The sequence below is a fragment of the Paractinoplanes maris genome, from assembly GCF_023544465.1.
Taxonomy (GTDB): domain Bacteria; phylum Actinomycetota; class Actinomycetes; order Mycobacteriales; family Micromonosporaceae; genus Actinoplanes; species Actinoplanes maris.
The window spans coordinates 56,255-113,925 of record NZ_JALPVL010000001.1; the positions used below are offsets into that span (position 1 = coordinate 56,255).

At 72.0% G+C, this 57,671-nt stretch carries 52 protein-coding genes (2 of these 52 running past the window's edge); 11 read left to right on the plus strand and 41 right to left on the minus strand.

Annotated elements, in window-relative coordinates:
• Positions 1-475, plus strand: partial view of a TetR/AcrR family transcriptional regulator gene (locus NAG42_RS00275; protein WP_250027172.1) — the 3' portion only. 287 nt of this gene lie to the left of the window's left edge; the window shows 475 of its 762 coding nt (coding positions 288-762); its start codon lies off the left edge, out of view; the stop codon is at positions 473-475.
• Positions 476-484: 9 nt separating this feature from the next.
• Here the strand turns inward: NAG42_RS00275 and NAG42_RS00280 are convergent, their stop codons facing one another.
• Together NAG42_RS00280 and NAG42_RS00285 are read right to left on the minus strand one after the other, a co-directional pair.
• Positions 485-1,147: a UdgX family uracil-DNA binding protein gene (locus NAG42_RS00280; RefSeq protein ID WP_250027173.1), complete on the minus strand. Its 663-nt coding sequence runs from the start codon at positions 1,145-1,147 to the stop codon at positions 485-487.
• A 55-nt stretch (positions 1,148-1,202) separates the two neighbouring features.
• Positions 1,203-2,549, minus strand: a complete 1,347-nt coding sequence (locus tag NAG42_RS00285) for an aminotransferase class I/II-fold pyridoxal phosphate-dependent enzyme (RefSeq protein WP_250027174.1) — start codon at positions 2,547-2,549, stop codon at positions 1,203-1,205.
• 56 nt (positions 2,550-2,605) lie between these two features.
• On the opposite strand from NAG42_RS00285, the gene NAG42_RS00290 reads away from it, so the two are divergent.
• Positions 2,606-3,868 carry a bifunctional pyridoxamine 5'-phosphate oxidase family protein/GNAT family N-acetyltransferase gene (locus NAG42_RS00290; protein WP_250027175.1) on the plus strand — a complete coding sequence of 421 codons (1,263 nt, stop codon included), beginning with the start codon at positions 2,606-2,608 and terminating at the stop codon, positions 3,866-3,868.
• Between the two features lie 89 nt (positions 3,869-3,957).
• Here the strand turns inward: NAG42_RS00290 and NAG42_RS00295 are convergent, their stop codons facing one another.
• From NAG42_RS00295 to NAG42_RS00320, 6 genes are all read right to left on the minus strand, one after another.
• On the minus strand, positions 3,958-4,962 hold the full coding sequence (locus NAG42_RS00295) for a sporulation protein (protein ID WP_250027176.1): 1,005 nt from the start codon (positions 4,960-4,962) through the stop codon (positions 3,958-3,960).
• Between the two features lie 69 nt (positions 4,963-5,031).
• Entirely contained in the window at positions 5,032-6,123 is a 1,092-nt protein-coding gene (locus NAG42_RS00300; protein ID WP_250027177.1) for a hemolysin family protein, read from the minus strand.
• Entirely contained in the window at positions 6,120-7,412 is a 1,293-nt protein-coding gene (locus NAG42_RS00305; protein ID WP_250027178.1) for a hemolysin family protein, read from the minus strand. Before NAG42_RS00305 ends, NAG42_RS00300 begins: the two co-directional genes overlap by 4 nt.
• 107 nt (positions 7,413-7,519) lie before the next feature.
• Positions 7,520-9,187 (minus strand): serine/threonine-protein kinase, encoded by a 1,668-nt coding sequence (locus NAG42_RS00310; protein WP_250027179.1) that lies wholly within the window; start codon positions 9,185-9,187, stop codon positions 7,520-7,522.
• Between the two features lie 63 nt (positions 9,188-9,250).
• A complete protein-coding gene (locus NAG42_RS00315; protein WP_250027180.1) occupies positions 9,251-10,390 on the minus strand; it encodes a class F sortase in 1,140 nt (379 codons plus the stop codon).
• 9 nt (positions 10,391-10,399) lie between these two features.
• Positions 10,400-11,248, minus strand: coding sequence for a DUF4397 domain-containing protein (locus NAG42_RS00320; RefSeq protein ID WP_250027181.1), 849 nt, complete (start codon positions 11,246-11,248; stop codon positions 10,400-10,402).
• Between the two features lie 182 nt (positions 11,249-11,430).
• Here NAG42_RS00320 and NAG42_RS00325 point away from each other — a divergent pair, with 182 nt between their 5' ends.
• Positions 11,431-15,987, plus strand: coding sequence for an ATP-dependent helicase (locus NAG42_RS00325; RefSeq protein WP_438872331.1), 4,557 nt, complete (start codon positions 11,431-11,433; stop codon positions 15,985-15,987).
• A 71-nt stretch (positions 15,988-16,058) separates the two neighbouring features.
• Here the strand turns inward: NAG42_RS00325 and NAG42_RS00330 are convergent, their stop codons facing one another.
• From NAG42_RS00330 to NAG42_RS00340, 4 genes are all read right to left on the minus strand, one after another.
• A complete protein-coding gene (locus NAG42_RS00330) occupies positions 16,059-16,256 on the minus strand; it encodes a hypothetical protein (protein WP_250027182.1) in 198 nt (65 codons plus the stop codon).
• A 65-nt stretch (positions 16,257-16,321) separates the two neighbouring features.
• Complete coding sequence (locus tag NAG42_RS00335; protein ID WP_250027183.1) at positions 16,322-17,203, minus strand: hypothetical protein; 882 nt, start codon at positions 17,201-17,203, stop codon at positions 16,322-16,324.
• 126 nt (positions 17,204-17,329) lie between these two features.
• Complete coding sequence (locus NAG42_RS43845) at positions 17,330-17,452, minus strand: hypothetical protein (protein WP_284044677.1); 123 nt, start codon at positions 17,450-17,452, stop codon at positions 17,330-17,332.
• A 397-nt stretch (positions 17,453-17,849) separates the two neighbouring features.
• A complete protein-coding gene (locus tag NAG42_RS00340) occupies positions 17,850-18,332 on the minus strand; it encodes a hypothetical protein (RefSeq protein WP_250027184.1) in 483 nt (160 codons plus the stop codon).
• Between the two features lie 77 nt (positions 18,333-18,409).
• Between NAG42_RS00340 and NAG42_RS00345 the strand changes: the two genes are divergently transcribed.
• Positions 18,410-19,195, plus strand: a complete 786-nt coding sequence (locus NAG42_RS00345; protein ID WP_250027185.1) for an NAD(P)H-binding protein — start codon at positions 18,410-18,412, stop codon at positions 19,193-19,195.
• Here NAG42_RS00345 and NAG42_RS00350 read toward each other — a convergent pair.
• Positions 19,192-20,118, minus strand: a complete 927-nt coding sequence (locus NAG42_RS00350; RefSeq protein ID WP_250027186.1) for an LLM class F420-dependent oxidoreductase — start codon at positions 20,116-20,118, stop codon at positions 19,192-19,194. The genes NAG42_RS00345 and NAG42_RS00350 overlap by 4 nt on opposite strands.
• An 84-nt stretch (positions 20,119-20,202) precedes the next feature.
• Between NAG42_RS00350 and NAG42_RS00355 the strand changes: the two genes are divergently transcribed.
• Positions 20,203-20,982 (plus strand): SAM hydrolase/SAM-dependent halogenase family protein, encoded by a 780-nt coding sequence (locus NAG42_RS00355; RefSeq protein ID WP_250027187.1) that lies wholly within the window; start codon positions 20,203-20,205, stop codon positions 20,980-20,982.
• Here NAG42_RS00355 and NAG42_RS00360 read toward each other — a convergent pair.
• Positions 20,972-21,622 (minus strand): hemerythrin domain-containing protein, encoded by a 651-nt coding sequence (locus tag NAG42_RS00360; protein ID WP_250027188.1) that lies wholly within the window; start codon positions 21,620-21,622, stop codon positions 20,972-20,974. The genes NAG42_RS00355 and NAG42_RS00360 overlap by 11 nt on opposite strands.
• A gap of 66 nt (positions 21,623-21,688) precedes the next feature.
• On the opposite strand from NAG42_RS00360, the gene NAG42_RS00365 reads away from it, so the two are divergent.
• A complete protein-coding gene (locus NAG42_RS00365; protein WP_250027189.1) occupies positions 21,689-24,370 on the plus strand; it encodes an AfsR/SARP family transcriptional regulator in 2,682 nt (893 codons plus the stop codon).
• Positions 24,371-24,373: 3 nt separating this feature from the next.
• Positions 24,374-25,171: a DNA-formamidopyrimidine glycosylase family protein gene (locus NAG42_RS00370; RefSeq protein WP_250027190.1), complete on the plus strand. Its 798-nt coding sequence runs from the start codon at positions 24,374-24,376 to the stop codon at positions 25,169-25,171.
• On the opposite strand, the gene pspM is transcribed toward NAG42_RS00370, so the two are convergent.
• From pspM to rimO, 6 genes are all read right to left on the minus strand, one after another.
• A complete protein-coding gene (gene pspM, locus NAG42_RS00375; protein WP_250027191.1) occupies positions 25,168-25,923 on the minus strand; it encodes a phage shock envelope stress response protein PspM in 756 nt (251 codons plus the stop codon). The genes NAG42_RS00370 and pspM overlap by 4 nt on opposite strands.
• Positions 25,924-25,943: 20 nt before the next feature.
• Positions 25,944-26,801 carry a PspA/IM30 family protein gene (locus tag NAG42_RS00380; protein ID WP_250027192.1) on the minus strand — a complete coding sequence of 286 codons (858 nt, stop codon included), beginning with the start codon at positions 26,799-26,801 and terminating at the stop codon, positions 25,944-25,946.
• Positions 26,802-27,117: 316 nt separating this feature from the next.
• Positions 27,118-27,513 (minus strand): helix-turn-helix domain-containing protein, encoded by a 396-nt coding sequence (locus NAG42_RS00385; protein ID WP_250027193.1) that lies wholly within the window; start codon positions 27,511-27,513, stop codon positions 27,118-27,120.
• Between the two features lie 158 nt (positions 27,514-27,671).
• Positions 27,672-28,166 (minus strand): CinA family protein, encoded by a 495-nt coding sequence (locus tag NAG42_RS00390; protein WP_250027194.1) that lies wholly within the window; start codon positions 28,164-28,166, stop codon positions 27,672-27,674.
• A 9-nt stretch (positions 28,167-28,175) separates the two neighbouring features.
• A complete protein-coding gene (pgsA, locus tag NAG42_RS00395) occupies positions 28,176-28,730 on the minus strand; it encodes a CDP-diacylglycerol--glycerol-3-phosphate 3-phosphatidyltransferase (RefSeq protein ID WP_250028293.1) in 555 nt (184 codons plus the stop codon).
• Positions 28,731-28,780: 50 nt separating this feature from the next.
• The gene (rimO, locus tag NAG42_RS00400) at positions 28,781-30,241 is read right to left on the minus strand and encodes a 30S ribosomal protein S12 methylthiotransferase RimO (protein WP_250027195.1); all 1,461 of its coding nucleotides are present in this window, start codon (positions 30,239-30,241) and stop codon (positions 28,781-28,783) included.
• A gap of 81 nt (positions 30,242-30,322) precedes the next feature.
• On the opposite strand from rimO, the gene NAG42_RS00405 reads away from it, so the two are divergent.
• Entirely contained in the window at positions 30,323-31,543 is a 1,221-nt protein-coding gene (locus NAG42_RS00405; protein WP_250027196.1) for a glycosyltransferase 87 family protein, read from the plus strand.
• Here the strand turns inward: NAG42_RS00405 and NAG42_RS00410 are convergent.
• Entirely contained in the window at positions 31,491-34,028 is a 2,538-nt protein-coding gene (locus NAG42_RS00410) for a DNA translocase FtsK (protein ID WP_250027197.1), read from the minus strand. The genes NAG42_RS00405 and NAG42_RS00410 overlap by 53 nt on opposite strands.
• 62 nt (positions 34,029-34,090) lie before the next feature.
• Between NAG42_RS00410 and NAG42_RS00415 the strand changes: the two genes are divergently transcribed.
• Entirely contained in the window at positions 34,091-34,504 is a 414-nt protein-coding gene (locus NAG42_RS00415) for a YbjN domain-containing protein (RefSeq protein WP_250027198.1), read from the plus strand.
• 86 nt (positions 34,505-34,590) lie between these two features.
• On the opposite strand, the gene NAG42_RS00420 is transcribed toward NAG42_RS00415, so the two are convergent.
• The 5 genes from NAG42_RS00420 to NAG42_RS00440 all read right to left on the minus strand — a co-directional run bounded on the left by NAG42_RS00420 (position 34,591) and on the right by NAG42_RS00440 (position 40,765).
• On the minus strand, positions 34,591-36,123 hold the full coding sequence (locus tag NAG42_RS00420) for a S1 family peptidase (RefSeq protein ID WP_250027199.1): 1,533 nt from the start codon (positions 36,121-36,123) through the stop codon (positions 34,591-34,593).
• A 99-nt stretch (positions 36,124-36,222) separates the two neighbouring features.
• Positions 36,223-37,911, minus strand: a complete 1,689-nt coding sequence (locus NAG42_RS00425; protein ID WP_250027200.1) for a ribonuclease J — start codon at positions 37,909-37,911, stop codon at positions 36,223-36,225.
• A 43-nt stretch (positions 37,912-37,954) separates the two neighbouring features.
• The gene (dapA, locus tag NAG42_RS00430; RefSeq protein ID WP_250027201.1) at positions 37,955-38,848 is read right to left on the minus strand and encodes a 4-hydroxy-tetrahydrodipicolinate synthase; all 894 of its coding nucleotides are present in this window, start codon (positions 38,846-38,848) and stop codon (positions 37,955-37,957) included.
• Positions 38,849-38,874: 26 nt separating this feature from the next.
• Positions 38,875-39,441 (minus strand): DUF2752 domain-containing protein, encoded by a 567-nt coding sequence (locus NAG42_RS00435; protein ID WP_250027202.1) that lies wholly within the window; start codon positions 39,439-39,441, stop codon positions 38,875-38,877.
• Between the two features lie 100 nt (positions 39,442-39,541).
• Positions 39,542-40,765: a winged helix-turn-helix domain-containing protein gene (locus NAG42_RS00440; RefSeq protein ID WP_250027203.1), complete on the minus strand. Its 1,224-nt coding sequence runs from the start codon at positions 40,763-40,765 to the stop codon at positions 39,542-39,544.
• A gap of 67 nt (positions 40,766-40,832) precedes the next feature.
• Between NAG42_RS00440 and NAG42_RS00445 the strand changes: the two genes are divergently transcribed.
• The gene (locus NAG42_RS00445) at positions 40,833-41,396 is read left to right on the plus strand and encodes a GNAT family N-acetyltransferase (protein WP_250027204.1); all 564 of its coding nucleotides are present in this window, start codon (positions 40,833-40,835) and stop codon (positions 41,394-41,396) included.
• A gap of 4 nt (positions 41,397-41,400) precedes the next feature.
• Positions 41,401-41,805 (plus strand): thiol-disulfide oxidoreductase DCC family protein, encoded by a 405-nt coding sequence (locus NAG42_RS00450; RefSeq protein WP_250027205.1) that lies wholly within the window; start codon positions 41,401-41,403, stop codon positions 41,803-41,805.
• Between the two features lie 163 nt (positions 41,806-41,968).
• Here NAG42_RS00450 and NAG42_RS00455 read toward each other — a convergent pair whose 3' ends face one another.
• The 15 genes from NAG42_RS00455 to infB all read right to left on the minus strand — a co-directional run.
• Positions 41,969-42,826 (minus strand): HTTM domain-containing protein, encoded by an 858-nt coding sequence (locus NAG42_RS00455; protein ID WP_250027206.1) that lies wholly within the window; start codon positions 42,824-42,826, stop codon positions 41,969-41,971.
• Positions 42,823-43,260, minus strand: coding sequence for a hypothetical protein (locus NAG42_RS00460; RefSeq protein ID WP_250027207.1), 438 nt, complete (start codon positions 43,258-43,260; stop codon positions 42,823-42,825). Before NAG42_RS00460 ends, NAG42_RS00455 begins: the two co-directional genes overlap by 4 nt.
• 94 nt (positions 43,261-43,354) lie before the next feature.
• Entirely contained in the window at positions 43,355-44,113 is a 759-nt protein-coding gene (gene dapB, locus NAG42_RS00465) for a 4-hydroxy-tetrahydrodipicolinate reductase (protein ID WP_250027208.1), read from the minus strand.
• Between the two features lie 9 nt (positions 44,114-44,122).
• Positions 44,123-45,016: a phosphatase PAP2 family protein gene (locus tag NAG42_RS00470; protein ID WP_250028295.1), complete on the minus strand. Its 894-nt coding sequence runs from the start codon at positions 45,014-45,016 to the stop codon at positions 44,123-44,125.
• Positions 45,017-45,102: 86 nt separating this feature from the next.
• The gene (locus NAG42_RS00475; protein ID WP_250027209.1) at positions 45,103-46,437 is read right to left on the minus strand and encodes a M16 family metallopeptidase; all 1,335 of its coding nucleotides are present in this window, start codon (positions 46,435-46,437) and stop codon (positions 45,103-45,105) included.
• Positions 46,438-46,443: 6 nt separating this feature from the next.
• Positions 46,444-48,780 (minus strand): polyribonucleotide nucleotidyltransferase, encoded by a 2,337-nt coding sequence (locus tag NAG42_RS00480; protein ID WP_250027210.1) that lies wholly within the window; start codon positions 48,778-48,780, stop codon positions 46,444-46,446.
• 198 nt (positions 48,781-48,978) lie between these two features.
• Positions 48,979-49,248 carry a 30S ribosomal protein S15 gene (gene rpsO / locus NAG42_RS00485; protein ID WP_221378653.1) on the minus strand — a complete coding sequence of 90 codons (270 nt, stop codon included), beginning with the start codon at positions 49,246-49,248 and terminating at the stop codon, positions 48,979-48,981.
• Positions 49,249-49,363: 115 nt separating this feature from the next.
• Positions 49,364-50,296, minus strand: a complete 933-nt coding sequence (locus tag NAG42_RS00490) for a bifunctional riboflavin kinase/FAD synthetase (protein ID WP_250027211.1) — start codon at positions 50,294-50,296, stop codon at positions 49,364-49,366.
• A gap of 83 nt (positions 50,297-50,379) precedes the next feature.
• Entirely contained in the window at positions 50,380-51,261 is an 882-nt protein-coding gene (gene truB, locus NAG42_RS00495) for a tRNA pseudouridine(55) synthase TruB (protein WP_308201091.1), read from the minus strand.
• A 34-nt stretch (positions 51,262-51,295) separates the two neighbouring features.
• On the minus strand, positions 51,296-52,615 hold the full coding sequence (locus tag NAG42_RS00500) for an MATE family efflux transporter (protein ID WP_250027212.1): 1,320 nt from the start codon (positions 52,613-52,615) through the stop codon (positions 51,296-51,298).
• A gap of 473 nt (positions 52,616-53,088) precedes the next feature.
• Complete coding sequence (locus tag NAG42_RS00505; protein WP_250028297.1) at positions 53,089-54,084, minus strand: DHH family phosphoesterase; 996 nt, start codon at positions 54,082-54,084, stop codon at positions 53,089-53,091.
• Between the two features lie 86 nt (positions 54,085-54,170).
• Positions 54,171-54,647, minus strand: coding sequence for a 30S ribosome-binding factor RbfA (rbfA, locus tag NAG42_RS00510; protein ID WP_250027213.1), 477 nt, complete (start codon positions 54,645-54,647; stop codon positions 54,171-54,173).
• Positions 54,648-54,741: 94 nt separating this feature from the next.
• On the minus strand, positions 54,742-55,035 hold the full coding sequence (locus tag NAG42_RS00515) for a DUF503 domain-containing protein (protein WP_250027214.1): 294 nt from the start codon (positions 55,033-55,035) through the stop codon (positions 54,742-54,744).
• 55 nt (positions 55,036-55,090) lie between these two features.
• Positions 55,091-56,113, minus strand: coding sequence for a TRM11 family SAM-dependent methyltransferase (locus NAG42_RS00520; RefSeq protein WP_250027215.1), 1,023 nt, complete (start codon positions 56,111-56,113; stop codon positions 55,091-55,093).
• 69 nt (positions 56,114-56,182) lie between these two features.
• On the minus strand, positions 56,183-57,671 hold the final stretch of the coding sequence (infB, locus tag NAG42_RS00525; protein WP_250027216.1) for a translation initiation factor IF-2. Its footprint extends 1,568 nt past the window's final position; 1,489 of the gene's 3,057 nt are visible here — the last part of the coding sequence; its start codon lies beyond the right edge, outside the window — the gene reads right to left on this strand; the stop codon is at positions 56,183-56,185.

Here is a 57,671-nt window from a genome sequence, read left to right on the forward strand (position 1 = left end):
GGGTGACTGGCGCGAGCGGCTGACCGCGGTCGCCCGGCAGATGTGGGACGAGTTCCACCGGCATCCGTGGCTGCTCCAGGTCGAGCAGAGCCGCCCGTGGATCGGGCCGAACGGCTCCGACCGGTACGAGTGGCAGTTGGCGGCCATCGAAGGGGCCGGCTTCACCGATCTCGAGATGGATCAGACCATCACGCTGATCGGCGACTTCACGGCGGCGTCGGCCCGGGCCGATGTGACCGCCCGCCGCACGGCGGAGCAGTCGGGGATCTCGGACGCGGAGTGGTGGGCGGTCAACGCGCCCGTGCTGGAGCGGCTGATGCCGCTGGACGCCTACCCGATCTCGGGCCGGGTCGGCACCACCGCGGGCGAGGAGTACAACGCCGTCCGCGACTCCGAGCGGTCCTTCCGGTTCGGCCTCGACCGCATCCTCGACGGGCTCGACCAGCTGCTCACCTCGCGGCCGGCCGATGGCTGAGCGATCCGCTCACTTCACCGCCGCGGCGGCGATCTTGAGGTCGTCGACCAGGCCGCGGTAGGCGGTCTCGCGGTCGTCGGCCCGCAGCACCGCCGACGGGTGGATCGTGGCCAGGGCCTGGATCTCGGCGACCGGGAAATCCCCGGGGTGCTGCGCCGAGGCGGGCCACGGCATCAGCTTGCCGCGCTGCTGGGTGACCCGGAACGACGGGCCGATCAGGGCGCGCCCGGCGGTCGCGCCCAGAATCACCACCAGCTCGGGCTTGAGCTGCGAGAACTCGGCGACCAGCCAGGGCCGGCAGGCGGTGATGTGGGCCGGGCCGGGGTTCTGGTGGATCCGCCGCTTACCCCGCAGCTCGAACCGGAAGTGCTTCACCGCGTTGGTGATCCAGAGATCTGACGGGTCCAGGCCGGCGTCGTCGACCGCCTCGCGCAGCAGCCGCCCGGCCGGGCCGACGAACGGCAGGCCCTGCTGATCCTCGACGTCGCCGGGCTGCTCGCCGACGAACACCACTTTGGCGTTCGGCGCACCCCGGCCGAAGACGGTCTGCGTGGCGTTCGCGTAGAGCTCGCAGCCCTCGCAGTGCGCCGCCGCTTCCTTCAGCTCGTCGAGGTCCCGCGGCTCGGCGGGAACCCACTGCTGCGCGCCGACCGGCGCATCGGTCCTTGGCATGGACAACGTTCTACCCCGAATGGGGGTGAAGAAGCATCCCTCCCACCTCCTACCCCTATCGGGTGGGGGCATAGAGAGCCGGCGGGCGGACGGCAGTGGCCACGGCATCGGCCAGGGCCGGGATCTCCTCCTCGAGCAACGGACCGACCGAGATGCGGACGCCCGGGGGTGCGGCCACCCGGAACAGCGAGCCCGGCGCTACGGCGTAACCCGCCTCGCGCAGCAGGCCGACCGTGCGGGTCTCGTCGGCGACCGGCACCCAGACATTGATGCCCGTGTCGCCCTCAGCGAGGAGGCCCCGGACACGGAGGGCCTCGCGCAAGGCGTGCCGGCGGCGACCATATGTCCCGGCGGCCTCGGCCACCGCGCGGGTGACCTCGTCGTCGCGCCAGAGGTGCAGCAGCAGGCGCTGCAGGACCGTGGACACCCAGCCCGAGCCGATGCGCATGCGGCCCACCACGCGGGCGATCGTGGCCTCGTCGCCGGCGAGCAGGGAGATGCGCAGATCGGGTCCGAACGGCTTGGACGCCGAGCGGGTGAGGGCCCAGGTGCCGGTGACCGGGCCGACGCAGTGCGGCGCCTGCTCGGCCAGCTCGGCGGCATGATCGTCCTCGATCACCAGCACACCCGGGTGACCGCTGAACAGGTCGCGCAAAGCCCCGGCCCGGGCCTCGCTGACGGCCGCCCCGGTCGGATTCTGCGCGCGCACGGTGACGACCGCGGCCCGGGCGCCCGACTGCAGGGCGGCGGCCATCGCGACCGGATCGGGACCCTCGCGATCGACCGGGACCGGGACCGGGCGCAGGCCGAGCGCGGCCAGCAGGTCGAGCAGGTTGGCCCAGCCCGGATCCTCGACGGCCACCGCGTCACCGGCTCGCAGGTGAGCCGAGAGCAGGCGCTCGATGGCATCCAGGGTGCCCGAGGTGACGGTGATCTCGGCGTCGGCGGCCGGGATGCCGTCGGCCACCAGGCGGGGGCGGGCTGCCTCGATCAGCTCGGGCATCGCGGCGGCCGAGGCGTAGCCCTGCGGGGAGCCATGGGTCCCGGCGATCGCCAGCAGGGCCCGGCCGAGCGACGGGAGGAGGCGGACGTCGGGCTCGCCGGACGAGAGATCGCGCACTCCCGGCGGGATCGGGAGACGGAGGGCCGACCGGGGGCCGGCGACCGGCGGGCGGGAGCGGATGCGGGTGCCGCGGCGGCCCTCGGTCTCCACCACACCGCGTTGCCGCAGCTCCTGATAGGCCTTGGCCACCGTGGCCGGACTGACGTGCAGCGAGTCGGCGAGCACGCGGACCGAAGGCAGCGCCGCGCCGAAGACCCAGTCACCGGAGCGGACGCCCTGCTCGATGCTGGCGGAGATCGCGGCGGCGCTGTCGCCGCTGACCTGATACTGTGCTGACACACCAACGATTCTGTACTAGTACACACGAAAGCACAAGCAGCCGCCCGGGAGGCCTGATGTCCGACACGTATCCACGGACGAGCCGCACGACCGCCACCCGCTACCGCGAGCGCATGCACTACGACCGCGAGCTGGCGCACGCCATTCTCGACGAGGCGTTCGACTGTACGGTCGCGTTCGTCGTCGACGGCGAGCCCCGGGTGCTGCCCACCCTGCAGGTCCGCGTGGGCGAGACGCTTTATCTGCACGGCTCGTCCGGCGGTCGCCTGGGTCTGTCGGTCCGCCACGGCGAGGTGCCGGTCGCGGTCAGCGTCACCCTGCTCGACGGCATCGTCTATGCCCGCTCCCACGTCCATCACAGCGCCAACTACCGATCGGTGGTCGTGCACGGCGCCGCCCGGCTGGTCTCCGACCCGGAGGAGAAGCAGGCCGCGATGGCGGCGCTGGTCGACAAGGTCGGCGCCGGCCGGGCCGCCGACAGCCGCGTGCCCAACCGGCGCGACCTGGCCGAGACCAGCGTGCTCGCCCTCGACCTGGTCGAGGTGTCGGCGCGGGCCCGCACCGGTGGCGTGATCGACGAACCGGAGGATCTCGCGCTGCCGCATTGGGCCGGCGTCCTTCCCGTCCGGCGTGTGTTCGGCCCGGCCGAGACCGATGACGGTGTCACCGCCGCCGAGCCCGCTTACCTGCCCGGCAGCGCGCTGCCCTGGGCCGCCCCGGTGCCGCTGGCCGGCCGGCACGTCCGCCTCGAGCCGCTCACGCTCGGCCACGCGGCCGGGCTGGTCGAGGCGCTCGGCGACGACGAGGTCTGGCGATACCTGCCTGCTCACCGGCCGCAGACCGTCCCGGCGATGCGTGACTATCTCGCCCGGCTGTTGAGCGCCCGCTGGGCCGGCAGCCAGGTCGCGTGGGCCCAGATCGAGGCGGGCACCGGCCGGGTGATCGGCCTGACGAGCTACCACGACATCGACCCCGAGCGGCGCGCTCTGGCCATCGGGCACACCGCCGTCGGGCGCCCGTGGTGGCGGACGGGGGTGAACACGGAGGCCAAGCTGCTGCTCCTCGAGCAGGCGTTCGACGTGCTCGGGGCGGAGCGCGTGTTCTGGTACACCGACATTCGCAACGAGCGCTCCCAGCAGGCGATCGCCCGGCTCGGGGCGGTGCGCGAGGGCGTGCTCCGGCGGCACAAACAGCGGCCGGACGGCTCCTGGCGCGACACCGTGGTGTTCGGCATGACCGCCGACGAGTGGCCCGCCGCCGGCGACCGCCTGCGCGAGCGCCTGGCCGCCGGCGCTTCCATGGCCGCGGCGGCCGGCTAGGGCGGCGCGCCACCTGCCCCGCGTTCGCTGACGGCGATCGGCGGGCCGGCTGTGCGGTCCGCCTCAGTGAACCGCACAGCCGGAGTGGATCACTCCTCTTCGAAGTCGCCGCCGTCGTCCTCGAAGACCTCTTCCATGGCCTCGCCGAGGATCATGCCGCCGACCACGCCGCCCGCCACACCCGCGGCCATTCCCATGCCGCCGCCGTGACCCCGGCGGTAGTGACCGTGGTGGCCACCGCCGCGCCCGTAACCGCCGTGACCGCCATAACCCGGAGCGCCGTAACCCGGGCCGCCGTGACCGCCGAAGCCACCGGCGGCGCGCAGTCCCTGATAGCGGCCCGCGGCCTCGGACACCGCCCGCTCGACGACCGCGCCCCAGTCGGTGGTGTCCGCGTCGGCGTGCGGGACGCGGAAGCGGCCGTAGGCGTCGTGCCCGGGAGTCAGGAAACCGCCGCGCTTGTCGAACTCCAGGACGACCTCGACACCCTGCGGGTCGGCGATGAAGGTCACCTCGACCTCGTTGACGGCTCCCGCGTACTGCGGGGGCGGGTAGAACTCGATCTCCTGATAGAACGGCAGGGTCATCCGGACGCCGTGGATCGCGCCGTGCTCGAGGTCGGCACTCTTGAAACGGAAGCCGAGGCGGGCGAAGGCGTCGAGGATCCGCTCCTGCGCGGGCAGCGGGTGCACCGACACGTGGTCGAGGTCGCCCTTGTCGACGGCCTTGGCCACCGCGAGCTCGGTCCGCAGCCCCATCGTCATGCCGTGCAGACGCTGGCCGTAGACGTCGGTGATCGGCGTCTCCCACGGCACCGGGAACGAGAACGGCAGGTCACGCTGCTCGCCCTGGCGCAGCTGGAAGGCGCCGGCGACCGGCAGCCGGTGGAACTCGGCGAGATGGTCGCCGTGCTCGGACTCGACCCGGGTGACCAGGCCCAGCACGACTCCCTCGATGGTGACGTCGTGGTCACCGCCGGCGATCCGCACCTGCCCCTCCAGGGCCAGACCGGGCCGTGTGTTCGGGTTGGCCAGCACGGTGTCGACGGTCGGCCCGCCGGCGCCGAAGGCGCGCATCATCTTCTTGAAGACCACCGGATCATTCCTCCTTGAATTTGCGATGGGGTGGCTTGACAGGGGGACGCACTCCGCGAGGAGCGAGGCTCACGCGCTCGTCGTGGCGGGCAGGTCGTCGGTCTCGTCGTCGAAGCGGCCGATCACCTGCTCCAGCAGGTCCTCCAGGGCGACGAAGCCGATCTGCGCGACCGCGTCCACCGGGACGGAGGCGGTGGTGGGGGCGGCCTCCGGCGCGGGTGCGGCCCCGGTGACGACGGCCAGCTGGGTGCGGCCGGCCCGCAGTGCGGCCACCGCCTCGACCACGTTCACCTCGGGGTCGAGCAGGAAGGCGGGCTCCATCAGCTCGCCCGCCGTCGGTGCCCGGCCGGCCGCGCTGGCCCGCACCGCCTCGCGGACGTGCACGATGCCGACCACCTGATCGCCCGCGCCGGTGACCGCGATCCTCGACCGGCCGCTGGTCAGCGAGGCCAGCTCGACGTCGGCGACCGAGGCGGTGCTGGGCACCGACACCAGTTGCGTGGTCGGCAGCATGACGTCGCGCACCGGCAGCGAGGCCAGGCCCAGCACGCTGGTCAGCAGCTCGCTCTGCTCGGCCTCGATCAGGCCCTCGGCCCGCGAGCGGTCGAGCAGGATGCGCATCTCGGCCGGGCCGTGGGCCTGGGCCAGCTGATCCTGCGGGTGGACGCCGAACGGGCGCAGTGCCGCGTTGGCCATCGCGTTGAGCACCCGCAGGGCCGGGCCGACGATCCGCGCGTACATCCGGAACGGCAACGCCAGCAGGATGGCCGACCGCTCGGGGTGGGTGATCGCCCACGACTTCGGCATCATCTCGCCGATCACCAGGTGCAGGAACGTGACGATGATCAGGGCGAGCAGGAACGCGATGACGTGGCTCGCCACCTCGGGCAGGCCGAGCGCGTGCAGGGCCGGGCCGAACAGGTGCTCGAGCGACGGCTCGGCCAGCGCGCCCAGGCCCAGCGAGCACAGCGTGATGCCGAGCTGGGCGCCGGCCAGCATGACTGACAGCTCGCGGGTGCCGTCGAGCGCCGCCTTGGCCGCCCGGCTGCCGCCCGCCGCGGCTTGCTCGAGACGGTGCCGCTTGCTCGCCACCAGGGCGAACTCGGCGGCGACGAAGAAGGCGTTGCCGATGAGCAGCAACGTGACCCAGAGCGCGTTCATCGGGAGATCCGAACCGTGAGGGGGACGTGCCGGTCGACGCTCTCCACCCGTACGGAAAGGGACCCGCCGTCGATGGTGACCGAGTCACCGGCCTTGGCCACCCGCCCGAGCCGGGCCAGCACCAGGCCGGACACCGTCTCGTAGTCGTCGCCGACCGGCAGGTCGACGCCGGTGGCGTCGGTGATCTCGTCGATCCGCCAGCGGGCCGGCACCAGCCACGAGCCGTCGGGCTGGCGCACCGGAGCGGGCTCGGCCTCGTCGTCCTCGTCGCGGATCTGGCCGACCAGTTCCTCGGCGATGTCCTCGAGCGTGATGATGCCCGCGAAGCCGCCGAACTCGTCGACCACGCAGGCGAGCTGGCGGTGAGCGGAGCGCAGGCGCTCGAGCACCGCCGGCAGCCGCAGCGAGGACGGCACCAGGACCGGGGCCGACATCACGGACGAGACCGGCACCGAGGAGCGCTCGGCCGGCGCGACCGCGAGGATGTCGGCGATGCTGACGACACCGACGATCTCGTCGACCTCTTCACCTCGTACCGGAAAGCGGGAGCGATGGGTGTCGAGCAGGGCCACCACGTCGGCCGCCGTGCCCGTGGCTGCGATGGTGTGCACGTCGACGCGCGGGATCATGGCCTCGGCCGCCGTGCGCCCGCGGAAGTCGAGACCGCGGTCGAGCAGCGTGGAGAGCTCGTCGTCGAGGCCGCCGTTGGCCCGCGACTCACGGATGATCTGCTCGAGGTCCTCGGAGGTCGCGCCCTCGGGCAGCTCCTCGATCGGCTCGATGCCGATGCGGCGCAGCAGACCCGCGGACGTACGGTCGAAGAGCCGGATGATCGGCCCGAAAACGGTCAGATACATCAGGGTGGAGCGACTCAGCGCCTTGGCCAGGGTCTCGGCGCGCGCGATGGCCAGGTTCTTCGGCGCCAGCTCGCCCAGCACCATCTGCACGACAGTGGCGATGAGCAGCGCGAAGGCCACCGAGATGGGCATGCTCACCGCGGCCGGCACGCCGGCCCCGCCGAGCAGCGCCGAGAGGCCCTCGCCGAGGAAGGGCTCGGCGACGTAACCCACGAGCAGGGCGGTCACGGTGATGCCGAGTTGCGACCCGGAGAGCACGAAGGAGAGGCGCTCGGTGACCTTGAGTGCCCGGACGGCGGCCTGGTCGCCCTGCTCGGCGTCGCGGCGCAAACGACCACGGTCGGCGGCGACGTAACCGAACTCCTGCGCGACGAAATAGCCGGTGACAGCGGTCACCACGAGCACCAGAAGCAAGCCGGTGAGGATCAACACGGCAGAAGGAATCCAACGGGGAGCCGGGCCGAGCCCGGCTGACTACTGCCGATCATGACGCAGAACAATATCAGTGCAGACTGTACGAACGCTGTGAGAAAGCCGACCTAAGCTTCCACATCAAAGCTGCTCAACACCATGTTGATCTTCGCTCGGTCACCGGTCCAGTCGAAGTCGCGGGTGGCCCAGGTGATCGCGAAGCCCCGGCCGTCCCGGGCGAACCAGCGGGTCTGGGCGTGCATGGGCGTTCCGTCCTGGTCGTACCGGTATTCCCAGTCCGCGGATTTGTAGATCAACGTCGTCTTCTCGAGCGAGACGAGCTTGTATCCGGGCAGGACTCCGGCCGCCACGAGTCGTTTGGCCTCGGCGGCGCAGGCCTTCACCGGGTCACCGGCCGGATTGCGCCCGGTGTCGAGGCTCAGCACGGTCGCGCCGGCCGGATCGCGGAAACAGAACGACGTGCCGACCCGCTGCCACGTCCAGCCGTCGGGCACCGGCATGCGGAAGCCGGACCCGTCGCTGAAGTAGGACCAACCCGAGATGAGCCCGAAGGGGCCGACTCCGCGGACCGCCGAGCGCTGCGGGGTCGACGGAAGCGTGCTCGGCTCCGGCCGGCGGCAGGCGGCCGCCGAGAAGCCGGTGGCGCCCGCGGCCATCGCGGTGGACGCGGAGGCCGTGCTGGGCGGTGGTGCCGCGTCCGGCGACCCGTCGCGCACCAGATAGCCGGCCAGAATGCCGCCGACACCGAGCACAGCGACCAGGGCCAGACCGGCCGCAACCACGGTCGAGCGCTGGTGATGCCGGGAGCCGTCCGGTGGCGGCGGGTCGCCGTGGACCGGAGGCGACAGCACACCGACCCCGGGGCTGACCGACGCGCGGACCGCGGCCGACTGATCGATCTCGGACGCGATCATCGCCCGGGCCGCGCGCGGAGACGGCACCCGCGGTGGCGCCGGAGTGGAGGCGACGATCATGCGGAGGCGGCGGTCGACCTCGATCGCGGTGAGCCGCTCGCGGGGGACGCGGCGCAGCAGCCCGGTCAGCACCGGGCCCAGCATCCCGGCCCGCGACGGCGGGTCCGGCTCCTCCGTGGCCAGCGCCATCAGCGTGGCCATGGCGTTCTCGCGGGCATAGGGCGACCGGCCCTCGACGGCGGCGTAGAGCGTGGCGCCCAGCGACCACAGGTCGGACTCGGGCGACGACGTGCCGTCCTTGGCGCGCTCCGGAGACACGTACTGCGGGGAGCCGACGACCAGGCCGGGGCCGGTGACGGTGCCGTCGTCCACAAAGGTGGCCAGACCGAAATCGGTCAGCACGACACGACCGTCGTCGCCGATCAGAACGTTGTGCGGCTTGACGTCGCGGTGCAGCACCCCGGCGGTGTGCGCGGCCCGCAAGGCGTCCAGCAACGCCACGCCGATGCGGGCAGCGGTGGCCGGCGAGAACGGGCCGTCCTCGTGGATCACCTGGTGCAGCGACCGGGACGGCACGTACTCCATCACGATCCAGGGCAGGCCCTCGAAGTGCACGACGTCATAGATGCGGACGACGTGCGGGTGGTTGAGCCGCCCGGCGCTGCGAGCCTCGCGCAGGGTGCGGTCGCGCAGCCGGATGCGCTCCTCGTCGGTCATCCACTCGGGCGGGACGAACTCCTTGACCGCGACGTCACGGTCGAGCATCTCGTCACGGGCCAGCCAGACGCGGCCCATGCCGCCGGAACCGACCGGCTCGCCCAAGCGATACCGACCGGCGACGAGCATGCGTGCGACCGCCATCCCGCCCCCACCCGTCGACTCGGTCTCAACCATAATTCGGCCTGCCTGACAGTGGAATGACGATCACCCGGTCACCGCGTAGACCACGAGATTGTCGCGGTAGGACCGCAGCGTCCGGTCGAACACACCACCACAGGTGATGAGTCGCAACTGGCGGTCGGGCGTCGGCCCGTACACCTCGTCGGTCGGGAATTCGGTCTTGGGATACCAGCGGATTGCCGTGACGATGAAACTGACGGTCGCGCCGCCGCGGACGACGTCGATGCGGTCACCGGCGGCGAGCTCGCGCAACCGGTAGAAGACCGCGGGACCCGACTTGGAGTCGACGTGGCCGGCGATGACGGCCGGTCCGGTGTCGCCGGGAGCGGTGCCGCCGGCATACCAGCCGGCCTTGGCGAAGGCCCGGGGTGGCTGCAGGGCACCATCGTTGCCGATGGCGAGCGTCTCGAGCGGGGTGTCGACCTTGATGGCGCCGACCCGCAGCCGGGTCGGGACGCCGGTGGGGGCGGCGGCGACGCTGCCGAACGGATCGCCGGCGGGTCGCCCGGCCGCGGGTCGCCCGGCCGCCTCGGATGCCGTCGGCGCCGCGCTTTGGGCCTGGGCACCCCATCGACCGAGATCGCTGTCCGGACGATCGGTGACGGCGAGATATCCCGCGCCGGCGGCGAACGCGGCCACCGTCGCGGCCACGGCCGGCAGCGCGGCCCGGCGGATCAACCCCTTCTTTCGTACGGGGTGAGGGCCGTCCTTCGGTAGCTGGCCGGCCGCCGTCGCCGTCGGAAGACTCGGCTCATGATTCTCGGGTGCGTGATTCATGATCATGGGAGCGTCGGGCGGACCGACGGCTTCCCGCGCGTCTTCCCGCGCGTCGGAGTCGGCCGGCGCCGGCGGCCGGATGGGCGGCGCGGTGATGACGCTCGCCCGCGGAAACACCCGCCGGGGAAACGGCGCGGCGGACTGCCCCAACCGGAGGAGCCGGCTCGGCTTGGGCCGCGGGATCGAGAGAGCACCGGGCACGACGGCCCGCGCCCGGACGGGCCCGGGCTTGACGACTTTCGCCACCCCACGGGCCATCCAGCCCAGCCCCTCGGACTCCCCGGCCTCCGTCGCCCTCGGGACGCTGTGGACCGTGGCCGCCGCGCGCGCCTCGGGGCTGACCGGGACGCGGACGATCAGCGGGGTGTCGGTGTCCTCGGCCGCCACCGGAGGACCTCAGGCGGTGCGGAGCCGGCGGCGGAGGGCAACCACGAGACCCCCGGTCAGCAGCGCGGCCGCGACGGCTGTCAGGACGATGCCGGTGACCGGCGACGACGGGCTGGTGCCGCCCACGCCGGTGGCCACGCTGCCCAGCGGGACCGTGCCCTGGCGTTCGGCGTCGACGTGCAGCTCGGGCTTGAGCCCGCCCGCGTTGTCGTCCAGCACCACCAGCGAATAGACGCTGCCCGGGCCCAGCGTGCACGGCAGCTCGCTGGTGCGGCCGCCGCCGGTGGGCTCCACCTCGACACTCCACTTGCCGGGTTTGACCTCGCGATAGGCCGTCGTGGTGGCGAACTCGACACCGTCCGCGATCGTGGTGCCGTTCTTGCCGGCGACGTCGAGCACGGGCGCCTTGACCGAGGCCTGGATGATCCGCACCTTCGACTTGCCCGGGTCGGGCAGGCGCAGGTCGTCCTCGATCACGCGCAGGCCCAGGTCGGCGAACCGGCCCACGCCGGCCACCGTGTAGGCGCCTTTGTTCTCCACCGTGACCTGGGTGGTGATCACCGGTTTCTCGGTCGCGGGGGCACCGGCCTTGCGCATGGCCACCTGGTAGGTGCCGGTGGGCAGGCGCAGATAGCGCGACATGTCGCCGTAGGCGACGGCGCGGAAGGTCTGCGGCTCGACACCGCCGGAGTCGGCCTTGAGATAGACGTCGACCGCGGGCGTGTCCGGCGACAGGTGCGCGAGACGCACATAACCGTCACCGGCCGCGGCGTGCGCGGGGGTCGCACCGAGGGCCACCATCGTCAGCGCCGCCGTAAGGGCAGCGAGGCGCCGCAGCTGGGTGATCGGAAGGGACACGGAGCCTCCTTCATCGATGAAGTTCGTGCATTACGAGTGGCGCTATGTATATCCAGCCGTCACTCGATCGCACCATGGTCCGGCACGTCAAGAAATTCCGCTGGGCGGACGTCCGACCCGTGCCCGGATGACCATTACGCGGGTATTCAGTTTTTGTCATACCCCCGAGAGAGCATGGTGGGGTGCAAGAAGTGTTGGAGCAGTTCGGGCCGGCCACGCGAGAGTGGTTCACCGCGGCGTTCGCCGCACCTACTGCCGCGCAAGCCGGCGCGTGGCGTGCGGTCGGTGCCGGGCGCAACGCGCTCGTGGTCGCCCCGACCGGCTCCGGCAAGACGCTGGCCGCGTTCCTCTGGTCGCTCGACCAGCTGGCCCGCGAGGCGTTGCCGGAGGATCCGAAGCGCCGCTGCCGGGTGCTCTACGTGAGCCCGCTCAAGGCGCTGGCCGTCGACGTCGAGCGCAACCTGCGCACGCCGCTCGCCGGCATCCGCCAGGCCGCCGGCCGCCTCGGGCTCACCCCACCCGACATCACCGTGTCGATGCGCACCGGCGACACCCCGGCCGACGAGCGGCGCCTGTTCACCCGCACGCCGCCCGACGTGCTGATCACCACTCCCGAGTCGCTGTTCCTGTTGCTCACCTCGGCCGCCCGCGATTCGTTGCGCGGGGTCGAGACGGTGATCATCGACGAGGTGCACGCGGTCGCCGCGACCAAGCGCGGCGCCCACCTGGCGCTCTCCCTCGAGCGGCTCGACGCGCTGCTCAGCCGGCCCGCCCAGCGCATCGGCCTGTCGGCGACGGTCCGCCCGATCGACGAGACGGCCCGCTTCCTCGGCGGCGCGCACGACGTCGAGATCGTGCAGCCGCCGAGCTCCAAGACCATCGAGGTCACCGTCGAGGTCCCGGTCGAGGACATGACCCGCCTCGACGAGGTGCCCGACGTCGACCCCGACAACCCCGGCGGCGGCCGCAACACGCCGTCCATCTGGCCCGCCGTCGAGGAGCGGGTGCTCGACCTCATCGAGAGCCACCGGTCGACGATCGTCTTCACCAACTCGCGCCGCGGCGCCGAGCGGCTCTGCGCCCGCATCAACGAGCTCTCCGCCGAGCGGGCCGGCCAAGCTCCGGGCGAGCCGGCCAAGCCCCCGGCCCAGATGCCACCCGCCCAGATGATGGCCCAGGCCGGGCAGGCCGGCGGCGCACCCCCGGTCGTCGCCCGGGCCCACCACGGCAGCGTCTCGCGTGAGGAGCGCAAACAGATCGAGGAGGCGCTGAAATCGGGTGTCCTGCCGGCCGTGGTCGCCACCTCGAGCCTCGAGCTGGGCATCGACATGGGCGCGGTCGACCTGGTGGTGCAGATCGAGGCGCCACCGTCGGTCGCGGCCGGTCTGCAGCGCATCGGCCGGGCCGGTCACCAGGTCGGCGCGGTGTCGCGCGGCGTGGTCTTCCCCAAGCATCGGGGCGACCTGGTGTCCTGCGCCGTGGTGGCCGACCGGATGAGTGCCGGCGCGATCGAGGAGCTGCGCTATCCGCGCAACCCGCTCGACGTGCTGGCCCAGCAGATCGTCGCCATGGTGTCGCTCGACGCGTGGCAGGTCGACGAGATGGCCGCCCTGGTGCGCCGGGCGGCGCCGTTCGCCGAGCTGCCCGAGTCGGCGCTGCACGCGGTGCTCGACATGCTCTCCGGTCGTTATCCGTCCACCGCCTTCGCCGAGCTGCGCCCGCGCCTGGTGTGGGATCGCGGCACCGACGAGCTGACCGGCCGCCCCGGCGCCCAGCGCCTCGCCGTCACCAGCGGCGGCACCATCCCCGACCGCGGCATGTTCGGCGTGTTCCTGGCCGGGTCCGAGCGGGCGTCCCGGGTCGGCGAGCTCGACGAGGAGATGGTCTACGAGTCCCGGGTGGGCGACGTCTTCCTGCTGGGCTCCACCTCCTGGCGGATCGAGGACATCACACCCGATCGGGTGCTCGTCTCCCCCGCTCCCGGAGCGCCGGCCAAGATGCCGTTCTGGAAGGGCGACTCTCCTGGCCGGCCCATCGAGCTGGGCCGGGCGATCGGGGCCCAGCTGCGCTCGCTGACCCGCGCCGACGACGAGAAGGCCACCGCGACCCTGCGCGCGATCGGCCTCGACGAGTGGGCCGCCGGCAACCTGCTGGCCTACCTGCGCGAGCAGCGCGAGGCGACCCGCAACCTGCCCGACGACCGCACGATCGTGGTCGAGCGGTTCCGCGACGAGCTGGGCGACTGGCGTCTGACGGTCCACTGTGTGCTCGGCGCCCGGGTCAACGCGCCCTGGGCCCTGGCCATCGCGCGGCGGCTCTCCGAGCGCTACGGCGTCGACGGCCAGGTCATGCCGTCCGACGACGGCATCGTGGTGCGCCTGCCCGACACGGCCGAGGAGCCGCCCGGCGCCGACCTGGTCGCCTTCGACCCCGACGAGATCGCCCAGCTGGTCGAGGAGTCGGTCGGCACGTCAGCGCTGTTCGCGTCCCGCTTCCGCGAGTGCGCGGCCCGGTCGCTGCTGCTGCCCCGGCGCGACCCGCGCCGCCGCCAGCCGCTCTGGCAGCAGCGACAGCGCTCGGCCCAACTGCTCGACGTGGCCCGGGAGTACGCCGACTTCCCGGTCACGCTCGAGGCGGCCCGCGAGTGCCTGCAGGACGTGTTCGATCTGCCCGGCCTCACCGGGCTGATGCGTGAGGTCGCGGGGCGCAAGGTGCGCCTGATCGAGGTCGAGACGCCGCGGCCCTCGCCGTTCGCCCGCTCCCTGCTCTTCGGTTATGTGGGTGCCTTCCTCTACGAGGGCGACGCACCACTGGCCGAGCGGCGGGCCGCCGCCCTCGCCCTGGACGCGACGCTGCTGGGCGAGCTGCTCGGCCGGGTCGACCTGCGCGAGCTGCTCGACCCCGACGTGGTCACCGAGACCGAGTCCCAGCTGCAGTGGCTGACCACCCAGCGACAGCCGCGGGACGCCGAGGACGCGGCCGAGCTGCTCCGCCTGCTCGGCGATCTGTCCCCGGCCGACCTGGCCGCGCGCCAGGTCGAGGAGTCGTGGCTGTCCACGCTGGAGGCGTCCCGGCGGGCCATCCGCATCCGGGTGGCCGGTGAGGAGCGCTGGATCGGCATCGACGACGCGGGCCGCTACCGCGACGCGCTCGGGGTGGCGCTGCCGGTCGGCATCCCGCTGGCCTACCTGGAGTCGGTCGCCGACCCGCTCGGCGACCTGGTCGCGCGGTATGCGCGCACCCACGGCCCGTTCGCCGCGGCGACCTGCGCGGCGCGGTTCGGGCTCGGCGTCTTCGTGGTGGAGCAGGCCCTCAAGCGGCTCTCGGCCACCGGTCGGGTCGCCTCGGGCGAGTTCTCCCCCGGCGGGGCCGGCAACGAGTGGTGCGACGCCGAGGTGCTGCGCATGCTGCGGCGGCGGTCGCTGGCCGCACTGCGCCGCGAGATCGAGCCGGTGCCGCCGCGGGTGCTGGCCGCGTTCCTGCCGCGCTGGCACCAGATCGGCGGTAACGCCCGCGGCATCGACGCCCTGGCCGCCTCGATCGAGCAGCTGCAAGGCATCGCCGTGCCCGCCTCGGCGTGGGAGAGGCTGGTGCTGCCGGCCCGGGTGACCGACTATTCGCCGCCCATGCTCGACGAGATGAGCGGCGGCGGTGACGTGCTGTGGGCCGGTTCGGGATCGATCGGCGGCAACGACGGGTGGGTCACGCTGGCCTACGCCGACAGCGCAGCCCTGCTGCTGCCGCCGCCCGACGACGAGTTCGCCGCGACGCCGTTGCACCAGTCGGTGCTCGACACGCTGGGCGACGGGCAGGCCCTGTTCTTCCGGGCGCTCTCCGACCGGGTCGGCTCGACCGACGACACGGCGCTGGCCGCCGTGGTGTGGGATCTGGTCTGGGCCGGTCATCTGACCAACGACACACTGGCACCGTTGCGAGCGTTGCTCGGCGGCAGCGGCGCCCACCGGGCCAAGGCCGCTCCGGCCCGCACCCGTTACCGGCGACCCGGCCGGCCGGCCATGCCGTCGCGAACTGGTCCGTCCAACATGGCCGGTCGCTGGTCCCGGCTGCCCGACCGCGACCTCGACCCGACCCGCCGGGCCGCCGCCCTGGCCGACCTCCTGCTGGAACGCCACGGCGTGGTCACCCGGGGCGCGGTCATGTCCGAGGGGCCGGTCGGCGGGTTCGCCGGGGTCTATCCGGTGCTGGGCGCGCTCGAGGAGCGCGGCGCGGCCCGGCGAGGTTACTTCGTCGAGGGCCTGGGCGCGGCCCAGTTCGCGGTGCCCGGCGCGGTCGACCGCCTGCGCGCCCTGGCCGAGCCGGCCGAGCTCGCCAAGCGCACCGGCACGACGGCCGTGGTGCTGGCCGCCACCGATCCGGCCAACCCCTATGGCGCGGCGCTGCCCTGGCCCGAGCGCATCATCGACAGCGGCGACGGCGAGCCGGTCGCCAAGGCCGGGCATCGCGCGGGCCGCAAGGCGGGCGCCCTGGTCATCCTGGTCTCCGGCGACCTGATCCTCTACGTCGAGCGCGGCGGCCGCACGCTGCTGTCCTTCACCGACGACGCCGACTCGCTGATCGCCGCCGGCCAGTCGCTGGCCGCCTCGGTGCGCTCGGGCGCCCTGGGCGCCATGTCGGTCGAGCGCGCCGACGGCGAGTCCGTCCACTCGTCCCCGTTGAGCGACGCGTTGACCCAGGCCGGCTTCCGGGCGACGCCCAGGGGGTTGCGCTTGCGCGGATGACCACAGCGAGATGCCCGAGCGGCCGCGCGGCGAGCCGGCCGGGTGGGTGCTGCGAGCCAGCCGGGTGGGCGCTACGAGCCGGCCGGGTGGGCGGGGCCGGGTGGGCAGGGCGAGCCGGCCGAGTGGGCGGGGCCGGGTGGGCACTGCGAGCCGGCCGGGTGGGCGCTACGAGCCGGCCGGGTGGGCGGGGCCGGGTGGGCGGCGAGCCGGCCGGATGGGCGCTGCGAGCCGGGCGGGTAGGCGGCGGCGTCGACCAGCGGCCGGCGCACGCTTGCGCGATGGCACGGCCCGCGACGGCCTGGGGTAGCGCGGCGCGAGGTGTTGGTGCGCGAGGCTAGTGGGGGTGGTCGGGGTGGAGGCCGTCGGTCAGTTCGCGGTAGGCGTCCAGGACGGAGCGGGTGCGGTCCGCCAGGTCGGCGGCGGTGTCGGCCGGGGTGATCGCGAGCGATTCGGGGTGGGTGGAGCCGAGCGTCTCTTCGGCGGCGCGGATGGCCTGGCGCATCTCGTCCTCGCGGATGAACTCGCGTCCCGCCTGTTCGGCGCGGCGCAGGCTGGACTCGCGGCGGGCCAGGTCGGCTTCGACCTCGGCCAGGGCCTTCTCGGTCGCCTGCAGATGGCTGCGCAGCTCCAAGGCGGTCTGGTCGGAGGGCGACTGGGCGGCGAAGTCGGGACGGCTGAGATCGGCCAGCACGAGGGCGAGCCGCTGGCGGCGGGCCAGCACGCCGGAGATCTCCCACAGCGAGTCGGCCAGCATCGCCTCGGCCTCGGCGGTGTCGACCAGGGAACCGAGGCGGGGCCAGGTCCGGCTGACCGAGTCGGCGAGGGTGATCGCCTCGTCGAAGGCGGCGCGTTCCGCGGGCGCGATCAGCGTGCGGGCGTCGTCCGCGGCTGGTGGGTTTCGCTTCGCCCGGCGGCGACGGCGGATGACCGGCTCGACGTAGGCCGCGCCGAAGAAGACCGCGGCGGCCACCAGGATGCCGACTTCGGCCGCTCCCAGCACGGCGACGAGTCCGCCGCCGACCATCGGCGCCAGGACCAACCAGCCCGTGCCGGACCGTTCCTCCGGTTCACCGAGTTCGCGCACCTGGGGCACGGTCGCCTCGACCAGCGCCGTCCAGGGCCGGCGCACGAGCAGGGCACCGTCCAGCCGCAGCCGCCGGCGGGAGACGACAGTGGCCACCCGGTCCCGCGCGACATAGAGCCGCGACCCCGTCACCCTGCCTCCCCCGTCAGTCCGACCAGAAGAATAGGGCAACCCTGGCACGCTCGTCGTCCACCGTTCGACCCGCCTGCCGCGATGCTTCAGCACGAAGTCACCAGAGGGCCGCGGTCCACCCCGAGACTAGACAGGCCGCGCGAGATCGGCTCGGGTCAGTTCGGCGCAGGGAGTAGTGGTCGGTGGCAGGTGGCCGGCCAGATAGGCGGCCGGGGAGACGCCCATGAAAGCCCGGAAGTCGGTGATCATGTGGGCCTGGTCGAAGAAACCGGCCTCGACGGCTAAGGCCGACCAACCGCCGGTGCCGGCACCCGGACCCGAACCCGCCCCGGACCCGGGCCTGCACGCGGACCCGCACCTGGGCCGGCGCCTGGACCCGCACCCGAACCCGCACCTGGACCCGGGCCCGCGCCTGGACCCACGCCTGGACCCGCACCTGGACCCGCGCCTCGGCCCGCACCCGGACCCGCACCCGAGCCCGAGCCCGCGCCTGGGCCGGCGCTTGCGCCGGCCAGGATCCGGCGCAAGCGGCTGATGCGGGCGAAGTGCTTGGGTGACAGCCCGATCTCGCGGGCGAAGAGCCCGCGGAGATAGCGTTCACTGACCCCGAGTTCGGCGGCGACCGTGGCCAGGCGTGGTGAAGTCGTCAGCGCGTGCGCCGCGGCCTCCACGAGATCGCGCCCACCGGTGTTCGCGCCGGCATCGTCACGGGCCGGCCCAGCGCCTGATCGATGCGGGGCACCGGCCGGAGGGTGGCGGCCCGGGCGGCCAGCGCTTGTTGCAGCCGGGAGATGACCAGGGGGACGTCGGGGCCGGCGTCGGTCAGGGCCTCGGTCAGCCGGGCGCCGGCGGCACCCCACAGGTCGGTGATGCGGACTGTCTTGTCGACCAGCTCGGCGGCGGGCACGCCCAGGAGCGGACGGGCCAGGCCGGGACGCAACCGCAGCCGGACGCAGACCGGAACGCCCCGGCCGGGGTGGTATCGGCCCCGGGTGCGCGGCCCCACCACGAACAGCTCGCTGCGGCCGGAGGCCGTGGTGCGGAAGGCGAGCGCTGTCGCCACGTCGGGCACCTGAACCACCGCAGCCTCGTCGGTCAGGCCGGACATCACCTCGACATCGGCTAGCACGAGGCCACGCTACGCCCGCGACGTCGCCGGGCGGCAGTGCCGAAACTTCCAATACGGCGGCCCGGCCCCGCTTCACCGTGGTCACCAGGATTCTGGTTACCGGTGCTTCCGGCACCACCGGCTCCGCCTTGGTCCACCACCTGCTGGCACACGGCCACGAGGTCACGGCGGTCACCCGCGACCCACGCCGCATCCCGCCCCGGCCGGGTCTGACGGTCAGCACCACGATCGTCCCGGCCCGGGCCGCTTATCTGGTCGCGCCGGCCGGACCGGCCGTACCGGACCACGACCGTGCCAACCTCGCGGCCGCCGTCGGGGCCGGTATCCGCCGGGTGGTCAAGCTCTCGGCCATCGGTACGCCCGAGACTCCCGTCCCACTGACGCAGCTCGGCGCCTGGCACCAGCCCGGCGAGGAAGCGCTCCGCACGAGTGGCCTGGAGTGGACGATCCTGCGGCCGACCACGTTCGCGTCGAACTCGCTGGCATGGGCCGGCGACCTGCGGCACGGCCGGCCCGTACCCAACGTCTTCGGGAACGGCCGGCAGGGCGTCGTGGACCCGGCCGACGTGGCCGCCGTCGCCGCCGCGGCGTTGACCACCGGCGATCACGACGGCCGCACCTACACGTTGACCGGCCCCGAGCTGATCAGCGTTCCCGAGCAGGTGGCCCAGCTGGGCGAGGTCCTGGGCCGGCCGGCTTCGACGGTCGAGGTGCCGCTCGAGGAGGCCGGCGTCTTCGCCGAGGGCGCCCGCCTGGTGCGCGACGGCGGCAATGCCATCGTCACCGGCGACGTCCACGTGGTCCTCGGCCGGCCACCCAGGACCTATCGGGATTGGGCCGAGGACAACCGGGGGCGGTTCTAGAGCTGGGGCGCCACCGCGGAGGCGATCAGCTCGATGTGGTCGACGTCGCTCAGGTCCATGACCTGCAGGAAGAGGCGGGTGGCGCCGGCTTCGGCGTACTGGGTGATGATTTCGACCGCCTGGTCGGGGGTGCCGACGATGCCGCCGTTCTCGCGCATCTCGGCGGGCTCGCGGCCGATGGCCTCCGCTCGGCGGCGGACCTCGGCGTCGTCGCGTCCCACGCACAGGATGGCCGCCGCCGAGAACGCCGGGGGCTCCGCCCGGCCGATGGCGGTCGAGGCGGCGCGGACCCGCTCGTACGTGGGGGCGACGTCCTCGATCTTGGCGAAGGGGACGTTGAACTCGTCGGCGAAGCGGGCGGCCAGAGCGGGGGTGCGCTTCTTGCCGTGGCCGCCGACGATGACCGGCGGGCGCGGTGACTGCGTCGGCTTGGGGAGCGCCGGCGAGTCGTTGAGCTGGTAAAACTTGCCCTGGAAGTCATAGCTGTGGCCGGCCGGGGTCGCCCACAGGCCGGTGATGATCTCGAGCTGCTCCTCGAGCCGGTCGAAACGCTCGCCGAGCGGCGGGAACGGGATGCCGTAGGCGGTGTGCTCGGCCTCGAACCAGCCGCCGCCGAGCCCGAACTCGATGCGGCCGCCGCTCATCTGGTCGGCCTGGGCGACCGCGATGGCCAGCGGGCCCGGCAGCCGGAAGGTGGCCGAGGTCACGAGCGTGCCGAGCCGGATGCGGGAGGTCTGCACGGCCAGCGCGGCCAGCGTCAGCCAGGCGTCGCTCGGGCCGGGCAGGCCGTCGCCGCCCATCGTGAGGAAGTGGTCGGAGCGGAAGAAGCCGTCGTAGCCGGCCGCCTCGGCGGCCTGCGCGAGCCGGCGCAGGTCGTCGTGGGCGGCACCCTGCTGGGGCTCGGTGAAGATCACGAGACGCATGCCCCAACCTTGCCAGATCCGGCCCGGCGCGCCCGGGGGAACCTGTCGCACACGATCCGTAGCAAGGCAGTAACGTTTCTCACCATGGCCGGGTATGAATGGATCAGCCTCACGACCGATTACGGAACGTTCGACGGCTTCGTCGCGGCGTGTCACGGGTCGATCGCCAAGATCGCGCCGCAGGTGCGTGTCATCGACGTCACGCACCACGTGCCGCCGGCCGACGTGGCCCGCGGCGCGGCCGTGCTGGCGCAGACCGCACCCCACCTGCCGCCGAGTGTGCACGTCGCGGTGGTCGACCCCGGCGTGGGCACCGCCCGGCGCGGCGTCGTCCTGGTGACGCCCGACGGCCTGCTCGTCGGCCCCGACAACGGCCTGCTGATCTGGGCCGCCGAGGCGCTCGGGGGCGTCGAGTCGGCCTACGAGCTCACGGTGAAGGAGGCCGTCTCGAGCACGTTCCACGGCCGTGACGTCTTCGCGCCGGCCGCCGCCCGTCTCGCCGCCGGCGCCGAGCTGTCCGACGTGGGCCTGGCCATCGACAAGGACACCCTTGTCCGCCTGCCCGACCCGGTCGTCACGGTCGGCGACGGCTGGCTCGAGGCGGAAGTACTCACCGTCGACCGGTTCGGCAACGTGCAGCTGGCCGCGAGCGGCGACCTGCTGCGCGGCCTGGGCAGCGAGCTGATGATCAACGGGACGGTCAGCGCCTACCGCGGTGCCACGTTCGCCGACGTCGGCCCGGGTGACCTGCTGGTCTTCGAGGACTCGGCCGGTCACGTCGCGATCGCCGTCAACAACGGCCGGGCCGTGGTGGTCCTCTCGGTCCGTCCCGGCGACCTGGTCAAGCTGGCGATCAGGCAGTGATCCGGATCCGGTCGCGGGACGTGGTGTAGACCCGGTCACCGGCCAGTCGCCACAGCACCCGGGCCGGCACGGGCAGCTCGGCCAGGAAGCGCTTCTTCTCGGACGGTGTGGCCTCCTCGAGAATCGCCCCGAGGAAGACCAGCGCCCTCTTGCCCTTCGGGATCACCTCCCGGCCGCGCTCCCCGACCGCGCTCCACTCGGCCGGTGTGAGGTGCCGCTCGATGATCGGCAGCACCTCGCGCTCCTCGTCGGCCAGATGCTCGTCCAGCGCCACCGACGCCTGGGCCAGCACGTCGGCCAGGGCGTCGCGGTCGTCGGCCCGCGCCTCGGCCCGCCAGCGCGGGAGCAGCGTGCCGAGCCGGTCCAGGGGCTCGTGCAGCCGCTCGTGCTGCGCCTCCATCCGGTTGATCAGATCGGTGTGCATCCGGGCCCGGTCGAGCAGCAACGGCCAGACCATCTCGTCCTCGGCCGTGTGGTGATGGTGCAGCCCGGCGGCGACATTGGCCAGGTGCTCGCCGAGCACCTCGGCCCGGGTCACATCGCCCGGCGGCACGGCCCGGACGAGCGCGGGCATCATGCGGAACTCGCGGCGGAAGACGCGGTGGACCATCACCATGTCCCAGGTGTCAGTAGAAGTCATGACCTCACGCTCGCAAGGTCGGCTTGCAGACTGCCTGCAAGCCGCCTGCACTCCTATGCTCTGACCGTGCTGATAGGCAGGGTGCTCGGGGCCACCGAGGTCGAGGTGGACGGCGCGGTCGCCGACCTCGGCGGGCCGCTGCCGCGCCGCCTCGTCACGGCGCTGATCGCGGCCGACGGACGGCCGGTCACGGAGGACTCGCTGGCCGAGGCGATCTGGGGTGACGATCTGCCGGCCCGGGCCACGTCCTCCCTCCAGGCGTACGTCTCCCGTCTGCGCCGCGCCCTCGGCCGGTCCGCCCTGGCGAGGGCCGGCGACGGATATCGGCTCACGGTCGACGACACCGACGCCGCCCGGTTCGCGACCGACGTGCGCCGCGGCCGTGACCTGCTCGACGAGGAGCGGCCGGCCGAGGCCCTCCGCCTGTTCGACGCCGCTCTCGGGCGGTGGCGCGGGGAGGCGTACGCGGATCTGCCCGCCACCCCGGCCCGCACCCGCCTCGACGAGCTGCGGGCGGTGGCCGTCGAGGAACGGCTCGCGGCCCGGCTGGCCGGTGGCGACGCCCCGGGCGCGGTCGGCGAGCTGGAGGCGGCGACGCGGGCCGAGCCCTATCGGGAGCGCCGCTGGGAGCTGCTGATCCTGGCCCTCTATCGCAGCGGGCGGCAGGCCGAGGCCCTGGCCGCGCTGCGCCGGGTCCGCGAGCGGCTCGCCGACGACCTCGGCATCGACCCGGGCCCAGCCCTGCAGAGCCTCGAGAGCCGCCTGCTGGCGCAGGACCCGGGGCTGCTGCTGCCGTCGCGCCCTCCGCCTGCCGTCCGCCCGCTCTCGCACTTCTTCGGCCGCGCCGAGGAGCTGGCTGCCCTGGCTCAGCTCGCGTCGACCGCCCGCTTGGTCACCCTGGTCGGGCCGGGCGGTGCGGGGAAGACCCGGCTCGCCGTCGAGTGGGCCGCCGCGCACGACCCGTGGTTCGTCCGGCTGGCCGACGTGACCGATCCCGGGCTGGTGCCGGCGGCCGCGGCCACGGCGGCCGGGGTGCGCGGGGTCACGGCCGACGCGATCGCCACCGCGCTGGGTGATCGTCCCGGCCTGCTGCTGCTCGACAACTGCGAGCACGTGGTCGGCGCGGCCGCCGGCCTGGCGCTCGATCTGCTCACCCGCTGCCCGGGGTTGCGGGTGCTGGCCACCAGCCGGGAGCCGCTCGGGGTCGACGGCGAGCAACTCCTGCCGGTCGCCCCGCTGCCCACCGGGGACGCGGTCGCCCTGCTCGTCGATCGCATCACCGGCGTCCGCCCGGGCTGGCGGCCCGACCCGGCCGAGTCGGCGACGCTGGCCCGGCTGGCGGCGGCCCTGGACGGCATCCCGCTCGCGCTCGAGCTGGCCGCCGCCCGGGCCCGCGTGCTCGGCCTGGGCGAGTTGCTGGAGATGCTGAGCGACCGGTTCCCGGCACTGGGCCCGGTGCCGCGCGGCGCCCTCGCCCCGCACCAGACGCTGGAGGCCGCCGTGGCCTGGAGCGTCGACCTGCTCGGGGCCCGCGACCGGGCGATGCTGCTGCGCCTGTGGCCGTTCGAGGGCGGGTTCCCGCTGTCGGCCGTCGAGGATGACCTGGACGCTCTCTCGGCGCTGGTGGCGCGCTCGGTGGTGGTGGCCGACACGACCGTCGCCCCCACCCGCTACCGGCTGCTGGGGATCGTCCGGGCCTATTGCCGGCAGCACGACCCGGATCCCGGAGGCAGCCGTGACCGGCATGCGGCGTGGGTCCGCGGGCTCGTCGAGCACCACGCGCCACTGCTGCGCGGCGACCGGTCGGCCCACTCGATCCGTACGCTCAATCGCGAGCTGCCCAACCTGCGCGCCGCCATCCGGCACGACCTCGGCGTGCGGCCGGAGAGCGCGTTGCGCACCGCCGGGCTGCTGGAGTGGTTCTGGTTCCGGGGCGGGCTGATCGCCGACGGCCTGCCTCTGCTGCAGGACGCGATCGTGGCCGCCCCGGACGCGCCGCCCACCGACCGCGCCCGCGCCCACCTCAGCGCGGCCATGCTGCTCTATCTGACCGGCGACCCCCGGGCGGTGACCGAACTGACCACGGGCCAGGCGATCGTGGCCGGCCGGCCCGATCGCGAAGGAGGGATCCTGGCCGCGCAGGGCGCCTACTACGAGTCGCTCTTCTGGTCGTTCCAAGGCGAGTCCGACCGGGCTCTCGCACCCGCCCATCGGTCGATGACACTGGCCCGGGAGCTCGGTGAGGAATGGATCCTGCCCGCCTCCACGATGTCCCTGGGCGCGGCGCTGGCCGGGGCGGGCGACGTGCTGGAGGGTCGCCGGGTGCTGGCGCGGGCCGGCGAGGAGGCCGTCGCCCGGGGGCAGATCTGGACGGCCGCCATGAGCGGGCTGCTGCTGGCTCGCGCGCTGCTGACCGAGGGCCCCGTCGAACCCGGGGCGGCTCTCGCCGTCCTGCGGCAGGCGCTGGACCGCTTCACCGACGAGGACGACATCGGCAACCTGATCGCCGGCCTGCACACCGGCGCGTACGCGCTGGCCCGCACCGGCCGGATCGACGAGGCGGCCCGGCTGCTCGTGGCCACCCGCCGCGCCGCGGCCCGCCGCGGCCTCGACCCGGACGCCATCGACCCGATCCGGGCCGCCGGCCTGGCCGCCGCCATTCCCCCGGCCGAACTCGCCCGGGTGGTCGTCCCGGACGACGAGGTGGCCCTGCCCGCGTTACCCGGGCCCGGTTCGGGGCAGGATTGAGGCATGCCCGAGGGCGATACCGTCTGGAACACCGCGCGCGTGCTGGAGAAGGCTCTCCAGGGCGACGTGCTGACCGGCTCCGACTTCCGTGTGCCCCAGCTCGCCTCGACCGATCTCAGCGGCTGGACCGTCGCCGAGTCGGCCAGCCGGGGCAAGCACCTGCTGTTGCGCCTGACCCGCGACGGCCTGAAGCCGCACACGCTGCACTCTCATCTGCGCATGGAGGGCGCCTGGCGGGCGTACGCCCCGGGCGAGCGCTGGACCGCTCGGCCGGCCCATCTCATCCGGGTCGTGTTGCGCACCCAGCGGTCGGTCGCCGTCGGCTACCACCTGCACGAGGTCGCGCTCTATCCGACGGCCGACGAGGAGCAGCACGTCGGCCATCTCGGCCCCGACCTGCTGGGCGCCGACTGGGATGTCGACGAGGCGGCCCGCCGGATCGCTCAGCACCCGGAGGTCACCATCGCCGAGGCCCTGCTCGACCAGCGCAACCTGGCCGGCGTGGGCAACCTCTACAAGGCCGAGACACTGTTTCTGCGCGGGCTGTGGCCGTGGACGCCGGTCTCGGGGGTGGCCGACCTGCCGGGCACCGTGCGGCTGGCGCAGAAGCTGGTGGCGTCGAATCGCGGGCGCTGGACCCAGACGACGACGGGCTCACTGCGCCGCGGGCAGACGAGCTATGTGTACGGTCGTCGCGCGCAACCGTGCCGCCGCTGCGGCAGCGCGATCCAGAAGGACGAGAAGGGTGAGCGGATCACCTATTGGTGCCCGCGCTGCCAGCCCCGCCCTGAGGACAGTTAGGCCGCCGGGCGCTTGAGTTCGGACAACCCCTCGGCGATGCCGCGCAGTTTGTCGGTGGCGTCGACCAGGCTCGCGAAGGCGGGATGCTTGCCCTCGGTGACCGGGTGCCCGTCCTCGGCCACATAGCTCGCCGCCGCCGCGACCAGCCGCTCGAACGCCGTGACACCCTCGGTGAACTGCTCGGCCAGCAATCCGTGGGACTCGGTCAGCCCGGCCCGCTGCTCGGGCGGGCTCAGCGGCAGCGCCCGCTCCACACTGGCCACGCGCTGACCGAGATCGCGCAGCCACTCCTCGGCCACCGCGGCCTCGAGCAGAGCGCCCTCGCCGACCCCGGTCAGCCGGCCGGCCAGCGCCGACAGCGTGGACGAGGCGCGGTCGAGCCTGTCCCACGCCTGGGTGATCGCCGAGCCGCGCAGGGCGTAGCGATTCTTCTGCCGGCGCACCTCGCCGAGCATCGTGCGACCGGCCGGGAATCGTTCGAGCGCGGCGGTGAGCTTGGCACCGGCGAGCGCGGGTGGGGGCGGCGGCGGAGCCGGCGCGGCGGCCAGCTCGCGGTGATCGCTGAAGCGCCACCAGGCCAGCGCAACGGAGGCACCGGCCGAGCCGGCCCAGATCGCGTCGGCCCAGCCGATGCCCTGATAGGGAGTGAGGACGGCGGTGGCGGCGGCCAGTCCGCCCCCCAGCACGCTCCACCGCCGCGCCGCACTGCGCAGCCGCTTGAGCCGCCGGAAGTATCTGGTCCGCTCGTCCACCGTCGCCCTCCCCTAAGAACTCAGCCGGCGGCCGACGTGTCGCCGCGCTTCTGATTCATGCTGGCCCGGATCTCGTCGAGCCGGGCCACGCTGGCCGGGTCGGAGGCCGGACCGGCCTGCTCGACCGCGGGCTGCGCGGGCGCGGCACCGAGCTTGTCGCCGGCCATGCTCGACCGGATCTGCTCGAGCCGGGACGAGCCGGCCAGGTCGAGGCTCGATTTCTGCACCTCGAGCATGCGGCCCTCGACCGAGTTGGACGCGAGCTCGGCCCGGCCCATCGCGTTGGCGTAACGCTGCTCGATCTTGTCGCGGACCTCGTCGAGCGAGGGCGTGTTGCCCGGCGCGGCCAGGGACGACATCGACTCGAGCGACTTGGCCACCGTCTCCTGCATCTTGGCCTGCTCGAGCTGGCTCAGCAGACGGGACCGCTCGGCGATGCGCTGCTGGAGCACCATCGCGTTGTTCTCGACCGCCTTGCGGGCCTGGCCCGCGGCGGAGAGCGCCTGGTCGTGCAGCGTCTTGAGGTCCTCCATCGACTGCTCACCCGAGACCAGCTGGGTGGCGAGCGTCTGGGCGGTCGACTCGTATTTCTGAGCCTCGGTCTCGTCGCCGCCGGCCCGCGCCCGATCGGCCAGGACGAGAGCCTGCCGGGCCATGCCCTGCAGCTTCTCGACCTCTTCCATCTGGCGGGACAGCTTCATCTCGAGCTGGCGCTGGTTGCCGATGACCGCCGCGGCCTGCTGCACGAGGCCCTGGTGCTGGCGCTGTGCGTCCTCGATGGCCTGCTGGATCTGAACCTTCGGGTCGGCGTACTCGTCGATCTTCGCGCCGAAGAGCGCCATCATGTATCGCCAGCCCTTGACGAACGGATTCGCCATTTCGCGGTATCCCCTCAATGTCGCTCAATCGGATCCGCCACCGACGCAGATCGAGGAGCTGTCGCGATGGCGTGCCCACCTGGTGCCTTCACCCGGTGTGGTCATGCCATCGTGTCAGCTCGACGCCACCGACGTCACGTGACCTCGGGGGGATCTCAGGGTGACCCCCACGCTACGAGGCTACGCGCTCCCCCGGCTCGGGGTCGATCCCGAGGGACCGTCCCCGATGAGTCACAGCAAGCGCACAGTCGACCGACAGAAAACGGGCCGGGTCCGCTCACGAGGAGCAGGCTCGGCCCGGTCGGGGACCTTCTTGTCAAGCGGCGTAGACGACGTCGCGTTGGGGCTTGCGCGTCGCGTGCAGCGTCGCCTTGAGGGGCTCACGACGGACCGAGACGGAGACATCCCCGTCGGCCGCCTTGGCCTTCTGGGCCCGAGCCGACTCGGCGTCGACCGGCACCAGCACGCCGTCCATGCCCTCGGCGAGCGACAGCGTGCCGCTGACCTCGCCGAGCAACTCGGAGAGCCGTGCGCCGAGCGCCTCACAGATGGCGGCCAGCAGCTCGCTGGACGCTTCCTTCTGACCGCGCTCGATCTCGGACAGGTAGCCCAGGCTGACATTCGCGGCGGTGGACACCTCGCGCAGCGTGCGGTGCTGCCCCTGCCGGCGCGCCCTCAGTGCGTCGCCGATAACCCGGCGTAGCAGGACCATGGCACCTCCTCCTGCGGCGGGGCCACCGGCATGCGCCGGAGGCTTCCCGCAACCGTACCCGCTGCCGGCCGGACCGACATACCGCCCCGCCGAATTACGGGACAGCCCGACAGCGGGGCTTCCGTGTAACCACTGGGGTCACTGTGACATTCCCCAGCTCACACGACGGCCGGGGCGTTCTGAATACAGTCTGAGAGCAGGAGTAGCGCGCTCGTCACACTTTCCGTCCGGATGGCCTCACGATTTCCGTCGAGCCGCAGCTCGCGCACTTCGGTGCCGGCCGCGCCGGCCACCGCCACATAGACCAGGCCGACCGGCTTGCCGTCCTGCGGCTCGGGCCCGGCCACCCCGGTCGTGGCCACCCCCCAGTCGGCTTCGCAGCGTTCCCGGGCGCCCCGGGCCAGCGCCACGGCGACGTCGGGGTCGACCGGTCCCCGGTCGTCGAGCAGGCTTTGCGGCACGCCGGCCAGGGTGTGCTTCAAGGCAGTGGCGTAGACGACGAAGCCGCCCCGGTAGACCGCGCTCACCCCCGGGATCTCGACCACGGTCGCGGCCACCAGGCCACCGGTCAGGGACTCGGCGGTGGCGAACGTCTCGTGGCGCTCGACCAGCCGGTGCACAGCCGCCGCGGCGGCAACGCTGATGCTTGTCACGGCGGACAACTACCCGTTCGGGTCGGCGGTATGCCGGGCATTTCGCCGCAAACGCAGCGCTTCGACCACATAGTCCACACCGGTCACGACCGTCACGATGGTGGCGGCGCCCATCAGCACCACGCCCACGACGTCGAACGGCTCCGGGACGGGCCACAGATACCAGGCGATGGCGGCGATCTGCAGCACGGTCTTGAGCTTGCCGCCGCGGCTGGCCGGGATGATGCCGTACCGGATCACCCAGAACCGCAGCCCGGTGATGCCCCACTCGCGGACGAGGATGAGCACCGTCACCCACCACGGGAGCCGGTCGTAGATCGAGAGCAGCACCAGCGCCGTGCCGGTGAGGGCCTTGTCGGCGATCGGGTCGGCGACCTTGCCGAACGAGGTGACCAGCGACCAGCGCCGGGCGATCCAGCCGTCCACGAAGTCGGTCGCCGAGGCCACGCAGAACACCAGGCAGGTCACGATGCGGGCACCGGTGCCGGTGAGCTGCGACGAGACCACGAGCCCGAGGAACACCGGGACCAGCACGATCCGCACCACGGTCAGGACGTTCGCCATGTTGTAGGGCGAGACCGTCCGGGGCGCGGTCACCGGGACCGGCTCGTCGGTCACCGCGGGGACACCGGTGCCGCTGAGATCATCTCGACCGGCACGGCCACCAGGTCGACGCCCTCGGTCGCGGTGACCCGAGCTCGCACGAAGTCGCCCGGGCGCAACGCGGCCAGATCGGCCCCGCCATCACCGGCGACCAGGGTCGTCGAGCCGTCGACCTCGGGCGCCTGGTGCTCGGCGCGGCCCTCGATCTCGCCGTGCTCGACCGTGTCGACCAGCACCTCCACGATCGAGCCGAGCCGCTCCTCGGCCCGCTGGGCGCAGAGCTCGTCGGCCAGCGTGACAACCCGGTCGTACCGCTTCTTGATCGTGTCCTCGCGGACCTTCTTGTCGAGCCCGGCCGCCTCGGTGCCGTCCTCGTCGCTGTAGTCGAAGACCCCGATGGCGTCGAGCCGCGCCTCGGAGAGGAAGCGCACCAGCTCGTCGACGTCGGCGCGGGTCTCGCCGGGGAAGCCGACGATGAAGTTGCTGCGGGCGCCGGCCGCGGGGGCGAGCTTGCGGGCCGAGTCGAGCAGCTCGAGGAACCGCTCGGTGGAGCCGAAACGGCGCATGCGGCGCAGCACCGGCTCGCTCGAGTGCTGGAACGAGAGGTCGAAGTAGGGCGCGACGCCCGGGGTGCCGGCGATCGCCTCGACCAGGCCGGGGCGGGTCTCGGCGGGCTGCAGATAGCTGGCCCGCACCCGGACGATCCCGTCGACCGCGGCCAGCTGCGGGAGGAGCTTCTCGAGCAGCCGCGGGTCGCCCAGATCCTTCCCGTACGACGTGCTGTTCTCACTCACCAGCACGAGCTCGCGGACGCCCGACTTGGCCAGCCACTCGGCCTCGGCCAGCAGCTCCTGGGGGTCGCGCGAGACGAAGGCGCCGCGGAAGGCCGGGATGGCGCAGAACGCGCATTTGCGGTCGCAGCCGCTGGCCAGCTTGAGGCTCGCAACCGGTCCGTTGTCGAGCCGGCGGCGCAGCACCGGGCGCAGGTGGGCCGGGGTGTGCTCGTCGACGGTGGCGTGCCCGGGAATGACGACCTTGGCCGCCTGCCGCTGGACCGGGGTGATCGGCAGCAGCTCGCGCCGGTCGCGCGGGGTGTGGGCGTCGAAGCGCTCGCCGGCCAGCACGCCGTCGAGCCGGGCGGCGATGTCGGTGTAGTCGTCGAAGCCGAGCACCGCCTGCGCCTCGGGCAGGCTCTCGGCCAGCTCGCGACCGTACCGCTCGGCCATGCACCCGGCGGCGACGACCTTGGCCCCCGTGTCGGCCGCGGCCAGCAGCGTCTCGATGGAGTCCTGCTTCGCCTTCTCGACGAAGCCACAGGTGTTGACCAGCACCACATCGGCGCCGGCGGCATCGGTGCTCACCTGCCAGCCACCCTCGTCGAGGCGGGCCGCGAGCTCTTCCGAGTCGACCTCGTTACGGGCACATCCGAGAGTGAGCAGGGCGACACGGCGGGAGGAAGGAGTTACCGACACCCGACCAGGTTAGCCGGGTTCGGTTCCCTGCTCACCCGCGCACTGATCCGACCGGGCCCCGCAGCCGTATCCCTGGGTGCCATGCAGACTGCCAAGAAGACTCCGCCGCACGCTGAAGCCCTGCTCATCGCCGCGCTCGTCGTGATCGCGATCCTGGTCCGCTGGGTGGGTTTCCGCGAAAAGACCACCGACATGAGCATCTTCTTCTCGTGGTACCACCAGCTCGGCCGGGCCGGGGGCTGGCGCGGGATCGGGGCCGAGGTCGGCAACTACAACGCGCCGTTCCTCTATCTGCTCGCCTTCACGCTCTATCTGCCCGGGCCGCTGATCCTCAAGATCAAGGCGATCTGGGTGATCTTCGACGTCGTGCTGGCGTTCTTCGCCTACCGGATCGTCGGGCTGCGGTGGCCGGCCAGCCGCATCCCGATGGCCGCGGCGCTGGTGGTCGTGCTGCTGCCTACCGTGGTGCTCAACGCGTCGTTCTGGGGGCAGATCGACGCGATGTGGGCCGCGCCGGCCCTGGGCGGGGTCTATTACCTGCTGCGCGGCAAACCCTGGTGGGGAGTGGCCCTGTGCGGCGTCGCGCTCGCCATGAAACCGCAGGGGATCTTCATCTTCCCGCTGCTGCTGCTGCTCGTCCTGGCCGGCCGGATTCCCTGGCGTACGCTCCTGGCCGCTCCCGCCGCCTATCTGGTGCTCGACCTGCCGGCGATCGCGTTCGGCCGCAACCCGATCGAGCTGCTCACGATCTACAGCATGGATCGGCAGGCCCGCAACGTGCCGGAGCTGAGCCTGCGCGCCCCCAACGTGTTCGCCCTGATGCCCGGCGGCCCCCGCGAGGACACCCTGCGCATGCTCGGCTACCTGTTCGCGGCGGCGGTCGTGATCGGGGTCATCTACGTGCTGATCGCCCGGGCGGTCGAGCTGACCCCGGAGCGCATCGTGCTGGCCGCCGCCCTGTTCTCGATCCTGATGCCGTTCCTGCTGCCCGGCATGCACGAGCGCTACTTCTTCCTGGCCGACGTGCTCACCGTGGTGCTGGTGATGTTCCTGCCGCGTCTCTGGTACGTGCCACTGCTGGTGCAGGCGGCTTCCCTGCTCTCCTATCAGCCGTACCTGTTCGGCCGGGTCGTCGCCGTCCTGCCCACCATCGCCGCCCTGCTGATGCTGGCCGCCCTGCTCATCCTGGCCCACCAGCTGTTGAGCCCGGCCTTTCGGAAGGACCCGTTGGAGGAGGAGCTCGAGGCTCTTACTCGTCCACCCGCAGCGAGGCCAGCGCCTCTTCCAGCTCGTCGGGCTTGACCAGCACGTCGCGGGCCTTGCTGCCCTCGGACGGTCCGACGATGCCGCGGGTCTCCATCAGGTCCATCAGCCGGCCGGCCTTGGCGAAACCCACCCGCAGCTTGCGCTGAAGCATCGAGGTCGACCCGAACTGGCTGGTCACGACCAGCTCGATCGCCTGGATCAGCACCGCCAGGTCGTCGCCGATCTCCTCGTCGATCTGCTTCTTCTTGCTGACCGGGGCCTCGGTGACGTCCTCGCGGAACTCCGGCTCGCGCTGGTCCTTGCAGAACTTGACGACGTCGGCGATCTCTTTCTCGTCGACCCAGGCGCCCTGGATGCGCACCGGCTTCGAGGCGCCCATCGGCAGGAAGAGACCGTCGCCCCGGCCGAGCAGCTTCTCGGCGCCCGGCTGGTCGAGGATGACCCGGCTGTCGGCCAGCGAGGACGTCGCGAAGGCGAGCCGGGACGGCACGTTGGCCTTGATCAGGCCGGTCACCACGTCGACCGACGGGCGCTGGGTGGCCAGCACCAGGTGGATGCCGGCGGCCCGGGCGAGCTGGGTGATGCGGACGACCGAGTCCTCGACGTCGCGCGGCGCCACCATCATCAGGTCGGCCAGCTCGTCGATGATGACCAGCAGGTACGGGTACGGCTTCATGACCCGCTCGCTGCCGGGCGGCGCGGTGATCTCGCCGCTGCGCACCTTACGGTTGAAGTCGTCGAGGTGGCGCACCCCGTTGGCCGCGAGGTCGTCGTAGCGCATGTCCATCTCGCGGACGACCCACTCGAGGGCGTCGGCGGCCTTCTTCGGATTGGTGATGATCGGCGTGACGAGGTGCGGGATGCCCTCGTACGCGGTCATCTCCACCCGTTTCGGGTCGACCAGCAGCAGCCGGACCTCGTCCGGCGTGGCCCGGGTCAGCAGTGAGACCAGCAGCGTGTTGAGGCAGGAGCTCTTGCCGGCGCCGGTCGCGCCCGCGATCAGGATGTGCGGCATCTTGGCCAGGTTGGCCACCACGAAGCCGCCCTCGATGTCCTTGCCCAGCGCGACCAGCATCGGGTGGTGGTCGGCGGTGGCCGCCCGCGAGCGCAGCACGTCGCCGAGCGCGACGTTCTCGGGGTCGGTGTTGGGGATCTCGACGCCGACCGCGCTCTTGCCGGGGATCGGGCTCAGGATCCGCACGTCGGGCGACTTCACCGCGTACGCGATGTTGCGCGACAGCTGGGTGATCCGCTCGACCTTGGTGCCGGGGCCGATCTCCACCTCGTACCGGGTGACGGTCGGCCCCCGGGTGAAGCCGGTGACCTCGGCGTCGACGTTGAACTGGTCGAACACCCCGGTCAGGGCGGCCATGATCTCGTCGTTGGCCCGGCTGCGGGATTTCGGCGGTGAGCCCTTGCCGAGCAGTGAGGGCGGCGGCAGGCGGTAGTCGCCGGCCACCGAGCTGATCTCGAGCTGCTCGGCCCGGGTGGGCAGCGGCTCCGAGTGATCGGGCGGCGCCGGCACCGGCTTCTTGCGGCTGGCCGGGACCTTGGGCACGGCCACCGTGTCGTGCAGGAGGAAGTCGTCCTCGGCGGCGGCCGGCTCGTCCTCGGGGGCGAGGCCGATGTCGGACAGCGAGCCCTGGCGGCGCCGCGACGGGCGGCGCTTCTTGGCCGGCTCCTCGTCGCTGTCACCCAGCGCGTCGTCGTCCAGCTCGGGGGTGGGCAGCGGGGCGCGCTCGGTCGAACGGCCCAGCAGCACGTCGACCAGCAGCAGCACCCGCTCGGGAATCTTGTTGATCGGGGTGGCCGTGATGACCAGCAGGCCGAAGACGAAGAGCAGGACGAGCAGCGGCACCGCCACCCAGGCCGTCACCGCCCGTTCGAGCAGGGCCCCGAAGGCATAACCGAGCAGGCCGCCCGCCTTGTCCATGGCGATGCCGTCGGCCGGGCGCTGCGAGACGTGCAGCAGCGCGGCGGTGGAGATGACGATCGCCGTCCAGCCGACCAGGGTGCGGCCGCGGTGCTCGGGGTCGGCCGGCTTGCGCATCAGGCGTACGGCGCCGTAGAGAAGCAGCAGCGGGAGCAGCACGGCCAGGCCGCCCAGGAACAGGTGGGTCGAGTCGGCCAGCCACTTGCCGACCGGGCCCGCGCTGCCGAACCAGACCGCCACCCCGACCAGGATGGACAGGCCGAGCAGGAGCAGGCCGGCCCCGTCGCGGCGATGCTCGGGATCGATCTCCTTGGCCGTGGCGGCCTGGCGCCCGACTCCGCGGGCGGCCCAGCCGACACTGTGGGCCAGTCCCATCCAGAGAGCGCCCAGGCCGCGGCCGACACCGGTCGCGAGCGCGGAGCCCACGGTGGGCCGGGCGCGGGCGGCCGAGCGGGAGCGGGCGGCCGGACGGGCCGATTTGCGCGCGGGCTGCCGGGCCGGCTGACGGGCGGGCTGACGGGCACGGTTGGTCGCGGCACCGCGCGACGCGGCGCGGCCCCGGCTCGCCGGAGAGGTGCGGCCCGCCATGGTCACACCGTAACGCCGCGATGCTCATGAATCCGGTAGGCGCACCGTCCTACTATCGGCGGGTGCAGCCCTTCACCAAAGAAATGATCACGGACGTACTCGACGCGCGCGAGTTCAAGTACTTCGAGGACGCCGACGGGGACATCGGCGGGAACTTCCAGGGCAACCTCATCTATTTCTTCCGCATCGGGCAGCAGCACGAAGTGCTCCAGGTCCGCACGATGGTGCAGCACATGTTCGGGATGGAGGACGTCACCCGGCTCTACGAGTTCTGCAACTCGTGGAATCACGACCAGCTCTTCCCCAAGGCGTACGTGCACGTCAACGACGACGGCACGGTGCTCGTGATCGGCGAGGTGATCGCCGACTGGGAGAAGGGCGTCACGCCCGAGCAGCTCGACCAGGTGCTGATCGCCGCGATCGCCACCAGCGTCCAGCTCGCCGTCGAGGTCGCCGAGCTGCGCCAGAAAGGCTGAATCGCATCGATGCCGGGGAGCCTGATCGGCTCCCCGGCATCGTGAATGCGCTGACGCCACCTAGGCAGGGATGGCGGCGTGGCGCGTCACGGGGTGCTGAACCCCAGGTCGTACCCGCCGGTGCCGGAGGTGGCGACGACGACGTACCGGTAGGTGCCGGAGCGGCCGTTGAAGGTCAGCTCCTTGTCGCCCGCGCCGGTGTCACTGGCCACCGTGCGGAAGCCCCGGTTGGTGAGCCGCTGGAGGAAGAGGTCGAAGTCGGCCCCCTCGGCCGCGGTCAGGCAGGCGGTCTGGGTGCCGGCGTTCGATCGGAAGGCGCCACCGTCGGGCTGAGCCTGCGCGGTGCGGGCCCGGGCCAGCTCGCCGCTGCGCTGCACGGCCTGGTCGGCACACGCGCCGGCCGACTCCGCGGGCGGCTCGGCACCCTCCTCGGCGGGCGGCTCGGCCGCCCCGCCCCCGCTGGTCACCAGCGTCAGGTCCTCGGCCGCGAGGATCTCGTTGACCGGCTGGAAGAACGTCTCGCCGCCGACCGTGCAGTCACCGGAGCCACCCGAGGTCATGCCCTGGGCCTGGTCGCCGCTGAGCCACGGACCGCCGGAGTCGCCGCCCTCGGCGCAGACGTCGGTGCGGGTCAGACCGGTGACCGCCCCCTCGGGGTAGACCACCGTCTGGTTCTTGGCCAGGATCGTGCCGCACCGGGTACCGGTCGTCGAGCCGGAGCGGCAGACCGCCGCGCCCACCGGCGCCTCGGTGTTGCCGGCCACCGGCAGCTCGTTGCCCTCGAAGTCGTTGACCACCGCGCGCGGTGTCCAGTTGCCGTTGACCTCGACGAAGCCCATGTCGGCGTCACCCGGGAAGGTCGACGCGCGAACCGTGCCCTGGGCCTGCTGGTTGAAGCCGGTCGTGGTGGTGCCGACCGCGCCACAGTGGCCGGCCGTCACGAAGCCACCCTCGACCGAGAACCCGATCGAGCAGCGCGCCGTGCCACCGTCGACCGCGATGAAGTACGGGTCGGCGCCGCGCACATCGAACAGCGGCTTGGGCGAGGCCGTGCTGGTGACGACCTTCACCGCTGAACTGGCGACGCCGGCCGTGCGGGCCAGTCGCTTCGCCGCCTTGGTCTCGCCCGGCTTGGCCACGACGACCAGCTTGTTGGTCGAGACCTCGACATACCACCCGGTGATGCCGTCCGCCTCGGACCGGACGGAGTCGAGCTTCTCCTTCGCTGTCACCAGCGACTGCTCACTCCGCTCGACCAGCACCGGCACCGCGCCGGCGGCCTTCACCGCGGCCTGCGCCCGGGCGTCGGTCACGGCGATCTTGAGTGTGTTGCCGTCGGTGGCGAGCCACGCGCCGCCGAAGTCGGCACCGGTCTGAGCGGCCAGCCTGGCGCTCACCCGGCTCGCCCACTTCGACCGCTGCAAGCGGGCCGTCGCCTGGTCGCCGTCCAGGCCCAGGTCGCGTTCCATCGCCGCAAGGATCTGCGCCGAGACGCCACCCGACTTGGTCGCGGTCTTGCTCGACGGCGTGGTGCCGGCCATCGACGGCAGCGTGAACGCCACCGCCGCTCCGCCCGCGACCACGACCGCCGCCGCCACGGCGATCCGTCTGCGCTGCATCTCCAGGTACTCCCCTCGCCACGGGTGCCGTGGGGGCGGCACCGTGACTGGAGATACGGGCGGAGGCAGCGAAAGGTTTAAATAGCCCGCCTATTCGCGTCAGACTTCGACGACGGTGGGCACGATCATCGGCCGGCGACGGTACGCGTCGTTGACCCACCGGCCGACCGTACGGCGTACGACCTGCTGCAACTGGTGGGTGTCGGTGATGCCGTCCTCGGCCGAGCGGTGCAGCGCGGCGGTCAGCAACGGGATCACCGGGTTGAACGCGTCGGGGTCCTCCGAGAAGCCCTTGGCCGAGATGTTCGGCTCGCCGACCACCTTGCCGGTCACCGAGTCGATCACCACGGTGGCCGAGATGAAGCCGCCGTCGCCCAGGATGCGCCGCTCGGTGAGCAACGACTCGCTGACGTCACCGACCGCGAGCCCGTCGACGTAGACATACCGGTTCTGCACCCGGCCGACGTGGCGGGCGTGACCCTCGACCAGGTCGACGACGTCACCGTCCTCGCAGAGCACGACCCGGTCGGCCGCGACCCCGGTCTCGACGCCGAGCTGGGCGTGAGCCCGCAGGTGACGCCACTCGCCGTGCACCGGCATGAGGTTGCTCGGGCGCACCACATTGAGCAGGTAGCGCAGCTCGCCGGCCGGGGCGTGACCCGAGACGTGCACCTTGGCCGTCTCTTTGTGCACCACGGTGGCGCCGGCCCGGGACAGGCGGTTGATCACCCGGTAGACCGAGGTCTCGTTACCTGGTACGAGGGAACTGGCCAGCACGACCGTGTCGCCCGACTCGATCGTGATGTGCCGGTGGTCGCCGTTGGCCATGCGGCCGAGCGCGCTCATCGGCTCACCCTGCGAGCCGGTCGACATGAAGACGATCTCGTCGCCCGGCATCCTGGTCGCCTCGTCCAGGCTGACCAGCAGGCCGTCCGGGATGTTGAGCAGGCCGAGGTCGCGGGCGATGCCCATGTTGCGGACCATCGAGCGGCCGATCAGGGCCACCTTGCGCTCATACTCCCAGGCGGCGTCCATGACCTGCTGGACGCGGTGCACGTGGGAGGCGAAGCTGGCCACGATGATCCGGCCCTTGGCCTTGCCGAAGATCGAGCTGAGCACCGGGCCGATGTCGCGCTCGGGCGTCACGAAGCCCGGCACCTCGGCGTTGGTCGAGTCGGACAGCAGCAGGTCGACGCCCTCGGCCCCGAGCCGCGCGAAGCCGGCCAGGTCGGTGATGCGGCCGTCCAGCGGCACCTGGTCCATCTTGAAGTCGCCGGTGTGCAGGATCAGGCCGGCCGGGGTGCGCACGGCGACCGCCAGCGCGTCCGGGATCGAGTGGTTGACCGCGAAGAACTCGCAGCCGAACGGCCCGAGCTGCTCGGTCTGGCCCTCGCGCACGGTCAGCGTGTAGGGGTCGAGCCGGCGCTCGGCCAGCTTGGCCTCGACCAGCGCGAGCGTGAACTCCGAGCCGACCAGTGGGATGTCGGCCTTGTGGGCCAGCAGGTAGGGCACGGCGCCGATGTGGTCCTCGTGGCCGTGCGTGAGCACGATCGCCTGGACGTCGTCGAGACGGTCGAGGATCGGCGTGAAGTCGGGCAGGATCAGGTCGACGCCGGGCTGCTCCACATCGGGGAAGAGCACGCCGCAGTCGATGATCAGGAGCTTGCCGTCGAACTCGAGGACGGTCATGTTGCGGCCGATGGCCCCGAGGCCGCCCATCGGGATGACGCGCAGGGCGCCCTCCGGCAGCGGGGGCGGCGGTTCCAGGTCCGCGTGGGCTTGACTCATATCGCGTTTATCTGTCTTTCCTCGTGTGTGCCGTCGCCGCCCGTTACAGGGCGATGCCGGCTGCGGCGGCGTCCTGGCGCAGCTGGTCGAGCTCGGCGCCGGTCGCCTCGACCAGCGGCGAGCGGACCGGGCCGGCCGGGCGGCCCTGTGCGTTGAGGCCCGCCTTGACCAGCATGGTGCCCGGAACCCGGAAGATGCCGGTGAACAGCGGCAAAGCCCGGCGGTGGGCGGCCAGAGCGGCGGCGTTGTCGCCACGCTCGAACGCCTCGATCATTTCTCGGGCCATCAGGCCGGTGAAGTGGGTGGAGGTGCCGACCAGGCCGACCCCGCCGATCGACAGCAGCGGCAGGGTGGCCGCGTCGTCGCCCGAGTAGTAGGCCAAGCCGGTGCGGCTCAGCACCCAGGAGCTGGCGATCAGGTCGCCCTTGGCGTCCTTGACCGCCACGATGCGGTCGTGCTCGGCGATGCGGCACATCGTCTCGGTGGCGATCGCCGTGCCGGCCCGGTGGGGGATGTCGTAGACCATCACCGGCAGGCCGACCGCGTCGGCCACGGTGAGGAAATGCTGGGCCACACCGGCCTGCGGCGGCTTGTTGTAATAAGGCGTCACGACCAGTACGCCGTGAGCGCCGGCCTTTTCGGCGGCGTGCGCCAGCTCGATCGTGTGGGCGGTGTTGTTGGTGCCGACCCCGGCGATGATCCGGGCCCGGTCGCCCACCGCGTCGACCACGGCGCGGAGCAGCGTTTCCTTCTCCGCGTCGGTGGTGGTCGGCGACTCACCGGTGGTGCCGCTGACGACGAGCGCGTCGTTGCGCTGCTCGTCGACCAGATAGGTGGCCAGTCTCGCCGCGCCCTCGACGTCGAGGGAGCCGTCGTGGGCGAACGGGGTGACCATGGCGGTCAGCAGCCGTCCGAAGGGTCGCGGGTCGTGCGTCATGCCCCCCAACCTATCGGACGACCCGCTCAGACGTAGAGCGCGGTGAACGGGGCCCAGGGCAGGTTGCGCAGCACGCTCCAGACGCCCCACACAGCGACGAAGGTGATCAGGACCGCCGGGCTCAGGTTGAGCTGGGGCAGGTCCCACTTGAAGAGGCGCTTGGCGGCCCAGGCCACATACAGATAGAGCAGGAACGGCACGGCGAACGTGAACAGCGCGTGGTGGCGGGCGGCGGCGGGGAGGTCGCCATGCAGCAGATACCACGCCGCGCGGGTGCCTCCGCAGCCCGGGCAGACGAAACCAGTGGTGTATTTGAGCAGGCAGGTGGGGGCGTCACCGGCGCCGGCCTCGGCCGGATGGGTCGCCAGCGTGTAACCGACGGCGCCGCCCATGCAGACCAGCAGCGCGACCGGGGCGGCCCAGATCGGCGACCTGGTCCAGACCCGCTGGACGAAGCGGGTGACCCGGTCGGGCTCGTGCTGGGCCTGCTGCCGCGCGTAATAGGCCAGCCACTCGGGCGGCACCGGCGGACCCTGCACCGGCTGGTCGTCGAGCCACGGACGGGCAGTGTCCGGCGTGGTGGCGGCGCTCATGAGCGCCACGGTACACCCGCGCTGCCCCGCTCCTCCGGGCCCGCGGATCTTGCGGATGCACTGACCCGCCGGACCGCTCCGCGCGCCAGGACCGCGTCTGTCAGCCGGACTGCGCCTTCAGCGCCGCGGCCAGTGGGCCCGCGAAATCGCCTCGCCCCGGGGTGGCGATGCGCTCCAGACCCAGCCACCCGGCCAGCCGGTGGAGCTCGGCGGCGAGCGCGGCGGCCGTCTCGTCCGGCTCGGCCCCGGGCTCGAGCCAGGCCGCCGGGACGAGCAGCTCACCGGTCCTGCGGTCAGCCTTCAGGTCGACCCGGGCCGCCAACTGGTCGCCGAGCAGGAACGGCAGCACGTAATAGCCGTAGAGCCGCTGGGCGGCCGGCACGTAGATCTCGATGCGGTAATTCATGCCGAACAGCCGCTCGGTGCGCCCACGCTCCCAGATCAGCGGGTCGAACGGGCTGACCAGCGTGGCCGCGCGGACCCAGCGGGGCAGTTTGGCCTGGTGGTGCAGATAGGTCGGCTGCCTCCAGCCCGGCACGCTTACCGGGAGCAGCACCTGATCGTCGACCAGCTCGGCCACGGCCCGCTTGAAGCCGTCGACCGGGAGGCGGAAATAATCCCGCAGCTCGGGCTCGGCGGCCACCCCGAGCGCCCGCGCGGAGATCTCGACCAGAGCCCGGAAGGCGTCGGGCTCGGCCGGGGTCGGCGCGTTGAGCACGGCCTGGGGCAGCACCCGCTCGGTCAAGTCGTAACGCCGGGCGAACGACGTGGTGCGCTCGGCGGCGGTGATCTGGCCGGTGTAGAACAGCCACTCGAGTGCCTGCTTGACCGACGACCAGTTCCACCCCCAGTGATCGGTGCGGCGGGGCTCGTCGTGCTCGATCTCGGCCGCGGTGATCGGGCCGCGGGCGCGCACCACGTCGAGCACCCGGGCGACCAGCTCGGGCTGCTCCTGCCCGACCCGGCGCATGCCGCCCCAGGCCAGCTCGCCGGCCCGGGCCATCCGCCAGCGGAACAGCGGCTGCAGATCGGTGGTGATCAGCGACGCCTCGTGACCCCAGAACTCGAACAGATCACGGGGTTTGCGGTAGGCCGCCCGATCGAGCAGCTCCACCGGATAGGGGCCGAGCCGGCTGTAGAGCGGCATGAAGTGGGCGCGCTGCAGAACGTTGACCGAGTCCATCTGGATCAGGTGGACCCGGCGCAGCACACGCCGCAGATGGCGCAGGTCGGTCGCGCCGCCCGGCTTGGCGTCGGCGAACCCCTGCGCGGCCAGCGTGACGCGGCGGGCCTGCGCGACGGAGAGCGAGTCTGGGAGAGCCATCGTCGAGCACGGTAAAGCAGGGGTACGACAAAATCACGGCCCGGCGAGGGCTCTGTAGGCTCCCCGCATGGCAATCGGCTTCGTCCGTCCCGCGCGCCCCGGCGACGCCGCGGAGATCGCCCGCATCCAGCTCGCCACGTGGCGCACGGCGTATCGGCGCATGTTCCCGGCCCACGTGCTGGCCAACCTCGACGAGGGTTATCTGGCCCGGGGCTGGAGCGAGGCGATCGAGCAGCCGCCGTCCGAGCGGCACTGGGTGCTGATCGCGGTCGAGCAGAGTGAGACCAGCTCGTTCACGGTCGGCTTCGCGGCGGCCGGGCCGGCCGACGAGCAGGCGCTGGCGCCCGAGGAGCCGCCGCTGCCGGCCGGGGTCGCCGCGATCACCGATCTGCTGGTCGAGCCCCGGTGGGGGCGGCGAGGGCACGGCAGCCGGCTGCTCTCGGCCGCGGTTGCCCACTGGCAGGAGGACGGCTACACCCACGCCGTGGCCTGGGCCTACGAGCAGGACAAGGTCATGCAGAAGTTCCTGGGCTCGGCCGGCTGGGAGCCGGACGGCGCCGGGCGGGCGCTCGACGTGGACGACATGCTCGTCCCCCAGCTGCGGCTGCACGTGGCGCTGGGCGGAGAATAGATTCGTGACCACGCCGACCTTCGTCTATGACGGTGACTGCTCGTTCTGCTCGACGTGCGCGGAGTTCATCGAGAAGCGCATCCCGACGCACGCCCGGGTGATTCCGTGGCAGTTCGCCGACCTCGACGCGCTCGGGCTGACGGTCGAGCAGTGCGAGGAAGCGGTGCAGTGGGTCGGCGCCGACGGCACAACCGCCGCCGGCCCGGACGCGATCGCCCTGATGCTGCGCGACGCAGGCCGATTCTGGCAGCTCGCGGGGGGCGCGCTGCAGATCGGCCCGGTGCGGCTGGCCGCCTGGCCGGCCTACCGCTGGGTCGCCCAGCACCGCCACATGCTGCCCGGCGGCACCGCCGCCTGCTCCCTCCCCCAGGCCCAGCGCGACGCCCTCTACGGCACCGGCGCCGTTTAAGACACCGGCTCCGGCGCCCTCTAAGACACCGGCTCCGGCGCCCTCTAAGACACCGGCTCCGGCGCCCTTTACGGCACCGGCTCCGGCCGCCCTCCACGGCACCGGCTCGGGCGCCCTTTACGGCACGGCTCGGGCGCCCTTTACGGCACGGCTCGGGCGCCCTCTACGGCACCGGCTCCGGCGCCTGAGTCACCGCCGGGGTGCGGCCCAGCCGGCGGCGGGCCCAGTCGACCGGGCGCACGCGCTCGAGCGACAGGAAGCTCGCCATGGCCACCAGGTGCGGGGCGAACGAGATGGTGATCATCGAGAACGTCATCAGGTGGAACGAGTAGAAGAAGACGACGCCCAGCCAGCGGAAGCGCTGCGGCACCACGAAGATCAGCGGGCTGAGCAGCTCGAACAGGATGATGCCGGCCTGGGCGGCGATCAGCAGGCCGGGGATCACGGCGATCTCGTCGGCCAGCCAGGTGCCCCGGCGGATGATCGCCTGGGCCAGCACGGCGCTGGTCACCCAGTCGATGCCGCCGAACCGCAGCTTGGCCCACGCGGCCAGGAAATAGGTGCAGACCACGGCGATCTGGGTGACCCGCAACGCCCAGCCGGCCGCCTCGCTCAGCGTCCGGTCACCGAACCGGGCCCGGCCGACGGTGGGTAGCACCGCCAGCGCCACGAGCAGGCCGACCCGGTCGTGGTCGACCTTGCCGTAGCTCATCGCGATGATCATCCACTCCAGGTAGAGCGCGAAGACCGCCCAGCCCAGGATGCGCGGCGCGCGGCCGGTCGCGGCGACGAGGGAGAGCACGATCAGCGCCCAGAACACCGCCCACACGAGTGAGTGGGTCGGCGTCGGCAGGGGCAGGACGCGACCGATCAGGAGTGGCTCGTAGAGATCGCCGGGAGTGTTGGCGTGCGAGCGGACCCAGGGCGTGAAGACGACCAGGTCGAGGACCACGAAGACGTAGACCACCGTGCGGAAGGCGGCGATCCGCCCGAGCGGCACCGGCGCGAACAGCCATTTCATGGGCGGGTCCACTCGGCGACGGTCTCGTCCCACGACTGGCCGGTCGGGCGGGCGTGCTCGATGCCGTGCCAGCGCACCACGATGCGGACCGTGCGCAGCGGCGCGGCGCCGGGCGAGTGTTCCTCGTACGCCGTGGCGACCCGGCCCAGGCGGGCCGGATCATCAACGTACGCCTGCTGCTGGCCCTCGATCTCGGCCCGCCGGAGGCCGCTGTTGCCCTCGGTGATCGCCACCGTGCGACCGTCGGTGTCGACGCCCTCGACGCGGGTGTCGCGAGCTGCCCCGTTGGGGTCGGGCGCCGTCGAATACATCCGGAACGGCCCGAACGGGAAATCGTCGTCGGTGCCCCACAGGGTGCCGGCGAGCAGCAGCGCCCCGGCGACCAGGGTGGCGAGCACCCGGACGCGGCGGCCGCCTGCGGATAGCTGGTTCACAGCAGGCAACCTATCCGTTGCCGTCCAACCCAGGGGGATCACCTGCCGCGTCGACTTCACCGACGGCGAGCTCACCGGCCTGCCGGACGAGATCTCAGTCCAGGAAGCTGTCCAGGCCGACGGTCAGGCCCGGGCGCTGGAGGATCTTGCGGACGCCGAGCAGGACGCCGGGCATGAAGGACACCCGGTCGAGTGAGTCGTGGCGGATGGTGAGCGTCTCGCCGAGCGAGCCGAACAACACCTCCTGATGGGCGACGAGCCCGGCCGCCCGCACCGAGTGCACGCGGACGCCGTCGATGTCCGCACCGCGAGCGCCGTCGACCTCCTCCTTGGTGGCGTCGGGCATCGGGCCCAGACCGGCGTCGGCCCGGGCCGCGGCGATCAGCTGGGCGGTGTGGGCCGAGGTGCCGCTCGGGGCGTCGAGTTTGCGCGGGTGGTGCTGCTCGATGATCTCGACCGACTCGAAGTACCGCGCCGCGCGGGCCGCGAACTGCATCATCAGCACGGCGCCGAGGCCGAAGTTGGGCGCGACCAGCACACCGACCCCGGGCTGGGTGGTCACCCACTCGCGGACCTGATCAAGACGCTGGGCGGTGAAGCCGGTCGTGCCGACGACCATGCTGATCCCCTGCTCGACCGCCCAGTGCAGGTTGTCCATGACCACGTCGGGGGTGGTGAAGTCGACGAACACCTGGGCGCCGGCGTCGGAGGCCTGGAACAGCTCGTCGCCCTGGTCGAGCATCGCGACCAGCTCCAGGTCGGCGGCGGCGTCGACCGCCTTGCACACCTCGAGGCCCATCCGGCCCCTGGCTCCGAGAACGCCGACACGGATCGGATCTGCCTGGTTCGTCACACGGACAATTTAGTCCGCCGGGACGGTCGGCCTCCGCCGGGCCCACCAGCGTTCGGCGAACGCCACCGCCGCGAACACCGCGCCGACATAGAGCCAGCCCACGAACACGTCGATCACGTAGTGCTCGCCCGTGTAGACCAGGGTGAAGGTCATGGCCAGCGGATAGGCCAGCAGCAGCGGCCACCAGCGCTTGCGGACCATCGGCAGGAAGAAGGCGACGGCCATCATCGCGTACGCGGTGTGCAGGGACGGCATGGCGGCCACCGGGTTGGACTGGTGCACCTGCAGGGCGTTCAGGGTGTTGCCCGCGCCGTGCAGGCCGATCACGTCGAGGCCGCGCGACGAGAACCGCTCGACGTGGTCGGGCAGGTAGCCGTACTGGGAGGCCCACCACGGCGGCGCCGCCGGGTAGAGGAAATACGTGATCAGGCCGGCCATGCTCAGCGTGATCCAGCGGCGGATGAACCGGTAGGACACGGCGCGGTTGCGGACCCACAGCACCACGGCCACCGTCGGCACGGTGAGGAAGTGCGAGATGTACACCAGCGTGGTGACCACCTCCCACCAGGGGACGTGCTTGGCGTCGTACAGGTGCTCCTGCAGCCAGACCGTGGGCACCTTGCCGTCGGTGAGCCAGCCGAACATGGCCTCGTCGGCGTCGATCAGCGGGAGGACGTGCGGATCGAAGAGCCGGTCGGCGGCCCCGCGGGAGATGTTGTAGAACACCAGCACCAGCACGACCGGACCCCAGTCGCGCAGGAACAGCAGGTGCTCGCGCCAGGGCAGATAGTTGCGCCAGGCGATCGTGGCCAGCCACAGCCAGCCGAAGGCGGTGACCGGGTCACTGGTCGGCACACCGACGAGCCACACGAAGACCGCGAAGGCCGCCGCCCACACCGTCATGCCGATGATCCGGCGCTTGCGCTGCTCCGGCGTCACGGCGGGGGTGGGCGGCGGTGAGGTCTCCAGCGTCGTCACGGGGTCCAAGGTTAGCGGTGCGTGCCGAACGCGTTCTCGTCGAAGGGTCCCACCACGGCGAGCGACATCGGCTGCGAGAAGAGCTGGGCCGCCGCCTCGTTCACCTCGTCGGGGGTGACCTCGTCGACCCGCCTCAGCAACTCGTCGACCGACATGAGATCGCCGTAGAGCAACTCCGACTTGGCCAGGCGGCTCATCCGCGACCCGGTGTCCTCGAGTCCGAGCACGTACGAGCCCTTGACCATGCCCTTGCCCCGAGCGATCTCCTCGGCGCTGACGCCCTTGACCGCCACCCGCTCGAGCTCGGTCCGGACCAGGTCGAGGACCTCCTCCACCTTGCCGGGGGCGCAGCCCGCATAGACACCGAACAGGCCGGCGTCGGCGTACTGGCTGGCGTAGGAGTAGACCGAGTAGGCCAGCCCTCGCTTCTCGCGGATCTCCTGGAACAGGCGGCTGGACATGCCGCCGCCGAGCACGTTGTTGAGCACGCCCAGCGCGAACCGGCGCTCGTCGCCGCGGCTGATGCCGACGCCGCCGAGCACCAGGTGCCCCTGCTCGGTGTCGCGGTTGCGCACCACCGTGTGCGGCTTCTGGGTGGGCACCCGCTTGGAACCGGTCCGGGGCGCGGCCGGCTCGGCCGGTCCGGAGTCGAGCGCGGTGCCGGCCAGGGCCTTGCGTACGAGACGGACGACCTGGGCGTGGTCGAGGTTGCCGGCCGCCGCCACCACGATGTGCGGGGCCGTGTAGCGCCGCCGATAGAAACCGTGGATCTGGTTGCGGGTCATCGGGGTGATCGATTCCTCGGTGCCCGAGATCAGCCGGCCCAGCGGGTGGGTGCCGAAGATGGCCTCGGTGAAGATGTCGTGCACCTCGTCACCGGGCTCGTCCTCGTGCATGGCGATCTCTTCGAGGATCACGCCGCGCTCGGTCTCGACGTCGGACGGCTCCATGATCGAGTCGGCCACCGCGTCGCACAGCACGTCGACCGCGAGCGGCAGGTCCGCGTCCAGCACCCGCGCGTAGTAGCAGGTGTATTCCTTCGTGGTGAAGGCGTTGGTCTCGCCGCCCACCGCCTCGATCTCGGCCGAGATCTGCAGCGCGGTGCGCTTGTGCGTGCCCTTGAAGAGCAGGTGCTCGAGGAAGTGCGAGGCGCCGGACATGCCGGGCGTCTCGTCCCGCGAGCCGATGCCCACCCATACGCCGACCGAGGCGCTGCGGGTGGTCGGGATCGACTCGGTGACAATGCGCAGCCCGTTGGGCAGGGTCGTGCGCTTGGCACCGTCCGAGAGGGTCCTGGTAGTAGCGCGGGCCGGCTTTCCGGCCGGCCCGCGCGAACTCGTTGTCACAGCTCTTTAGTCGCGACGCTCGCCGCGGCCCTCGCCACCGGAACGACGGCGGCGGCGGGGCTCGCCACCACCCTCACCACGGGGCTCACGCGGCGGACGGCCACCCTCGGACGAGCCGTCGGCGGCGGGCGCGGCCGCAGCCGCAGCCGGAGCTTCCTCGCCCTCGGGCCGGACCTTGTCGAGGTAGATCTTGCCGCGGGCGTCGATGTCCGCGATGGACACCTCGACCTTGTCACCGACGTTGAGGAAGTCCTCGACCTTCTCGACCCGCTTGCCGTCGCCCACCTTGGAGATGTGCAGCAGGCCGTCGCGGCCGGGCAGCAGCGAGATGAAGGCGCCGAACGCCGCCGTCTTCACCACGGTGCCGAGGAACTTGTCGCCCATCTTGGGCAGCGTCGGGTTGGCGATCGCGTTGATCCGCTCGACCGCGGCCTCGGCCGACGGGCCGTTGGTCGCGCCGACGTAGATCGTGCCGTCGTCCTCGATGGAGATGTCGGCGCCGGTCTCGTCCTGGATCGCGTTGATCGTCTGGCCCTTGGGGCCGATCACCATGCCGATCTTGTCGACCGGGATCTTGACGGAGGTGACGCGAGGCGCGTACTCCGACATCTCGGCGGGCGAGCTGATCGCCGCCTCCATCACGGTGAGGATCGTCGCGCGGGCGTCGTGCGCCTGCTGCAGGGCCCCGGCCAGCACGTCGGACGGGATGCCGTCGAGCTTGGTGTCGAGCTGCAGCGCGGTGACGAACTCGCTGGTGCCGGCGACCTTGAAGTCCATGTCACCGAACGCGTCCTCGGCGCCCAGGATGTCGGTCAGGGCGACGTACTGCGTCTTGCCGTCGACCTCGTCCGAGATCAGGCCCATCGCGATGCCGGCGACCGGCGCCTTCAGCGGCACACCGGCGCTCAGCAGCGACAGGGTCGAGGCGCAGACCGAGCCCATCGACGTCGAGCCGTTGGAGCCCAGCGCCTCGGAGACCTCACGGATCGCGTACGGGAACTCCTCGCGCGTCGGCAGGACGGGCACCAGGGCCCGCTCGGCCAGCGCGCCGTGACCGATCTCGCGGCGCTTCGGCGAGCCGACCCGGCCGGTCTCACCGGTCGAGTACGGCGGGAAGTTGTAGTTGTGCATGTAGCGCTTCGACTTCTCGGGCGCCAGGGTGTCGAGCGACTGCTCCATGCGCAGCATGTTCAGCGTGGTGACGCCCAGGATCTGGGTCTCGCCCCGCTCGAACAGAGCCGAGCCGTGCACGCGCGGCAGCACGCCGACCTGAGCGGTCAGCGGGCGGATGTCCCGCGGGCCACGGCCGTCGATGCGGACCTGGTCGCGCAGCACGCGCTGCCGGACCTCGCTCTTGGTGACCGAGCGGAAGGCGGCGCTGATCTCCTTCTCGCGGCCCTCGAAGCGCTCGTCGAGAAGCTCGTGCGCCTTGGCCTTGACCAGGTCGAGAGCCTCTTCGCGCTCCTGCTTGGCAGCGATCTTGAGAGCCTCGGCGGTCTCCTCGCGGACGGCCTCGGTCACGGCCGAGTAGACGTCGTCCTGGTACTCCAGGAAGACCGGGAACTCGACGGCCGGCTTGGAGGCGACCTCGGCCAGCTCGCTCTGCGCGCGGCAGAGCTCGCGGATGGCCGGCTTGGCGGCCTCGAGGCCGCTGGCCACGATCTCCTCGGTCGGCGCGGCGGCGCCGGCCGCGATCAGCTTGATCGCGTGCGGGGTGGCCTCGGCCTCGACCATCATGATCGCGACGTCGCCGTCGGCCAGGGTGCGACCGGCGACCACCATGTCGAAGGTGGCCCGCTCGAGCTCCTCCAGCGTCGGGAAGGCGACCCACTGGCCGTCGATGTGCGCGACGCGGGTCGAGCCGATCGGACCGCTGAACGGCAGGCCGGACAGCTTGGTCGACAGCGACGCGCCGTTCATGGCGACCACGTCGTAGGGGTGGGCCGGGTCGAGCGCGAGGACGGTCTCGACGACCTGGACCTCGTTGCGCAGGCCCTTGGTGAACGACGGGCGCAGCGGCCGGTCGATCAGGCGGCAGGTGAGGATGGCGTCCTCGCTGGGACGGCCCTCACGGCGGAAGAACGAGCCGGGGATGCGGCCCGCGGCGTACATCCGCTCCTCGACGTCGACGGTGAGCGGGAAGAAGTCGAAGTGCTCCTTCGGCTGCTTGCTGGCCGTGGTCGCGGAGAGGACGACAGTGTCGCCCAGCTGGACGATGACCGAACCGGCGGCCTGCTTGGCGAGGCGGCCGGTGGAGAACGTGATCTCGCGAGTGCCGAAGGTGCCGTTGTCGATGACGGCGGTGCGGGACTCGGTGCCGAGAGCGGTGTTCTGCTCTGTCATGTGGTGCGGTACTCCTTCGTCGAGGACCCGGCGGTCTGCACAGCGCGGTTTGTTTCGCAGCTGCCGGTCTTCGATCGAAGTACCCAGGAATCAGCTGCCTGGGAACCACTACCGAGGACCGGTGGCTTACTGCGTGCCGCGCGGGTCCGTGGGTGAAACATGTGGAGGGAGTGACCCGTGGCCACTCCCTCCGTCAAGTCAGCGGCGCAGGCCGAGACGCTCGATCAGCGTCCGGTAGCGCGCGATGTCCTTCTTCTGAACGTAGTTGAGCAGGCGGCGGCGACGGCCGACCAGCAGCAGCAGACCACGACGGCTGTGGTGGTCGTGCTTGTGCACCTTCAGGTGCTCGGTGAGGTCGGCGATCCGCTTGGTCAGCATCGCGACCTGCACCTCGGGCGATCCGGTGTCGCCGTCCTGCGCCTTGTACTCGTCGATGATCTTGGTCTTGGTCTCTTGATCGAGCGCCATGTTCTCCGTGATTCTGTGTTGCCGAGGAATCGGTATCCCCGCGGCCCGCGGCGTCGGGCAGGCAGGCGGGACCGGTCGTCGGATAATCCGACGTCGCGTCAAGGCTACCAGCACGTCAACGAAGCAGCGCGCGGGTCTCTTCCACGTCCTCACCGATCTGGGCGATCAGCGGCTCGAGGGCGTCGTAGGTCCGCTGCTCGCGCAGGTGGGCCACGAAGTCGAGGCTCACCCGCTCGCCGTAGAGATCCCCTTCGAAGTCCAGCACGTAGGCCTCGACGCGGCGTTCCCGACCGGAGAAGGTGGGGTTGGTGCCGATCGAGACGCTCGCGGGCAGGCGTGCGGCATGCTCGCCGCCCCGGATCAGCCAGGCCGCATAGACACCGTCGGCCGGCACCGCGGCGTAGCGGTGAACCATGAGATTGGCCGTGGGAAACCCGATCTCGCGGCCGCGCTGGTCCCCCCGGACCACCACACCCCCGAGCCGATGCGGTCGCCCGAGCGCGGCCGCCGCGGCACGCACGTCCCCCGCGTCGACACAACTGCGGATGTACGTCGAGGAGAAGACCAGCCCGTCCTCGGACACCAGCGGCGCCTCCTCGACGGTGAACCCGAACGACACCCCGAGCCGCTCCAGCAGCGTGACGTCACCCGCGGCGCGATGCCCGAAGCGGAAGTTGTCCCCCACCACGACGGCGGCCGCGTGCAATGCCTCGACCAGCACGTCGTGCGCGAAGGCCTCGGGGCTGAGCTGCGAGAACGCCGGCGTGAAGGGCACCACGCAGAGCGCGTCGACACCGAGCTGCTCGATCAGCTCGGCCTTGCGCACCGGCTCGGTCAGCACCGCCGGGTGCGATCCGGGGCGCACGACCTCGGCCGGATGCGGGTCGAACGTCACCACCACCGACTGAAGTCCCAGGTCACGGGCGCGCTTCACGGCATGGCCGATGATCGCCTGGTGGCCGCGGTGCACCCCGTCGAAGACCCCGATCGTGACGACCGACCGCCCCCACCCACCCGGAACAGCCTCAAACCCTCGCCACCGCTGCATGTCCAGCCCTCCCGGCCTCAGCCAACGGCCCCAGAGTATCGACGGTGCCGCGCGGTCCGGTTTCCAGCCAGGGGTCAGGCCGCTCAAGCAGGCGCCAGGACGATCTCGGCCCGCGCCTTTCCGTCGCGCTCGGCCACGATGGCGAGGACCTCGCCCGACGGCGAGAACACCGCATAGGGCCCCGGGATGCCGACCGGCGCCAGCGGACCGCCATGGCTCAGAACCCGAGCCTCCTCGGCGGTGGCCTCGCGCTCCGGGAAGGCCTGCCGGGCGGCCTCGGCCATCGGCAGGCCCACCACGTCGGGCGCCACCTCTTCGAGCTGCTCCAGCGTGCGGGCCGAGGCCAGGGTCAGGCCACCCACCGCGGTCCGCCGCAGCGCCGTCAAGTGACCGCCGACCTGCAGCACGGTCCCCAGGTCGCGGGCGATGGCCCGGATGTAGGTGCCCGACGTGCAGGTCACGTCGATGTCGATGTCGACCGACGACGCCGTCCGCCGGATGTCGAGCACGTCGAGGCGGGAGATCGTGACCCGGCGGGCCGGGATCTGGACGTCCTCACCCTCGCGCACCCGCTTGTAGGCGCGCTCACCATTGATCTTGATGGCACTGACGGCGCTCGGCACCTGGTCGATCTCGCCGCGCTGCCGGGCCAGGCCGTCGTGGATCGCCTCGTCGGTCACGGCGTCGACCGGGGCCGTCGCGGTGACCTCACCCTCGGCGTCGTCGGTGATCGTGGACTGGCCGAGGCGAATGGTCGCGGTATAGCTCTTCTCCGAGCCGATCACATACGTCAGCAGCCGGGTCGCCCGGTTGACCCCGATGATCAGCACGCCGGTGGCCATCGGGTCGAGCGTGCCGCCGTGACCGACGCGCCGCGTCCTGGCCAGGCGGCGGATGCGGGCCACCACGTCGTGCGAGGTCATCCCCGCCGGCTTGTCCACCACGATCAGTCCGTCCGCGCTCACCGGACCACCTTAGAAGCCTGCCGGGCCCGGCCCGTCAGCGCGTCACCCCGACCACGGCCCACCGGCCCGAACGCCAGCGCCACACGGTCGTGGCGAAACGGATCAGGATCAGCAGGGCCAGCCCGGCCCAGATGCCCCCGAGGCCGAGGTCGAAGAAGTACGCGATCCAGATGGCCGGAAGGAAGCCGAGCACGGCCGCGGCCAGCGTGATGTCGCGCAGGAAACGCACGTCCCCGGCACCGATCAGCACGCCGTCGAGCGCGTAGACCACCCCGGCGAACGGCAGCAGCCCGATGAACCAGGGCCAGATGAGCGCGGCCTGGTCGTGCACCCCGGCGTCCGGCGTGAACCACCCCGCGATGTGCCCGCTGCCCGCCGCGACCAGCACGGCGAAGGCGATGCCGGCCACGCCCCCGGCGACGGTCACCTTCCGCGCCACGGCCCGCGCCTCGGCCGTGCTGCCAGCGCCGAGCGCCGCCCCGACCAGTGACTGGGCGGCGATCGCGACCGCGTCGAGGGCCAGCGCGCTGAAGAACCAGAGTTGCAGCGCGATCTGGTGGGCGCCGACCGATTCGACACCGAAGCGGCTGGCCACCGCGGTGGCCGACAGGAAGCAGGCCTGGAACGCGGCCCCGCGGATCAGCAGGTCCCGCCCGAGGCGCACCTGCTGACCGATGACCTGGAGGCTGGGGCGCAGGTGCCTCGTCTCGCGGATCAGGGCGTACAGGAAGAAGCCGCCGGAGACGCTCTGCGCGACCACGTTGGCGACGGCCGAGCCGGCGAGCCCCCAGCCGGCCGGATAGACGAGCACCGGGCAGAGGATCGCGGAGAGCACATTGGCGCCGAGCACGAAGATCAGCGGACGCCGGGTGTCCTGCACCCCGCGCATCCAGCCATTGCCGGCCGCGGCCAGCAGCAGGCCGGGAGCGCCGAGAGCGGCGATTCTCAGCCAGCCGGCGGCGGCTTCCGCCGTCGCCGGGTCGCCGGAGAGGGCCTGGGCCAGCGGGCCGGCGAAGGGCTGGGCGAGCAGAGCGAGGAGTACGCCCCCGGCGAGCGCGAGCCAGGAGGCCTGCACCCCCTCGGCGACGGCGGCGGCCCGATCACCCGCTCCGAAGCGCCGGGCAGCGCGGCCGGTGGTGCCGTACGCCATGAGCGTGCCCAGCCAGGCGGCCACCGACATGGTCGTGCCACCGACCGCGACGGCCGCGAGCGGAATCGACCCGAGATGCCCGACCACGGCCGTGTCGACCAGCACGTAGAGCGGCTCGGCGGCCAGCACGACCAGCGCCGGCAGCGCGAGTTGCGCGATCCGCTTGGCCGAAACGGCGGGCTGCGGCTGGGCAGGCGGGTTCATGACTGCTCATGATGCCCGCCCGGCCGTAAGGACTGCAATGCTGACGGGGACTTACTGACGCGTGTCCATCGAGGTCTGCAGTGCGCGGCGGGCCTGCTCGCGGGCTTCGTCGGTGTTCTGGGGCTTCGGCTTCGCGGCCATGATCGTGGTCCTTCCACGGTGGGTGCGGACGCGGCACGACGACACGCGTCCTCGGAGTGGTCGAGCGGGCGTCACGTGGGCCGGCCCGGGATCGCCGGGCGCTTGGCGCGGGTGACGCGACCCGAGTGGGTGAACCCGGGTGGCTCGAGGCTTCGCGGCGGGCGGTGGTCACGGCCGCGCAAAACCAAATCACCGTTCAGGTACCAAAACTATCGTTCAGTTCCGCCGAATGGAGCGCGCTTCCCACCAAGCGGGACACGAACCATTTCCCGACAGCACAAAAACGCCCGTCCCGGCCGAGGAGGCCGAGACGGGCGACACGGTGCGAGCGGTCAGGCGGCGTAGGCCTCCAGCAGCGGGCGAATCTGGGCGATGACGTCCTCGGGGGTGCCGTGACCGGTGAAACCGGCGGCCAGCCGGTGGCCGCCACCGCCCAGGGCCGCAGCGACCGCGCTGACGTTCACGCCGCCCTTGGAGCGCAGCGAGACCGCCCACTCGCCCGGCGTCAGCTCCTTGACCACCACCGCCACGTCGGCCTCGGCCACGCCCCGGACCGGGTCGATCAGCGCGTCGAGCACGTAGGGGCGCTGGCCGTGGCGTTCCAGATCGGCGGTCGTGGCCCAAGTCCAGACCAGGCCCCGGCCACCGGCCGCCGACGGGTCCAGGGTCGCCCGGCCCAGCACCTCGCCGGCCAGCTTCATCGCACCGAAGGGCCGGGTGTCGAACGTCCGGCGGGCGATCTCGGCCGGGCTGATGCCGGTGGCGATCAGGCGGGCGGCGAGCTCGTGGACCGACGGCGAGCGCACGAACTTGAACGAACCGGTGTCGGTGGTCAGCGCGACGTAGAGGCACTCCGCGATCTCGGCGTCGAGCGGGACGCCCAGCCGGCTCAGCAGCCCCTCAGCCACCACCGAGGTCGCGGCGGCGGTCGGGTCGACCAGGCTGACCGTGCCGAACCCGGTGAACGACGCGTGGTGATCGAGCGCGACCACGCAGGCGTCGCCGTCGAGCCGGTCGGCCAGCCCGCCCAGCCGCGACTCGGCGGCCACATCGAAGATCAGGATCAACGGCGGGTCGGCCCACGCCTGCGCCTCGGGCACCAGCAGCTCGGAGCCGGGCAGCTGACGATAGGGCTCGGGCACGTCGAACTCGCCGGGGAAGGTCGCCCGCAGCCGGGTGAAGCCCAGCCGGCGCAGGCCGAGGGCGAAGCCGAGCATGCTGCCGAGCGCGTCCCCGTCCGGGTTGACGTGGCAGATCAGCTGCACCTCGTCGTCGGGGCCGACACCGCGGACGGCCGCCACCGCGGCCGCCCAGTCGGCCTCCGCGATCGCCGGGGAATCCGCGGCCGACCGGGGCTCAGGAGCACGCGGGGCGCGGCCCGGCTCGACGCCGGACCGCGTCACTGAACCGGAGGTCACCCCTGATCCTCGCGAGCGCCGACGCGCTCGGAGGTGGTGGTGTCGTCCTCGTCCTCGTCGTCCTCGACCTTGTAGGGGTCGGGATCGCCCGCATACTGCTTGCCGGCCGCCAGGGCCTGGACCTCCTGGTCGCGCAGCCGGGCCGCAGCCAGCAGGTCCTCCATCTCCTTGGCGTGATCCTGCACGTTGTCCTGCGTGAAGGCGAGGCTCGGCGAGTGCCGCAGGCCGAGGGCGTGACCGACCCGGGTGCGCAGCATGCCCTTGGCGCTCTCGAGCGCGGCCTTGGTGGCCGCCTGCTCGGTGGGGTCGCCGAGCACGGTGTAGAACACCGTGGCCTCGCGCAGGTCACCGGTGATCCGCGCGTCCGTGATGGTCACCATGCCGAGCCGGGGATCCTTGATCTCACGTACCAGCGATGCCACCAGTTCCCGTACGCGTTCCGCATGCCGACGCGTCTTGGCCGGGTCCGACATATCGCCCACCTCCGACTGTGCTCCGCGGGTCTGAACAACCCCCGCCCAACTGGTGAAGCGTACCCACGTGTCCGCGGGGCCGAACGTGCGAGTGTCAGTCGTCGTCACCGTGCAGCCGGCGCTTCACCGACAGCAACTCGATCTCGGGACGGCCGGCCACCTGGTTCTCACAGGTGTCGATGACCGCGCGGGCCTGGGCCGGCTCGGCGGCCACCGCCGCAACCCCGATCTGGGCTCGTCCGTGCAGGTCGTGGAAGCCCACCTCGGCCACGCTGACGTCGAATTTCTTCAGCATCGCGACGATCGGGCGGACATAGGAACGCTTCTGCTTCAGCGACTGGGAGTCACCGGGAAGAAGCAGGTCGAAAACTGCGGTCTCCGTATACATCAGCGAGAAGGTTACTGCCGGGGTACGACAATCCGCGCTCCGATTTCCGGGCGCCTCAGGTGAGGCGGGCGATCAGGACGTCCCGCTCGATGCCCTGGTCGACCCGGTGGCTCAGAGGCAGCTGAGGCACCAGCTCGAGCCCGTTGGCCAGCAGGATGTCCTCGGCCAGCTCGCGCCGCGCGACCTTGGTGTTCCACGACAGCCCGATCGCCGCGCCGTCGCGCAGCAGGGGCAGCCACTGCGGCACCGCTCGCTCCAGCAGGTCGAGCGGCCGCCGTGAGATGCCCCCGTTGTCGTCGTACGAGCCATGGGCCACCCCGTAGGGCAGGTCGGCGACCAGCACGTCGGCCACCCCACCGCGCAGCAGCCCGTCGAGCTGGGTGGTGTCGGCCTGCAGCACCACCAGTTTCTGCACCGCACCCGCCTTGTGGTCGTCCTTGCTGGCCGCGAGCGTCACCTCGAGGCGCCGCGCGGCCCGCTTGCCCTGCCGGCGCACCGGGACGAGCTCGGCCGTGTGCTTGAGCCGCTTGCGCTTGAGCCAGGTCTGGAGGAAGAGCTTGTAGGCCTCCACGTCCTTGCCGTCGATCTCGATGCCGACGGCGTCGTAGCCGTACATCAGCGCCTGGTTCAGCGTGGTGCCGCGGCCGGCCAGGGGGTCGAGGACGGTGAGGTGACCGTCCAGCATCCGCCCGGCCGAGCCGGAGGCCAGCAGCGTGAGGTTGAGCACGAGCTTGGTGAACTGCTCGTTCGTCTTCCCGGCGTATTTCGGGATGGTGATCAGGTCGCTGTCGTAACGGGCCAGCGGCGACAGCGTGAGGGGCCGCAGGAGCTCACCGTCGAGGCGTTCGAAGAGCGCATAGGCCGAGGACAGGTTCGACAGGTACGCGATGTCGCGCTCACTCAGCGAGCCGTCGAACACGAGGTACTCGACACCGCCCAACGTCGTGACACCGATGTCGTCCAGGCCGGACGAGAGCACCGGCCCGAAGGCGGCCAGCTCGGCCGTGGCGAGGCGAGCGGCCTGGTCGGCATAGACGCGGTTGGCGGAGGGCGCGAGCAATAAGGCGTACCGGGACATGGCAGCCATTGGACAGCAAGGCCCCCGGCACCGAAGCGCCGGGGGCCTTGACTGACTAGCTGACTGACCTTACGCGCGCGGCTTCTCCCGCATCTCGAAGGTCTCGATCACGTCGCCGACCTGCGGGCTGCCGAAACCGCTCATGGTCACACCACACTCGAAGCCCTCGCGGACCTCGGTGGCGTCGTCCTTGAAGCGGCGCAGCGAGCTGATCGTGACGTTGTCGGCCACCACGGAGCCCTCCCGCAGGATGCGGGCCTTGGCGTTGCGGCGGAGCAGGCCGGTACGGACCAGACAGCCGGCGATGAGGCCGATCTTGGACGAGCGGAAGACCTCGCGGATCTCCGCGGTGCCCAGCTCGACCTCCTCGTACTCCGGCTTGAGCAGACCCTTGAGCGCGGCCTCGATCTCCTCGATGGCCTGGTAGATCACGCTGTAGTAGCGGATCTCCACGTTCGCCCGGTCGGCCATCTCCTTGACCTTGTTGGAGGCCCGGACATTGAAGCCGATGATCGTGGCGGTGGCCTCCGAGGAAGCCGACGCCAGGTTCACGTCGCTCTCGGTGATCGCACCGACGCCGCGGTGGATGACCTTGAGCTGGATCTCGTCCGGGATCTCGAGCTTGAACAGCGCGTCCTCGAGGGCCTCGACCGAACCGGACGAGTCGCCCTTGATGACCAGGGTGAGCGAGGTCTTCTCGCCCTCCTTGAGCTGCTCCATGAGCGTCTCGAGAGTCGCCTTGCTCCGCGAGTTGGCGAAGCTCGCCGCGCGGCGGCGGGCCTGCCGCTGCTCGGCGATCTGGCGGACCGTGCGGTCGTCCTCGCCGGCGAGGAACGTGTCGCCCGCCCCCGGCACCGAGGTGAGACCCAGGACCAGCACCGGACGAGCCGGGAAGGCCTCGGTCACCGCGTTGCCGTTCTCGTCGAGCATGGCGCGGACGCGGCCGTGCGCGCCACCCGCCACGATCGAGTCGCCGGCCCGCAGCGTGCCCTTCTGGACCAGCACGGTGGAGACCGCACCACGGCCCTTGTCGAGGTGCGACTCGACCACAGCACCCTGCGCCGGCCCGTCGATCGGAGCGGTGAGCTCCAGCGACGCGTCGGCGGTCAGCAGGACCGCCTCGAGCAGCTCGTCGATGCCGATGCCGGGCTTGGCCGCGACGTTGACGAACATCGTGTCGCCGCCGTACTCCTCAGCGAGCAGGCCGTAGTCGGTCAGCTGCTGACGCACCTTGTCCGGGTTGGCGTCCGGCTTGTCGACCTTGTTGACCGCGACCACGATCGGCACCTCGGCCGCCTTGGCGTGGTTCAACGCCTCGACCGTCTGCGGCATGACGCCGTCGTCGGCCGCGACCACGAGGATGACGATGTCGGTGACCTGGGCGCCACGGGCACGCATGGCGGTGAACGCCTCGTGACCCGGGGTGTCCAGGAACGTGATCGCCCGGTCCTCGCCGTTGTGCTCGTAGTGCACCTGGTAGGCGCCGATGTGCTGGGTGATGCCACCCGCCTCGCCGGCGACCACGTTGGTCTTGCGGATCGCGTCGAGCAGCTTCGTC

What these genes read in the sequence shown, in the direction of transcription:
- NAG42_RS00280 (WP_250027173.1), bottom strand. Translation starts at nt 1,147, where the DNA reads ATGCCAAGGACCGATGCGCCGGTCGGCGCGCAGCAGTGGGTTCCCGCC.
- NAG42_RS00290 (WP_250027175.1), top strand. Translation starts at nt 2,606, where the DNA reads ATGTCCGACACGTATCCACGGACGAGCCGCACGACCGCCACCCGCTAC.
- NAG42_RS00300 (WP_250027177.1), bottom strand. Translation starts at nt 6,123, where the DNA reads ATGAACGCGCTCTGGGTCACGTTGCTGCTCATCGGCAACGCCTTCTTC.
- NAG42_RS00310 (WP_250027179.1), bottom strand. Translation starts at nt 9,187, where the DNA reads ATGGCGGTCGCACGCATGCTCGTCGCCGGTCGGTATCGCTTGGGCGAG.
- NAG42_RS43845 (WP_284044677.1), bottom strand. Translation starts at nt 17,452, where the DNA reads ATGATCACCGACTTCCGGGCTTTCATGGGCGTCTCCCCGGCCGCCTAT.
- NAG42_RS00350 (WP_250027186.1), bottom strand. Translation starts at nt 20,118, where the DNA reads ATGCGTCTCGTGATCTTCACCGAGCCCCAGCAGGGTGCCGCCCACGAC.
- NAG42_RS00355 (WP_250027187.1), top strand. Translation starts at nt 20,203, where the DNA reads ATGGCCGGGTATGAATGGATCAGCCTCACGACCGATTACGGAACGTTC.
- NAG42_RS00360 (WP_250027188.1), bottom strand. Translation starts at nt 21,622, where the DNA reads ATGACTTCTACTGACACCTGGGACATGGTGATGGTCCACCGCGTCTTC.
- NAG42_RS00370 (WP_250027190.1), top strand. Translation starts at nt 24,374, where the DNA reads ATGCCCGAGGGCGATACCGTCTGGAACACCGCGCGCGTGCTGGAGAAG.
- NAG42_RS00380 (WP_250027192.1), bottom strand. Translation starts at nt 26,801, where the DNA reads ATGGCGAATCCGTTCGTCAAGGGCTGGCGATACATGATGGCGCTCTTC.
- NAG42_RS00385 (WP_250027193.1), bottom strand. Translation starts at nt 27,513, where the DNA reads ATGGTCCTGCTACGCCGGGTTATCGGCGACGCACTGAGGGCGCGCCGG.
- pgsA (WP_250028293.1), bottom strand. Translation starts at nt 28,730, where the DNA reads ATGGCGAACGTCCTGACCGTGGTGCGGATCGTGCTGGTCCCGGTGTTC.
- NAG42_RS00405 (WP_250027196.1), top strand. Translation starts at nt 30,323, where the DNA reads ATGCAGACTGCCAAGAAGACTCCGCCGCACGCTGAAGCCCTGCTCATC.
- NAG42_RS00410 (WP_250027197.1), bottom strand. Translation starts at nt 34,028, where the DNA reads ATGGCGGGCCGCACCTCTCCGGCGAGCCGGGGCCGCGCCGCGTCGCGC.
- NAG42_RS00420 (WP_250027199.1), bottom strand. Translation starts at nt 36,123, where the DNA reads ATGCAGCGCAGACGGATCGCCGTGGCGGCGGCGGTCGTGGTCGCGGGC.
- NAG42_RS00425 (WP_250027200.1), bottom strand. Translation starts at nt 37,911, where the DNA reads ATGAGTCAAGCCCACGCGGACCTGGAACCGCCGCCCCCGCTGCCGGAG.
- dapA (WP_250027201.1), bottom strand. Translation starts at nt 38,848, where the DNA reads ATGACGCACGACCCGCGACCCTTCGGACGGCTGCTGACCGCCATGGTC.
- NAG42_RS00435 (WP_250027202.1), bottom strand. Translation starts at nt 39,441, where the DNA reads ATGAGCGCCGCCACCACGCCGGACACTGCCCGTCCGTGGCTCGACGAC.
- NAG42_RS00440 (WP_250027203.1), bottom strand. Translation starts at nt 40,765, where the DNA reads ATGGCTCTCCCAGACTCGCTCTCCGTCGCGCAGGCCCGCCGCGTCACG.
- NAG42_RS00445 (WP_250027204.1), top strand. Translation starts at nt 40,833, where the DNA reads ATGGCAATCGGCTTCGTCCGTCCCGCGCGCCCCGGCGACGCCGCGGAG.
- NAG42_RS00455 (WP_250027206.1), bottom strand. Translation starts at nt 42,826, where the DNA reads ATGAAATGGCTGTTCGCGCCGGTGCCGCTCGGGCGGATCGCCGCCTTC.
- NAG42_RS00470 (WP_250028295.1), bottom strand. Translation starts at nt 45,016, where the DNA reads ATGACGGTGTGGGCGGCGGCCTTCGCGGTCTTCGTGTGGCTCGTCGGT.
- NAG42_RS00480 (WP_250027210.1), bottom strand. Translation starts at nt 48,780, where the DNA reads ATGACAGAGCAGAACACCGCTCTCGGCACCGAGTCCCGCACCGCCGTC.
- rpsO (WP_221378653.1), bottom strand. Translation starts at nt 49,248, where the DNA reads ATGGCGCTCGATCAAGAGACCAAGACCAAGATCATCGACGAGTACAAG.
- NAG42_RS00490 (WP_250027211.1), bottom strand. Translation starts at nt 50,296, where the DNA reads ATGCAGCGGTGGCGAGGGTTTGAGGCTGTTCCGGGTGGGTGGGGGCGG.
- NAG42_RS00500 (WP_250027212.1), bottom strand. Translation starts at nt 52,615, where the DNA reads ATGAACCCGCCTGCCCAGCCGCAGCCCGCCGTTTCGGCCAAGCGGATC.
- rbfA (WP_250027213.1), bottom strand. Translation starts at nt 54,647, where the DNA reads ATGTCGGACCCGGCCAAGACGCGTCGGCATGCGGAACGCGTACGGGAA.
- NAG42_RS00515 (WP_250027214.1), bottom strand. Translation starts at nt 55,035, where the DNA reads ATGTATACGGAGACCGCAGTTTTCGACCTGCTTCTTCCCGGTGACTCC.
- NAG42_RS00520 (WP_250027215.1), bottom strand. Translation starts at nt 56,113, where the DNA reads ATGTCCCGGTACGCCTTATTGCTCGCGCCCTCCGCCAACCGCGTCTAT.